Genomic DNA, 46,029 nt, shown 5'->3' with positions numbered 1-46,029 from the left:
GGTCAGCCGCGGCTACGCCTCGATGGACTATGAGTTCAAGGAATACCGGGCGTCGGACGTGGTGAAGGTCGACATCCTGCTCAACGGCGAGAAGGTCGATGCGCTCTCCATCATCGTGCACCGCACGCAGGCGCAGTTCCGCGGCCGCGCGGTGGTGGCCAAGATGCGCGAGATCATCAGCCGCCAGCAGTTCGATGTGGCGATCCAGGCCGCGATCGGCTCGAACATCATCGCGCGCGAAACCATCAAGGCGCTGCGCAAGAACGTGCTGGCAAAATGCTACGGCGGTGACATCACCCGCAAACGCAAGCTCCTCGAAAAACAAAAAGCAGGCAAGAAACGCATGAAACAGATCGGCTCGGTCGAAGTCCCGCAGGAAGCCTTCCTCGCGATCTTGCAGGTGGAAGATTAAATGCCTGTCCTCACTGGCGCGATTCTGGCTGCCTTTGCCGCTTACGCAGGGGCTTGGTACTTGGGTTGGATCGAAGGGAACTTCGAACTGCTGCTCTTTGCTGCCTCACTCGTGACGGGGCTCTACTGGGTGGCCGAGCGGTGGCATTTCCTGCCCGCGCGGCGCGCGGCGGCCGCAAGGCTCGAGCAAGAGGCCGAGGCACGGCGGGCCGAACACGAGCGCCTGGGGCTGGTGAGCGACGCCTCCGCACCCGTCGAAGCGGCGCGCGAGCGGCTCTTGATGCAGCCCTGGTGGCTCGATTGGACCGCCGGGCTGTTCCCCGTGATCGTCTCGGTGTTTCTGCTGCGCTCCTTCGTGGTCGAGCCGTTCAAGATTCCTTCGGGCTCGATGATCCCGACGCTGCTCGTCGGCGACTTGATTCTCGTGAACAAATACACCTATGGCCTGCGGCTGCCGGTGCTGCGCACGAAGATCACCGAAGGCACGCCACCGCGGCGCGGCGACGTGGTGGTGTTTCGCTACCCGCCCAAACCCAGCGTGGACTACATCAAGCGGGTCGTGGGCGTGCCGGGCGATGAGGTGGCTTACCTCAACAAGCGGCTGACCATCAACGGTCAGCCTGTGCCCACCCGCGCCTTGCCCGACTTCTTCGACGAGGACGCGATGCGCTACTTCCCCCAGTTCGAGGAGACGCTCGACGGCCGCGCGCACCGCTTGCTCAACGACCCGGATCGCCCAGCCATGGTGCTCGGGGCCAGCGACTTCCGGTTCCGCGACCATTGCCGCTACAGCGTCGAAGGCGTGGTTTGCCGCGTGCCCGAGGGCCACTACTTCATGATGGGCGACAATCGCGACAATTCGCTCGACTCCCGCTATTGGGGCTTTGTCCCGGACGCCAACATCGTCGGGCGGGCGTTTTTCATCTGGATGAGCTTCAGCAAGCTCAACCGGATCGGATCGTTTCAGTGAGGCAAGGGCGGATTGAGGCAAGCGCCCATCGAGCATCGGAGGAGCAGACCATGAGGATCACCCGGAGCGGTTTGGGCCGACACCAGCGCGGCATCACGTTCATCGGCATGTTGTTCGTCGCCGCCGTGGTGGGCAGTGTGATGGTCGTCGGGGCGCAGGTATTCCCGACGGTCGTCGAATATCTGGCGGTGAAGAAAGCCGTGAAAAAGGCCAGCGAAGGCACGACGGTGGCCGAGGTGCGCAACATCTTCCAACGCGCCACCGAAGTCGATGACATCACCTCGGTCACGCCCAACGACCTCGACATCACGAAAGAGGGCGACCGGGTCGTGGTGCGCTTTGCCTACAACAAGGAAATCCACCTCGTCGGCCCGGCGTACTTGCTGCTCAAGTACCGCGGCAGCAGCGCGCCGTGAGTGCCCCGGGACACGCGGCGGCGCGCATGGAGGCGGCGCCCTTGGAACTGCTGCAGCAGCGTCTGGCTTATCGGTTCAAAGATGAGGCCTTGCTGCAGCGCGCGCTGACCCACCGCAGCTTCAGTGCCGACCACAACGAGCGGCTCGAGTTTCTCGGCGACTCCGTGCTGAACCTGGCGGTTGCCCATCTGGTGTATGAGCGCCTGAGCGGTTTGCCCGAGGGCGATCTCTCGCGCGTGCGGGCGAACCTGGTGCGGCAGGAAACGCTCGCCGAATTGGCGCGCGGCCTCGATCTGTCGTCGATGTTGCGCTTGGGCGAGGGGGAGCAGCGCTCGGGCGGCAAGCAGCGACCGTCGATCCTGGCCGACGCGCTCGAAGCCGTGCTCGGCGCGGTTTACCTGGACGCGGGGTTCGATGCGGCCAACGCCTTGGTGCGTCGGCTGTTTCGGCACGTGGACATTCGCCCTGAAATGAAAGCGGCGGCGCGAGACCCCAAGACCGGTTTGCAGGAGTGGCTGCAGGCGCGTCGCATGGCTTTGCCGCTGTACCGCGTGCTGGCGACGTATGGCGCCGCACACCAACAAACCTTCGAAGTCGAGTGTCAGGTCGCGGCGCTCAAGCGCAGCGCCACCGGCACCGGCCCCTCGCGTCGGGCGGCCGAACAAGCGGCCGCGGCAGCGATGCTGGTCCAACTCGAGAACCACCCCCCGCGATGAACACCGAGTCCTTGATTCCCGATGCCGACCCGGCGTCCACCAAGGCGGCCGCGGCCAGCGTGACCCCGGGCGGCGGTTCCGTGTCACCGGTCGAGGCGTCGGCCTCCGAGGCGATCGCTGCCACGCCGCAGCAGCCGGAGGCGGGTGGGCAGCGCTGTGGGCTGATTGCGATCGTGGGCAAGCCCAACGTCGGTAAATCCACGCTGCTCAATGCGCTGGTGGGGCAAAAAATCAGCATCACCTCGCGCAAGGCGCAGACCACGCGCCATCGCATCACCGGTATCCGCACCCGGGACGCGACGCAGTTCGTCTTCGTCGACACGCCGGGCTTTCAGACGCGGCATCACACGGCGCTCAACAAGTCGCTCAACAAGACGGTTTTGGGTGCGGTCGACGACGTGGACCTCGTGCTCTTCGTCGTCGAGGCCGGCAGCTTCACCCTGGCCGACGCGCAGGTGCTTGCCTTGCTCAAACCCGGCATTCCGGTCGTTCTGGTGGCGAATAAGCTCGACTCCGTGCACCGGCGCGCCACGCTCGCGCCTTGGCTCAAGTCGATGCAGGAGCGGCATCCGTTTGCGGAATTCATGCCGATGTCGGCAAAAAACCCCAAGGATGTCGAGCGGCTGCTGCAGGTCTGTGAGCGCTATCTGCCCGAGCAGCCCTGGTGGTACGGCGAGGACGAACTGACCGACCGCAGCGAGCGTTTTCTGGCCGGCGAGATCGTGCGCGAGAAGCTCTTTCGCCTGACCGGCGACGAACTGCCCTACACCTCGGCGGTGCTCGTCGAGCGCTTCGAAGAGGAGCCCGGGCGCACCCATCAGCGATTGGTGCGCATCGCTGCGACGATCGTGGTCGAGCGCGAGGGGCACAAGGCGATGGTCATCGGCGAAAAAGGCGAGCGCTTGAAGCGCATCGGCACCGAGGCGCGGCAGGAGCTCGAGCGGCTGTTCGACGCCAAGGTGTTCCTCGAGTTGTGGGTCAAGGTGCGTTCCGGCTGGGCCGACGACGAGGCGCGGGTGCGGTCCTTTGGCTACGAGTGAGGTTCGCCTCGGGGGTCGCTGCCGCCGATGAAACGCATCGCCGACGAGCCCGGCTACGTGCTGCACCGCTATGACTGGAGCGAGGCGAGCCTGATTCTCGAGGTCTTTACCCGCCATCAGGGGCGGGTGGCGCTGGTGGCCAAGGGGGCCAAGCGCCCCAGTTCCAATTTCCGCCCGGTGTTGCTGCCGCTGCAACCCCTGCGGCTGAGCTTTGGGGGTGACGCCGAGATTCGCACCCTGAAGGCGGCCGAATGGGTGGGCGGCCATGTCATGCCCACGGGGGACGCGCTGCTCGCGGGCTACTACCTCAATGAGCTGCTGCTGCGTCTGCTCGCCCGCGATGATCCCCATCCGGGCCTGTTCGACGCCTACGCGGCCACGGTGCGCGCGCTGGCCGAGCCGCGGGTCGACAGCGACCCCGCAGCCTTGCGGGCCTTCGAGCTTTTGCTGCTGCGTGAGATCGGGCTGTTGCCGCAGCTCGACCTGCAGACGCTCACGCTCGAGCCGCTGCACGAGGGAAGCCTGTATTGCCTCGTGCCGGAGGGCGGCATCCGGGTCGCGCACGACGACGACACGGCCGCGCTCGAGGCACGGCACTGGCGGGCGCTGCAGGCCGCGCTGGACACCGATCCGCCCTATCCGGCGCTGCTGCAGGTCTGTGCTTCGATGCCTGCGGCGCTGCGCGCGCAGTTGCGGCGGCTGCTGACCTACCATTGCGGGGTGGGCACGCTGCGCACGCGGCAGATGCTCATCGACCTCCAAGCCCTCTGACCCTTTCCGCTGCGCTCCCTCGAGTCCCACATGAAACACACGGCCCTTTCCGTCAACCTCAACAAGGTCGCCTTGGTGCGCAACACGCGTCATCTGGGCATTCCGAGCGTCACGCGCGCGGCCACGCTGTGTCTGACGGCGGGCGCGCACGGCATCACGGTTCACCCGCGGCCCGACGAGCGGCACATCCGTGCCCACGATGTGTACGAACTCGCCGAGCTGCTGCAGGACTGGCCGGGCCGCGAATACAACATCGAGGGCAATCCGTTTCACAACCTCATGGACTTCATCCGCGCGGTGCGGCCACACCAAGCGACCTTCGTTCCCGACGCGCAGGGCCAGTTCACGAGCGACCACGGCTGGACTTTCCCCGACGACGCCGAGCGCCTGCGGCCGCTGATCCATGAGTGCCAGACGCTGGGCGTGCGGGTGAGCCTGTTCATGGACCCCGTGCCCGAGCAGATGGCGGCTGCCCGTGCGGTGGGCGCCGATCGCATCGAGCTCTATACCGAGCCCTACGCCGCCGCCTATGGTCACGCGAGTGAAACCGAGCAGCTCGAGCGCTACCGGGCCGCGGCGCTGGCGGCGCTGGACGCGGGACTCGAGGTCAACGCGGGCCACGACCTCAATCGCGACAACCTCACCGACTTCCTGCGCCAGGTGCCTGGCGTGCGCGAGGTCTCGATCGGCCACGCGCTCATCAGCGATGCGCTCGAGCTCGGTTATGACGCCACGGTGCGCGCCTATCTCGATTGCATCGCGCGCGCCGAAGCTTGAAATGATCTACGGCATCGGAACCGATTTGTGCGATGTGCGGCGCATCGCTGCGGCGCTGTCCCGGCACGGGGAGCGTTTTGCCGAGCGCATCCTCGCCGAAGGCGAATTGGCGACCTGGCGCCAGCGCAGCGCGCGTTGGCCGGAACGCGGCACGCGTTTTCTCGCCACGCGCTTTGCCGCCAAGGAGGCTTTCAGCAAAGCCATCGGGCTCGGGCTGCGCGCCCCGATGCGCTGGCGCGACTGCGAAGTGGGCCGCCTGCCCAGCGGTCAGCCCACGGTGGTGCTGCACGGCGCCTTGGCGCAGTGGTGCGCCGCGCGCGGCCTGGTGGCGCACCTGAGCGTGAGCGACGAAGGGGACATGGCCTGTGCTTATTGCATTGTCGAGCAGCGCCGTGCCAGCCTCTGAGGCCAGGCACTTTGGCCCCGCGCATGCACTCGGCCGAGCCGTCGCCGGATTTTTAGCCATTTCTGCTGCATTGCCGGCGTGAAATGGACGTTCATTGCTATCAAAAAGAAAGTATACAGCTCATGGATTTTGGCGCACCCATCATCATCGACATCGCCGGGACGGCTCTGACCGAGGACGACCGGCGGCGGCTGGCGCATCCGCTCACGGGCGGCCTGATTTTGTTCGCGCGCAACTGGCAAAGCCGCGACCAGCTGACCGAACTGTGCGCTTCGATCAAGGACGTGCGCGAGGATTTGTTGATCTGCGTGGACCATGAAGGCGGCCGTGTGCAGCGTTTTCGCGAGGACGGCTTCACGCATCTGCCGCCGATGCGCGCCTTCGGCGAGATGTGGATGGATGACGGCAAGGGGCCGGTCGGGGCGGGTGCTTTGCGCGCGCAAGACGCGGCCAGCGCGGCGGGCTATGTGCTCGGCGCCGAGCTGCGCGCCTGTGGGGTCGACCTGAGCTTTACGCCCGTGCTCGACCTCGATTGGCCGGACGGGCGCACCGGCGCCTCGCGCAGCAGCGTCATTGGCGACCGCGCCTTTCACAGCGACGCGCGCGTCGTGACGCTGCTGGCCAAGAGCCTCATGCATGGCCTGCTGCGCGCAGGCATGCAGCACTGCGGCAAGCACTTTCCGGGGCATGGTTATGTGCGCGCGGATTCGCATGTGGACATTCCGGTCGATCCGCGCGGGCTGCGCACCCTGCTGGCTGCCGACGCGGCGCCCTACGGTTGGCTGTCGAGCACGCTGGCGGCGATGATGCCCGCGCATGTGATTTATCCGAAGGTCGATGCGCGGCCCGCGGGCTTTTCGCGGGTGTGGCTCGAGGACATCTTGCGCGCGCGCCTCGGCTTCACCGGCGCGGTATTCAGCGACGACCTGTCGATGGCGGGCGCGCGCATGCTCGATGGCCGAGCGGTGAGCCACACCGAGGCGGCGCTGGCGGCACTCGAGGCGGGCTGCGACCTGGTGCTGCTGTGCAACCAGTCGCTCGAGGGCGGTGCGCCGATCGACGCCTTGCTCGATGGCCTCTCGGAAGCGGTGGTGCGCGGCCGTTGGTCGCCGCGCGGCGCGAGTGAAGCGCGCCGCCGCTCGCTGCTGCCCGCTGCGCCGGCTCTGGAGTGGGATGAACTGATGCGCAGCGAGCCCTACCAGCACGCGCTCGAGCGGTTGCCGTAGATCTTCGGCAACCCGGAATAGGCCCTTTGCGAGGCCGATTCGCCGTTGTCTCAGCCTCTCAGCCTCTTGGGTGCGGCGCTGCCTCGTGCTCGCGGCGCAGCGCGGGGAAGAGGATGACGTCGCGGATGCTGGGCGAATCGGTCAGCAGCATCATGAGGCGGTCGATGCCGATGCCGCAGCCGCCGGCCGGGGGCATGCCGTATTCGAGCGCGCGCACGAAGTCGTGGTCGAAATACATGGCCTCGTCGTCGCCGCTGTCCTTGGCGGCGACCTGCGCGGCAAAGCGCGCGGCTTGGTCTTCGGCGTCGTTGAGTTCGGAAAATCCGTTGCCGAACTCGCGCCCGGTGATGTAGAGCTCGAAGCGCTCGGTGACTTCCGGGTGATTGTCGTTGGCGCGCGCCAGCGGCGAGATTTCCGTCGGGTGCTCCATGATGAAGGTGGGCTGCCAGAGCTTTTCTTCGACCGTTTCCTCGAAATAGAGCACCTGCAACGCGGCGAGCGACCGGCTCGAGAGGCGGTCTTTCTCTTCGGAGAGGCCGAGCTTTTTCAGGCTGGCGATGAGCCACTCCCGATCAGCGACGCGCTCGCCGGCGTCGGTGTGGCGCTCGATGGCTTCCGGGATGGTCAGGCGCTCGAACGGCTGGGACAGGTCGACCGTCTTGCCACCATAGGTCAGTTGCAGCGTGCCCACGGCTTTCTGGGCGGCGTCGCGGATCAGCGCTTCGGTGAAGTCCATGAGGTCGCGGTAATTCCAGTAGGCCGCGTAGAACTCCATCATGGTGAACTCGGGGTTGTGCCGCACCGAGATGCCCTCGTTGCGGAAGTTGCGGTTGATCTCGAACACCCGCTCGAAACCGCCGACCAGCAGGCGCTTGAGGTAGAGCTCTGGCGCGATGCGCAGATACATCTCCTGGTCGAGCGCGTTGTGGTGCGTGACGAAGGGCCGCGCGTTGGCACCGCCGGGAATCGGGTGCAGCATGGGCGTTTCGACCTCGAGAAAGCCGTGCTCGACCATGAACTGGCGGATCGACGCAATGGCCTTGCTGCGCGCGACGAAGCGGTCGCGCGCGGCGGGATCGGTCATCAAGTCCACGTAGCGCTGGCGGTATTTCATCTCCTGGTCCTGCATGCCGTGGAACTTGTCGGGCATGGGGCGCAGGCTCTTGGTCAGCAGCCGGATGCGCGTGGCCTGCACCGAGAGCTCACCGGTGCGCGTCTTGAACAGCGTTCCTTCGACGCCGAGGATGTCGCCCAGGTCCCAGTGCTTGAACGCGGCGTAGACGTCTTCGCCCACGCCGTCGCGGGTGATGTAGATCTGAATGCGGCCGCTGGCGTCCTGCAGCGTCGCAAAGCTGGCCTTGCCCATGACGCGCTTGAGCATCATGCGGCCGGCCACGCGCACGTGCAGGTTTTGCTCCTGCAGCAGTTCGGCGCTTTTTCCCCCATGGTGCGCGAGCAGGTCCGCGGCATGGTGGGCCGGCTTGAAATCATTCGGGAATGCGACGGGCCCGCCCGCCTTCTGCGCCTCGCGCAGGGCCTTGAGCTTCTCGCGGCGCTCGGCGATGAGCTGGTTTTCGTCCTGGGGCGCAGTGACTGGGGTGTCAGACATGGTGGAGGGTCTCGAGGCGGCAAAACGCTTGATTTTAGGGCGCGGCGCTGGCGCTCAGGGGGCGTTGTCATAATCCGCGCCACCATGTTGCTCAAGGCCGGAGTCGTCTCACTGGTTCTCTTGCTTGCCAGTCGCGTGCTCGGGCTCTTGCGCGAGTCGGCGCAGGCGGCGGCTTTCGGGGCCTCGGGGCTGGCCGACGGGGTGGTGCTGATGCTCGCGCTGCCCGACTGGATCACCGGCCTCGTGGCTGCCGGCGCCTTGTCCTATGTGTTGCTGCCGCTGTGGGCGCAGCAGAGCGCGGCGGCGCAGGCCGAGAGCGAGCGGCGCGTAGCGCGCGCCCTGTTGGCGATCGGTGCGGTGCTGGCGCTGCTGCTGGCCGGCGGTCGCCTCGGTGTGCTGGCGGCGTTGGCGCCGGGCCTGAGCGGGCCGGCACGGGACGCGGCCGCACGGGGCCTGATCTACGCAGCGATGGCGCTGCCGCTGGCCTTGCTCGCGGCGCTGTGGAGCACGCGCGCGCAGCACCGGCGTGACTTCGTGGGCTTGTACGCGGCCAATCTGGTGGTCAATGGCGTGCTCGTGACCGCTTTGTTTTTCATAGCAATGAAGCCCGAGTCTGCGCCGGCAATAGACCGATTGGGCCTGGTTTTGCTGCTGGCGATGGCGGCGAGGCTGTGGTGGTTGGCGGCGCGGCGCCGGGGATGGGTGGACGGGGCGGCGGCCCCGGAGGCAGCGGGGGCGCCGGCGCCTGCAGGCGCGCGCCCGCGCTCGACGCCGCTGCCGGGCACGGCGGTTTGGCTCTGGGCGGCGCTGGCCGCCGGCTTGCCGCTGGCTTTGCCATTCGCCGCGCGCTCCATGGCGTCGGCGGCGGGCGAGGGCGCGCTGACCACCTTCAACTACGCCTGGAAGCTCGTCGAGTTGCCGCTGGTGCTGGCGGTGCAACTGGCGGCGTCGCTGAGCTTTCCCGGCATCGCGGCCGCCTACGCCGCTGCCTTGAGCAGCTCTGCTGAGCGCGCGGCGGCCGAGTCGCGGGTGCGCGCGGCCATGGCGCTGGCTTGGACGCTGGCCTGCATGGCCGCAGCCGGGCTCATCGTCGGCGCCGATGCTCTGGCGATGCTGCTCTTTGGCTGGGGGCGCATGCCGGCGGAGGCGCTTGTGCCGCTCGCGCAGTGGGCGCGGGTCGGCGCGTGGAGCTTGCTGCCGCAGGCGCTGATCGCGGTGGCGCTCACCGCGCTGGCTTCGCAGGCGCGGCTGCGCGTGGCGGCGCTGGTTTGGGCCTTGGGGCTTGCGACCTTGCTGGCCTCGAATCTGGCTTTGCCCGCATCGGGACGGGCGCAGATGGCGGCGCTGGACGCGGTGCTCGCGCTCGTGGCCGTCGGCCTGCTGGCTCTGCTGGGGCCGGGCCTGGGTGCGCTGCGGCGGCTCTTGCCGCTGCGCCTCATGCTGGCGACGGGGGCGGTGCTGCTGGCTTGTTCGGTAGGGGTGGCGCCTTGGGGCTTGGACGGTGCCGCTGCGGCCGGCGCGGGCTGGGCCGCCCGTCTGTGGGCGCTGCGGGGGCCGCTCGGCGGCGCGGTGGGCGCGGCCGCCCTCGTGGGCGCGGTGGCGGCACTGAGCGGCCTGCCTGGGCGCCGCTGGCTGCGCCGACAATAGGGGACGTCCTCTCGCTTGCTGTTTCATGCTCGAACTGATCCAGATCACCGCTGACCCTGCGCTGGCGCGCCGCTGTGCGGCCCTGCCGGAGATGCGGCTCTTCGTCGACCTGGAGCGCCACGGCAAGGCCGAGCGACAGGCCGGGCGCAACAGCTTCATCAGCACCCACACGCTCGACGATGTGGCGGCCGTGCGTGCGGCGGCACCCGAGGCGCCCCTGATGGTGCGGCTCAACCCTTGGCACGCGGGCACGCCCGGCGAGGTGGAGGCGGCTCTGGCGCGCGGCGCCGACCGGCTGATGCTGCCGATGTTTCGCGAGCCACGTGAATTGAGCGCGTTTTGCGCCTGCGTGGCGGGCCGCGTGCCGGTCACGGCGCTGCTCGAAACCGCAGAGGCGCTGGCTTCGATCGAGGACTGGGTGGCGACGCCCGGGCTCGATGAGGTGTTCGTCGGCCTCAACGACTTGCATCTGGCGCTCGGCCTGCGCTTCATGTTCGAGCCGCTGGCGCTGGGCTGGGTGGACCGCGTGGCCGCGCAGGCGCGCAGCCACGGGCGGCGTTTTGGCTTTGGGGGCATCGCGCGGCTCGACGAGGGCTTGCTTTCGGGGCGCGATGTGCTGGCCGAGCATTTGCGGCTGGGGTCGCAGGCGGTGATCCTCTCGCGCACCTTCCAGCGCAGCGACGCGCCCGAGCCGTTCGAGGCGGCGGTGGCCGCCTTGCGCGCGGCCGAATCGGCGCTGGCGCGGCGTCGTCCCGAGGAGGTGGAGGCCGACCGCGTGCGCATTGCCGAGCAAATCCGTGCGATTGCCGCGCAGATGCCGCGCACCGATGCCGGGGTGGCGGGGGCCTCGGCATGATCAAGCGCGCGTTCGACTTCGCAGCCAGCGCGCTCGCCCTGCTGCTGCTCAGCCCCGTGCTCGCCACGGTGGCGCTGGCAGTGTGGCTCGAGGATGGGCCGCCGGTGCTGTTCCGGCAGGCGCGCATCGGCCTCGGTGGGCGGCCGTTTCAGATGCTCAAATTCCGCAGCATGGTGAAGGACGCCGCCGCCCGCGGACCCTACTACACGCAAGGGGCAGACCCGCGCATCACGCGCGTGGGCCGCTTCATCCGCCGCACGAGTCTGGACGAGCTGCCGCAGCTCATCAACGTGCTCAAGGGCGAGATGAGCCTCGTCGGACCGCGCCCCGACCTGCCGGCGCAGCAAAGCCTGTACGCGCCCGAAGACTGGGCGCTGCGCTGCAGCGTGCGGCCCGGCCTCACGGGACTGGCGCAGGCCTTGTACCGTTCCGACTGCACCGAGCGCGAGCGGCTCGAAGCCGATCTGCGCTACGTGCGCGAGGCCTCGTTCGGGTTGGACCTGAAGATCCTCTGGTGGACGCTGGGCCGGCTCAGCGGTCGGGGAGCGAACTGAGCATGTGCGGCATTTTTGGTTACTGGAGCCCACGGCGCGACGCGCTCGACGCCGCGGTGCTGCGCGCGATGGGGCAGGCCCTGCGGCACCGCGGCCCCGACGACGAAGGCATCCACCACGACCCGGCGCGCGGCGTCGCGGTCGGCAACCGGCGGCTGTCCATCATCGACCCCGCGGGCGGGCACCAACCTTTCGTCAGTGACGACGGGCGCATCGCCGTCGTGCAAAACGGCGAAATCTTCAACCACGTCGAACTCGCGGCCGAACTGCGCGCGCAAGGCGTGGTGCTGCGCACGCATTCGGACACCGAGGTCATTCTGCGCCTCTACGAACGCGAGGGCATGGCCTGCTTGAAGCGGCTCAACGGCATGTTCGCGATCGCGATCGACGATGCGCGCGAGGATGCGCTCTATCTGGCGCGCGACCGCATCGGCGTCAAACCGCTGTACGTGATGCGGCGCGGCGAAACCACGTTGTTTGCCTCTGAAATCAAGGCTTTCTGGCCGGTTCCCGGCGTCGAACGGTGTTCGGATGCTATCGATCTTGAAGCGATCCATCACTATCTCAGCTTCAATTACATCCCAGCCCCCTGGACCGTCTGGCGCGACGTGCGCCATCTGATGCCCGGCACCTGGCAGCGCTACGGCCGCGACGGCCGCGTGCACACCGAACGCTGGTGGCGCCTGGCCGACCAGCACGAGCAAGCGCAGTCCTTCGAGCCCTGGGCCGAGGAATTCATGGCCTTGCTCGACGACGCGACCCGGCTGCGGCTGCGCGCCGACGTGCCCTTTGGTGCCTTTCTCTCGGGGGGCGTGGATTCGAGCACCATCGTCGGCCTCATGGCGCGGCATGTGCGCGAGCCCGTGCGCACCTTCTGCATCGGCTTTGCGGATCCGCGCTACGACGAATCGAGCTTCGCGGCCGAGGCGGCGCGGCGCTTCGGTTGCGCGCACACGATGGAAGTGGCCGAGCTCAACATGCTCGAGCGCTGGCCGCGGGTGCTGTGGCATCTCGACCAGCCGCATGGCGATGCGTCCTTTCTGCCCACGCTGCGCGTGAGCGAACTCGCCGCGCGGCAGGTCAAGGTCGTTCTCACGGGCGACGGGGGCGATGAGTTGTTTGCCGGCTACGACAAATACGCGCAGTTCTTTGCACGGCCCGAGGCCGAGGCCCTGAGCCAGCCCGCATTCGAGCGCCAGTACTTCGACAGCATCTCGCTCCTGACACCGGCGGCGAAGGCGGCGCTCTACCGACCGGCGCTGCGCGCGCAGCTCGAGGGCCTCGACAGCTTCGAGGTCGCCGCGCGGCCCTGGTTCGAGGAGGCGGCGCACTTCGACCGCATCAACCAGGCCTTGTACCTCGACATGCAGTTGCTGCTGTCGGGCAACAACCTCGTCAAGCCAGACCGCATGGGCATGGCCGTGAGCATCGAGGCGCGCACGCCGTTTTTGGACTGGCGGATGATGGAATTCGCCTTCCGCGCGCCCGGCCGCACGAAACTGTCCCCCGCCGGCGACAAGAAGCATTGGTTCAAGCGCGCCGTCGCCCCGCTCATCGGCGAGGACCTGGCCTACCGAAACAAACAGATGTTCACCGTGCCGATCGGCGACTGGTTCCGGGGCGAACTGCACGGCTGGCTGCGGCAGACGCTGCGGGGCAGTGCTTGGCTCGCAGAGGCGTTCGAGTGGGCTTCGATCGAGGCCATGCTCGACGCCCACCGCAGCGGCGCGGCCAACCACACTCGAGAGCTGCGCGCGCTCGCGGCGCTCGCCTTGTGGGCGCGCGGCCAGGGGATCGATTCCGACGGTTCGCCGATCACGGAGGCCGACGTATGAAGCGGCGGCCCCTTTGGCTCTTTGTTTGCTACGGCGGCGGCCACGTCCAAGCCTTGTTGCCCGTCGCCGAGCGGGTGCGTTCTTTGGGCTTGGCAGAGCCTCACTTCCTCGCGCTCACCACGGCTGCGCCGCTGGCCCGTGCGCGCGGCTTTCCCACGCTGGGCTTTCGTGACCTGGTGGAGCCGGGCGACCGGCACGCCCTTCAGATCGGCGAGCGACTGGCGGCGCAACTCTCCGTGCAAGCCACCGACCGTGACGAATCGGTGGCTTACCTCGGTCTGTCCTACGCCGACCTCGAGCAGCGGCTGGGTGCCGCGGAGGCGGCCGAGCGTTATGCGCGTTACGGCCGTCAGGCTTTCCTGCCGCTCGGCATACTCGAGCGGGCTTTGCGGCGCTTGCAACCCGCGCTGGTGCTCGCGACCAACTCCCCTCGGGCCGAGCAGGCGGCCATCGAGTCGGCGCGCGCGCTGGGCATCCCGAGTGTGTGCTTGCTCGACCTGTTTGGTATCTGGGAACGCGAGCGGCTGGCACGCGCCGACTATGCCGACGCGCTGTGTGTCCTCAACGACGCCGTGCGCGAGCGTTTCATCGCAGCGGGGCGACCAGCCGAGCACATCTTTGTCACGGGCAATCCGGCGTTTGATGGGCTGCGCAACCCGATGCTGCCGGCGCAGGGCGCCGCGCTGCGCCGCGCGGCGGGCTGGGAGGACTTGCATGTGCTGCTGCTCGCAACCTCGCCCGAGCCCGAACGCATCCCCGGCATCGCGGCCGTGGGCGACCCGCAATGGCCTCGGCGCATCGAGCAACGCTTGATCGAGATCGTGCAGGCCAACCCGCGGCTCGCGCTCTGGCTGCGGCGTCATCCCAGCGAGCCGCCGGCAGACGCCGTGGCCGCGCTCGGATACCCCCGCATCCGGGTTGCTGGACCGGAGGTGCTCCTGCACGCGTGGCTGCACGCGGGCGACGAGGTGCTGGTGACCGTGTCCACCGTCGGCGTCGAAGCGGCGCTCTGCGGACGGCCGGTAACGCAGATCCACGGCTCGATCCTCGACGAGCTCAGCCCCTATGTCGAGATGGGCCTGGCCCAGCGCGCACTCGGGCTCGAAGCGCTCGCGGGCGCTTGGAGCGGCGCTTGGGCACCGAGGGCATTCAGCGCGCGTACCGGCGTCCCTCTGGCCAGCCCACCGGCGGCGGAGGCCGTGGTCGCGGTGGCGCAGCGTCTGGTCGATCCCGTGGCGGGGGCTGCATGACAGCGCCCCGGGTCGAACGCATCGACGGAGCCGAGGCCGATGCGCGCGCGGCGCAGATGGGCCCGCCGCTGTGGCCCGGCACCTTGCACCGGGACTATCTGGAGGCCGACGCGCTGCGCGACCCCGCGCTCGAGCCGATCTGGGTCGCCGTGCATGACGGCCCTTCGCTCTGGATCCACGGCTTGCACCGGCGCTGCATCGAAGGCTGCGCCGGGCTCTTCGACGCGAGCGCTCCCTACGGCTATGGCGGCCCGCTGTGTCGCGCCGCCGATGCCGACTTCCTGCCGCGCGCCTGGCGTGCCTATGCCGAGTGGATGTCTGAGCAGGGCGTGGTCGTCGAGTACGTGCGCTTCCATCCCCTGTTGAGCAATGAGCGCTGGTATGGCGGACGGGTCAATGCCAACCGGCCGGTGGTCTGGGTCGACCTGGGAGACGCGGACTTTGCTCGCTACTACGCGCCGCGTCTGCGCAGTACCTTGAACAAAGCCGCGCGGCTCGGCCTGCGCTATGAAGAGCAAGCGCTCGCCACCGCCGTTCCCGCGTTCGGCGCGTATTACCGACGCGCCATGCGCGAGATGGGCGCCGACCCGTTTTTCGATTTTTCGGATGACTACTTTGCTCGGCTCGCACAGCACCCGGGCGCGCGTCTCGGCGTCTGCCGAGGCTCGGGCGGGGATGCGTGGCTCGCCGCTTGCCTGATGCTCGACGGCGCAGGCATGACGGAATATCACCTGGCGGCCACCTGCGCCGAAGGGCGTCGCGCCGGGGCGTCGAGTCATGCCTTGCACCAGGCGGCGCTCGCGGCTCGCGGGCGCGGCCAACGCGTGCTCTACCTCGGGGGCGGCAGTGATACGCGCCCCGACAACCCCTTGCTTTTTTTCAAGGCATCGTTCTCGCCGCTACGGGCGACCTACCATACCGGCTTTCAGGTGTTCGACCCCGAGCGCTACGACGCGCTCAAACGGCACTTCGCGCCGGCATGGGCGGCGCATCCCGAACGGCCGATCTTTTATCGCAAGGTCTGATCCATGTCCTGGAACCCTTTGTGGGAGTCGATTCACCGCGACCGTCCCTGGGGCCTTTACCCAGGTGAAGACGTGATCCGCTTCGTGGCCGGCCATTACGGCCGCGGGCCCGACCGTGCGCAGTTGCGTATTCTGGACGCTGGCTGCGGTGCCGGCGCGCATCTTTGGTACCTCGCGCGTGAAGGCTTTTGCGCGCATGGCTTCGACGGCTCGCTGACGGCGGTGCAGCGGGCCGTGGCACGGCTCGATCGGGAATGCCCCGGCTGGCGTGAGGCCGGAGGCAGCGTGCAGGTGGCGGATTTTGCCGCGCTGCCCTATGGCGACGGGGTGTTCGACGGCGTGCTCGATGTCGCTTCGGGTTGCTACAGCCCTTTGGAGCAGGCTCGCCAGAACTATGCCGAACTGGCCCGCGTGGCTCGGCCGGGCGCGCGCTTGTTCGTGCGCACCTTCGCGCGGGGCTGTTGGGGCGACGGGACGGGGCGCGCCGTCGATGCGGATTTTTGGGACTGCGCCGAAGGGCCGCTCGCGGGGCATGGGCCGACGCGCTTCACGGCCTACGAAGACCTGCCCCGCTTGCTGGCGGGCTGGCGCATCGAGCGCATCCAACGCCACAGCATGGGCGAGCCCGATGGATCGAAGACGCTGGTTCACTGGGTGGTTCACGCCCAGCGCGCGGCATGAGCCTTCGGGCGCTGCATCGGGAGGAATCAGGTTCATGAGCACCGATTCGGGTTTGACCATCGCCACCATCTGCGCGCGCGGCGGCAGCAAAGGGCTGCCGCGCAAGAACGTGCGGCCGCTGGCGGGCAAGCCGCTCATCGTGCACAGCATCGAACAGGCGCGGGCCTGCGCCGCGGTCGACGGCGTCTATGTCTCGACGGACGACGCCGAAATCGCCGCGATCGCCGAGGCCGCAGGGGCCATCGTGCCGTATCGGCGACCCGCCGAGCTGGCTTCCGACGCCGCGGGAAAACTGCCGGTCATCGAGCATTTGGTGCAGTACCTCGAGGCCTCGGGCCTCGTGATAGCGACCATCATCGACCTGCAGCCAACCTCGCCGCTGCGGACCGCAGACGACATCGCCGGGGCTTGGGCGCTGTCTGGTCAGACCGGCGCGGAACTGGTGGTGAGCGTGACCGAGCCTTCGCACAATCCCTACTACACCCTGGTCGAGGCCCAGAGCGACGGTACGCTGGCGCTGTGCAAGCCAGCGGCGTTTGCGCGCCGGCAGGATGCCCCCGCCGTTTGGGGGCTCAACGGTGCGATTTATGTCTGGCGCCGCGCCGCTCTTGCGCGCGCGGCGCGCGACGGTTTTTGGAGCGTTCCCGCCCGCGCGTATCCGATGCCGAGGGAGCGCTCGGTCGACATCGACGACCGCTTCGACTTTGAACTCGCCGAGTGGCTCTACCGCCGCGCCCTTCGACCCGAATCCGAGGACTCCACGCATGTCTGATGTGTTCATCATTGCCGAGGCCGGCGTCAACCACAACGGGCGCCTCGACCTCGCACTGGCGCTGTGTGACGCCGCCCGTGCCGCCGGCGCGGACGCGGTGAAGTTCCAAACCTTCCGGGCCGAGGATGTGGTGACGCCCGATGCCGCCACGGCCGATTACCAGCGCACCAACACCGGCGCCACCAGCCAATTCGAGATGATCCGCGCGCTCGAGCTCGACTTCGACGCCCACCAGCGCATCGCCGAGCACTGCGCGCACATCGGCATCGAGTTTTTCTCCACGCCTTTTTCAGAGGCTGCGGTCGATGAACTGGTTCGGCTCGGCGTGCGCCGGCTCAAGCTGCCTTCGGGCGAGCTGACCAACCGACCGCTGCTCGAATGCACCGCCGACACCGGCCTGCCTTTGCTCGTCTCCACCGGCATGGCCACACTCGACGAAGTGCATGAGGCGCTGGGCTGGATCCAAAGCCGCTGGGCCGCCGCCGGCCGAGTCGGGGCCCATAGGCCCGCACTCACGGTGTTGCATTGCACCTCGGCCTATCCGGCGCCTGCCGATGCGCTCAATTTGCGGGCCATCCCCACGCTCGCGCAGGCGACCAGGCTTCCGGTCGGCTATTCGGACCACAGCGAGGGCGTGGAGGCGGCGCTCGCGGCGGTGGCGCTCGGTGCCCAGGTGGTCGAGAAGCACCTCACGCTCGACCGTGCCTTGCCCGGCCCCGATCACCGCGCTTCGGCCGACCCCGAGAGCTTCGCGCGGCTGGTCGCGGGTATACGGGCGGTCAGCCGCATGTTGGGCGACGGGGTCAAGCGGCCCCAGCCCATCGAGGCGAACACCCGCGACGTCGCGCGGCGCAGCGTCGTCGTCGTGCGTGACTTACCCCAGGGGCATGTGCTGGCAGCGTCCGACCTCGGTTTGCGCCGGCCCGGAACGGGACTGCCGCCGTCGGCGCTCGCGACACTGCCCGGCCAGCGCCTGAGCCGCGCTGCGAAGGCCTGGACGACGCTGACCACGGAGCATCTCGCGCCATGAACGCCGATCCAGTCGTCGGCGCAAGCCGGGAAATCTTCGGGACCCAGCCTGAGCAGCCCGTGACCGCCGTGCGCCGGGTGCTCTACGTGACGGGCACCCGGGCCGACTTTGGTTTGATGCAGCATGTGCTCGCGCGCATCGACGCGCATCCGCGCTTGCAGCTCCAATTGGCCGTGACCGGCATGCACCTGAGCCCGGCCTTTGGCGAGACGGTGCGCGAGATCGAAGCGAGCGGCCTGCCGATCGTGGCGCGCATTCCCACCGAGGTCGAGTCGCGCAGTCCGGCGGCGATGGCGCGTGGCATCGGGCAGATGGTGGTGGCGCTGACCGAAGTGCTCGAGCGCGAGCGGCCGGACCTGATGCTGCTGGTCGGCGACCGCGGGGAAATGCTCGCGGGTGCGATTGCGGCGTTGCATGTGGGCGTTCCCAACGTACATCTGCACGGTGGAGAGCGCTCGGGCACGGTCGATGAGCCGGTGCGCCACGCCATCACCAAACTCAGTCACTGGCATTTCGTCGCCACCGAGGCGTCGCGGGCGCGGGTCATCGCCCTTGGCGAGCGGCCCGAACATGTGTGGGTCACCGGCGCGCCGAGTCTCGATGGACTGGCCGCGGTGCTCGATGCGCCTCGCGCGTCCGCGCTCAGCCGCCTCGGGCTCGAGGCGGACGCGACGTACGCGCTGGTGCTGTTCCATCCGGTGGTGCAGCAGCGGGAGGATGCCTTCTGTCAGACCGCTGCCCTTGCCGAGGCGCTCGAGCGCGTCGCGGTGGCACAAGGTTTGCGGCTCGTCTGGCTTGAGCCCAATGCAGACGCCGGTTCGGGCGGCATCTTGCAGGCGCTCGATGCCGCCGCGCAGCGGCTGGGGCAGCGCCTGGTGCGCATCACGCACCTGACGCGCGCGCACTACCTCGAAGCGCTGCGCCATGCGCAGGTGCTGGTCGGCAATTCCTCCTCGGGCATCATCGAGGCGGCATCGCTGGGCACGCCGGTGGTCAACATCGGTGACCGGCAGCGCGGCCGGGAGCGCAATGCCAACACCTTGGACTGTGGCGTGGAGGCCGCAGCGATCGAGGCGGCGGTGCGGCAAGCCCTGGCGCACGGACGTTTTGCCCCGACCAATGTCTACGGCGACGGCCACGCGGCCGAGCGCATCGTGCGCCTGCTGGCCGAGACGCCGTTTGCGCCTGATTTGCTCGACAAAATCAACACCTACTGAGCGCCTTCCTTGTTCTCGGTTTTTGTCATGAACGATCGCCTCACGCCCCTGTGTTTGCCGCCCGAAACCCCTTGGGGTGAGGCCCTCGCGCGGCTCAATCAAACCGGGCGGGGCATTTTGCTCGTCGTCGATGGCTCGGGCCGCCTGCTGCGCACACTTACCGACGGGGATTTGCGCCGTGCGGTGTTGGCGGCGGTGCCGACCGATGCGCCGGTGTCCGCCTTGCCATCGAAGCCGCCGGTGGTTGCCGACGAGGCGGCGACGGCCGAGGCTTTGCTGCGGCTCATGGACGCGCACGCCATCGACCATGTGCCGGTCTGTGACGCTGCGGGCCGGGTGCGCGACCTCGTGACGCGGCGTGAGCTCTCGCAGCGCATTTGGTTGTCCTCGCCGCATCTGGGTGAGGAGGAAACCGCCTTCGTCGAGGAGGCGTTTCGCAGCAACTGGATCGCGCCGCTCGGCCCGCATGTGGACGCGTTCGAGCGGGAGGTGGCCGCGCAGGTGGGTGTGGGCCATGCCGCCGCCCTGAGTTCGGGCACGGCGGCGATCCACCTGGGCTTGTTGCTGCTTGGCGTGCGGCCGGGCGACACGGTGTTTTGCGCGTCGCTGACGTTCGTGGGCAGCGCCAACCCCATTCTTTATTGCGGCGCGCGGCCGGTGTTCATCGACTCCGAGCCGCAGACCTGGAATCTTTCGCCCGCAGCGCTCGAGCGTGCGCTGGAATGGGCGCGCCGCGAAGGGCGGCTGCCGCGTTGCGTGATCGTGGTGAATCTTTATGGGCAGAGCGCGGATATGGATGCGATCGTGCCGCTGTGCGCCCACTACGGCGTGCCCGTGCTCGAGGACGCGGCCGAGTCGCTCGGAGCGCGCTACAAGGGCCGTGCCAGCGGCAGCTTTGGCCGCGTCGGCATTTTTTCGTTCAACGGCAACAAGATCATCACCACCTCGGGCGGCGGGATGCTGGTGGCCGACGATGCCGATCTGGTCGCGCGTGCGCGCAAGCTCTCGACGCAGGCGCGCGAGAACGCGCCGCACTATGAGCATGTCGAGGTTGGCTTCAACTACCGCATGAGCAATGTGCTGGCCGGCATCGGCCGCGGACAGTTGCGTGTGCTCGAGCAGCGCGTGGCGCAGCGCCGACGGGTCTTCGAGCGCTATCGGGAGGCGCTCGCGGCTTACGAGGACATCCAATGGATGCCCGAGCCCGAGGGCTATGCGAGCACGCGCTGGCTCAGTTGCTTCACCCTGGCCGGCCCGGATGCGGCGGCACGCCGCAGCGCGATCGCGCAATGGCTCGCGCGGCATGCGGTCGAGGCGCGGCCGGTGTGGAAGCCCATGCACCTACAGCCCTTGTTCACCGGCGCGCCGTATTTCCCGCATGCGCCGCAGCAGGACGTATCGGCGGCCTTGTTCGAGTCGGGACTGTGCCTGCCCTCGGGCTCGAACCTCAGCGTTGCGCAGCAAGACCGTGTGATCGACTTGCTGCATCGTGCCTTCGAGGCGACCGCGGAGGGGCAGGGTGTCTGAGCGATTCCGGGCCTGGCCTTGGGGCCGCATCACCCTCGACCTCGCCCTGGTCGCGCTCGCCTGGTGGCTGGCGTTTTGGCTGCGCTTCAATTTCGATGTGCCCGAGGAGCACGCGGCGCTGATGCTGCAGACCGCGTTCGTGCCGGTGCTGGCCTATGGCCTCGCGCTGCTCGGGGCGCGGGTGTACCGGCATATCTGGCGCTACACCAGTCTGCCCGAACTCTCGCGGCTGGTCGCGGGCGTGGCGGGCGGCGGCTTGTTGACGGCGGTGGCGGTTTTGATGGCGCGACTGCCGAATTCGCCACGCTCGGTGTTGCTGCTGCATCCTTTGTTGGTGCTGCTGTTGCTGGGCGGTGTGCGCGTGCTGTGGCGGCTGGCTTCGGAGCGCCGCGGCGCACCCACAGCCTTGGCGGGCGCGCCGACCTTGCTGCTCGGCAGCCTCGCCGAGGCGGCCGAGGCGCTGCGCGCGCTCAAGCATTCGACGCGGCTTGCGCCGGTGGGGATCGTCACGCCGCGTCGGGAGGAGGTCGGGCGGGTGCTGCAAGGCGTGCCGGTGCTCGGTGGAATTGACGCGCTGGCCGATGCGGCGCGCGAGAGCGGCGCACGGGTGGCTTTGGTGCTGGCCGCGCCGGGCCAGCCTGAGCGGCGCGAGGCGATGTTGGCGGCGGCGGAACTGGGCCTGTCTTTGTTGACCTTACCTCGGCCCGACGACTGGTTGCAGGGCGAGGGCGCCGGTCCCCGCGCGGTGGCGCTCGAAGACCTGCTGGGGCGCGCGCCGGTGCAGCTCGACGTCGCGGGCTTGTCGGACATGCTCGCCGGGCGCACCGTGCTCGTGACCGGCGCGGGCGGCTCGATCGGCTCGGAGCTGTGCCGGCAGATCGCGCGCTTCGGCGTCGCGCGGCTGGTGTGCGTGGACGTGTCCGAATACGCCATCTACCGGCTCGAGCAGGAGCTGCGCGCCGCACACCCGCAGCTCGAGGGCCATTACTACACCGCCAACGTGCGCGAGGCCGATCGGCTGCGCTCGATTGCGGCTGCACATCCGCCCGCGGTGGTGTTTCATGCTGCGGCCTACAAGCATGTGCCCTTGATGGAGACGCACAACGAGATCGAGGCGCTGCGCACGAATGTGCTCGGCACGCTCAACGCCGCACGCGTGGCGGGCGAGGTGGGGGCCGCGCGTTTCGTGCTGATTTCGACGGACAAGGCGGTGAACCCGACCAATGTGATGGGCGCGAGCAAGCGCCTCGCGGAGTTGGCCGTGCAGGCGGTGGCCGCGCAGCACCCGGCGACCCGCTTCGTCGCGGTGCGCTTTGGCAATGTGCTGGGCTCGAGCGGCTCGGTGGTGCCGCTTTTTACCGAGCAGATTGCACGCGGCGGCCCGGTGACGGTGACGCATCCGGAAATCGTGCGCTATTTCATGACCATCCCTGAGGCGGCGCAGCTCGTGCTGCAGGCCGCGCTGATGGGTCAGTCGGGGCAGATTTTCGTGCTCGACATGGGCGAGCCGGTGAAGATCGTCGAACTCGCGCGCATGCTCATTCGGCTCTCGGGCAAGACCGAGCAGGATGTTCCCATCGTCTACACCGGCCTGCGCCCGGGCGAGAAGCTCTATGAAGAATTGCTGGCCGATTGTGAGACCACCGCCCCGACGCCGCACCCCAAGCTGCGCGTGGCGCGCGCCGTCCCGCCCGCAGCCGCGCTGTTGGCTGCCTTGGCGTGGATCGACGAAGCCGGCCCCGCGCCCGATGCGCTCGCGCTGCGGTGCTGGCTGCAGGCTCAGGTGCCCGAATACCAGCCGCGCCGGGGCTGAATGCCCGAGTTTGTTCCGACGCCGGCGGCGCGATGCTTGCAGCCAGTTGGGATGCTTTTTCGCCCTTCCCCAGCGTAAAACGGGTGGTTTCTGCTATCAAAAAGAAAGTTTACGAGCCTCGGACGATGCCGGTCTTCTCGAGCAGATCGGCCACCCATTGGAGCCGCAGCGCCGGATCTTCGATGGCCATGAGCTGCAGCTTGATCGATGGGGGTGCCGGCAGCATCTCGGCCCAGCGGTTGGCGACCCAACCTGCGTCCTCGTAGCGGCGCGGCGCATCGGGCGGCCAGGGCGACTCGCCGCGCAACCGCAGGTTCGCGTGCAGTTGGCGCAGGGCCTGCGCACTCGCGGCGAGGTCTGCCGGAATCGCCGTGGGCCGGTCCGGGTTCAGCAGTTCGACATCGGCGACCCAAAGCCCGGAGCGCAGCATGCGGCAGTCGCGCAGGCGAAAAACCTGGCGCCCGAGGATCTGCAGCGCAGACGCGGCCGCTTCGCCCACTCCGGCGTCGGTGAGCGCGGCGAGCGTGCCAAAGTCATGAAAGCGCGCAGCGGGTGGCGTCACCGTGGGCAGGGGCTCGGTTTCATCGGAGCCACGGCGGGGTGTCACCACGCCAAACGGGGCACCTGCGGCGGCACAGCGTTCGAGCCAATGGCGCGTGGGCGCGGCGACGGCGCGCAGCGTCAGCCGGCCTCCGGGAAAGACGACACTGGCGAGTGGCAGCAGCGGGACGTTGGTGAGCGTGAGCGGAGCGTGCAAGGAAGGTTCGGGCCAGCACGGGGGTGGGGATGGGGTCGCGGGCGTCATGGCGGGCGCGCTCTCGATATGATCGGATTGCGCGTGCAGGCGGGAGCGCCTGGGGCGTCATCCCTTTGCACAACGCTCGGTCGTTCGAATTCTCAACCATCCATCCGGGACCTCGCGGCATGTTGAATGAAATTTTGGTGCTGTTGCTCGAGTTTGGCACCGGCCTGCTTGGCGGGGCTTGCTTGCTGCGTGCGTACATGCGCGGCGTGGGCGTTTCCATGGACCATCCGCCGGGGCGTTTCATTTTGGCGGTGACCGACTGGCTGGTGCTGCCGCTGCGCCGCGGTTTGCGGCCGAGCGGGCGGTGGGATCTGGCCAGTCTGTTGGCCGCGTGGCTGGTGAAGTTTGCTCAGTTTGCGCTGCTGTGGGCCCTGCACGGCGGCGGCGCTTCGTGGGCGGCGGTCGTGGTGCTGGCCTTTTTTGGTCTCGCGCAGATGGCGATTTCGATCGCCAGCGCCGTGGTGCTGGTGGCGGCGATTCTGTCGTGGGTGCAGCCCGGCGGGCCGATGGCGTGGTTGCTGGAACGTTTGACCTCACCCCTGCTGGCGCCGCTGCGTCGGGTGATTCCGCTTGTGGGCGGGGTGGATCTGTCGCCGCTGGCCCTCTTGGTGCTGCTGCAGATCGCAGCGATCGTGCTGGCGAACCTGCAGCACCTGGTGTTGGGTTTCGGCGCTTGGCTGCGCTGAGGCACGGCCGAATGGGCGCCCGTGACGGCGCGCGCCGAAAGAATCAGGCGACGATCGCGTCGGCGCTGAGGCGCTGCAGCATCGCGAGCGTGCGGGCGACTGTGTCGCGCAACTCGCGGCGGTCGCAAATCAGGTCGACGGCGCCTTTTTGCAGCAGGAATTCCGCGCGCTGAAAGCCCTCGGGCAGCGTCACGCGCACGGTGGATTCGATCACGCGCGGGCCGGCAAAGCCAATCAGCGCCTTGGGCTCGGCAATGACCACGTCGCCGAGGAAGGCAAAGCCCGCGCTCACGCCGCCCATGGTCGGGTCGGTCAGCACACTGATGTAGGGCAGCTTCTTCTTGGCCAGGCGCGTGAGCGCCGCGTTCGTCTTGGCCATCTGCATCAGCGAAAGCAGCCCTTCTTGCATGCGCGCGCCGCCGGTGGCGGTGAAGCACACGAACGGCACTTTCTGCTCGATGGCCGTCTCGACCCCGCGCACGAAACGCTCGCCCACGACCGAACCCATGCTGCCGCCCATGAAGTCGAATTCGAAGGCCGCCGCAACCAGGCTGATGCCCTTGACCGAGCCGCCCATGACTACCAGCGCATCGGTCTCGCCCGTGGCTTCGAGCGCCTCTTTGAGCCGCTCGGGGTATTTGCGACTGTCTTTGAATTTCAGCGCATCGACCGGCAGCACTTCCTGGCCGATCTCATAGCGCCCCTCGTTGTCGAGGAACTGGTTGAGCCGCGCGCGCGCGCCGATGCGGTGGTGGTGGCCGCAGCTCGGGCAGACGTTCTGGTTCTGTTCGAGGTCGGTGCGGTAGAGCACGGTGTCACAGCTCGGGCACTTGGTCCACAGGCCCTCGGGGATGCCGCGGCGTTCGGTCTTTTCGGACTTCTGAATCTTCGGGGGCAGCAGTTTTTCGAGCCAGCTCATGGGTCCTCCAATGGCGGTGGCGCGCGATGCCTACTCAAGCCGCGCGTGCCGCCGATGATACGTCGTCGAGTGCCGCGCGGATGTCGCGCAGGAAGGCCGCGGCGGCAGGCACCACGGCCTCGCGGGGTAAGGGGTCGATGAGGCTGATCAGCCGGCTGCCGATCACCACCGCGTCGGCCACGCGCGCGATCTCGCGCGCGGTCGCTGCGTCGCGGATGCCAAAGCCGACGCCCACGGGGATCGTGACCTGGGCGCGGATGCGCGGCAGCATGGCTTCGACCGCGCTCGTGTCGAGCGAGCCCGCGCCGGTCACGCCCTTGAGCGAGACGTAATAGACATAGCCGCTGGCGACTCGGGCCACCTGGGCGATGCGCTCGTCGGTGCTGGTCGGGGCGAGCAAGAAGATCAGGTCCATGCCGTGCGCGCGCAGCTTGGCCGCGAAGTCGGCGCATTCCTCGGGCGGGTAATCGACGATCAGCACCCCGTCCACGCCGGCCGCTGCCGCGTCGCGGATGAAGGCGTCGGCACCGTGCCGCTGGTCGTAGCGCTCGACCGGGTTCGCATAGCCCATGAGCACGATGGGCGTTTGCGTGTCGCTCTGGCGAAAACGGCGCACCATCTGCAACACGTCTGCGAGCCCGATGCCGAGCGCCAGCGCGCGCTCACCGGCCTTTTGAATGACGGCGCCGTCGGCGCTCGGGTCTGAGAATGGCACACCGAGCTCGATCACGTCGGCCCCGGCGGCAACCATGCCGTGCAGCAGTTCGGGCGTGAGGTCGGCATACGGGAAGCCGGCCGTGACAAAGGGGATGAGTGCCTTGCGGCCAGCGGCTTGCAGGCGGGCGAAGGTTTCCTGGATGCGGCTCATGCGGGCAACTCCCCGAGGCGGATGATGGACTCGCCGCCCTTGACGCTTTGGCCTTCGCAGCTCGGGCGGCAGAAGAAGCCGGCGCCGGAGAGGTCGGCCACGGTGCCGATGTCTTTGTCCCCGCGGCCCGAGAGGTTCACCAGGATGGACTGGTCCGGGCGCATGGTGCGTGCGAGCTTCAAGGCGTAGGCCACGGCGTGGCTCGATTCGAGCGCGGGGATGATGCCCTCGGTGCGGCACAGATGGTGGAAGGCGTCGAGCGCTTCCTGATCGGTGATGCCGACGTACTCGGCGCGGCCGATGTCCTTGAGGTAGGCGTGTTCGGGGCCGACGCCGGGGTAGTCGAGCCCGGCGCTGATGCTGTGCGTCTCGGTGATCTGGCCGTTGTCGTCTTGCAGGATGTAGGTCCGGTTGCCGTGCAGCACGCCAGGGCTGCCTTTTTGCAGCGAGGCCGAATGCTTGCCCGATTCGAGCCCGAGCCCAGCCGCCTCGACACCGATGAGCCGCGTCGATTCGAACGGGATGTACGGATAGAAGATGCCCATCGCATTGCTGCCGCCGCCCACGCAGGCCACCACCACGTCGGGCTGTTCGCCGGTGCAGCCCGCCTCGCGCAGCATCTCCGGCATCTGCTTGACGCATTCGTTGCCGATGACGCTCTGGAAGTCCCGCACCATCATCGGGTAGGGGTGCGGTCCGGCTACGGTGCCGATGATGTAGAAGGTGTTGTCGACGTTGGCAACCCAGTCGCGCAAGGCTTCGTTGAGGGCGTCCTTGAGGGTCTTGCTGCCCGAATCGACGGGCACGACGGTGGCGCCAAGCAGCTTCATGCGGTAGACGTTGGGGCTTTGGCGCTTGACGTCTTCGCTGCCCATGTAGACCACGCATTCAAGCCCGTAGCGCGCGCAAATCGTTGCAGTCGCCACCCCGTGCTGGCCCGCGCCCGTCTCGGCGATGATGCGCGGCTTGCCCATGCGGCGCGCGAGCATGGCCTGACCGATCGTGTTGTTGATTTTGTGTGCGCCGGTGTGGTTGAGGTCTTCGCGCTTGAGGAAGATTTGCGCGCCGCCCAGTTCGCGGCTGGTGCGCGCGGCGTGGTAGACGGGCGAGGGGCGTCCCACGAAGTGCGCGAGCTCGTGGTGGAACTCGGCCACGAAGTCGGGGTCGTCCCGGTAGCGCGCGTAGGCGTCGCGCAGCTCGTTGATGGCATGGGTGAGCGTTTCGCTCACGAAGCTGCCGCCATAGCGGCCGAAATGCCCGCTCGGATCGGGCTGGTGGTAGTCGAACATGGTCGTTGGCGTTCCTATCGGGTCAGGAGGCGTCGGCCGCACGCACGGCGGCGACGAACTGGTGTATCCGCAGAGCGTCCTTGACGCCCTTGAGCGGGCGGCCGTCAGGCCCGAGGGCTTCGACGCCGGAGCTGACGTCCACCGCGAGCGAGCGGCCGCGCGAGCGCAGCGCGCGGATGCCATCGCCCACGTTTGCAGGTGTGAGCCCACCACTCAAGACGAGGTGAGCGTCGACGTTTGGTGGAAGAAGTGACCAATCGAATGGGGTGCCGCCGCCACCGTAACCCTCGACATGCGCGTCGAGGAGGATGGCCTGGGCGTGATGCCAAGTGTGGACAAATTCTAGCAAGTCGAAAGCCGACCCCGCGGGGATACGGGCCGCACGCATCCAGGCCCAGCCGCAGGTGGCCGCGGCTTCCAGGCATGCCTCGGGCGTCTCATCCCCATGAAATTGCAGCAAACCCGGCGTGAATTGGTCGGTGATTGCTCTGATTTTGGAAGCGTCTTCGTTCACGAACAGCAGCACCGGCGTGACGAAGGGCGGCAGACGACGGGCGAGCGCCGCTGCGCGTTCGGGCAACACGTAGCGCGGGCTCTTCGCATAGAGCACGAAACCGACCGCATCGGCGCCGGCCGCGACCGCCGCATCGACATCGGCTTCGCGCGTGAGGCCGCAGATCTTGATGCGGGTGCGGGGGCGGGGCTCGGTGGGGGCGAGGGCAGGGGGCGGGGACTGCGTGGCGGTTGGGCGGCTCATGCCCAATCATACGCAGCCACCCGCTCCGGCAAGCCCCAGTGGGGCGCGTAGACGGGTCCGACGAAATACAGGCCATCGGGCGCAAAGGTCGGCGCGGCGGCGTCCCGGCTGCGGGCGGCGAGCACCTCGCGCATCCAGTCCGGGTGCGCGAGCCCCTGTCCCACGCGGACCAGACAGCCCATGAGGTTGCGGATCATGTGGTGAAGAAAAGCGTTCGCCTCGAATTCGAAGCGCCAGTAGGCCCCCCGGCGCTCGATGTCGATGCGCGTGAGGTTCTTCACCGGGCTTGCGGCCTGACATTCGGCGGCGCGGAAGGAGCTGAAGTCATGCTCGCCGATGAGGTGCGCCGCCGCAGCACGCATGGCCACGCCGTCGAGCGGACGAAACACCCAGCCCACGCGTCCGGCTTCGAGGCTCGGGCGCACGGGCGACTCCAGCAGCACATAGCGGTAGCGCCGCGCGATGGCGCTGGCGCGGGCATGAAAGCCGGCCGGCACGGGCTGCGCCCACTGCACCGCGATGTCCGGGGGCAGGAAACGGTTGGTGCCCCGCACCCAGGATGCGGGGGCGCGCTCGATGTCGGTGTCGAAATGCACCACCTGCATCAGACCGTGCACACCGGCATCGGTGCGACCGGCGCAGAGCGTCGAGATGGGTTTGCAAGCAAAGTCGGCCAGCGCGCGCTCCAGCCGGTCTTGCACCGTCTGGCCCGAGGGCTGGCTTTGCCAACCTTGGTACCCGCGGCCGTCATAGCTGACGCCCAGCGCGATCCGGCTACCGGTCCTGGCGACCGGAGCCGGGTCTCTGGCAGTCTCGCTCAACCCAAATCGTCCCGGAATTGCTGCGCCTTGAGCTTCAGGGGCCCCGACGCGGCGGCGAGCACCTCTTCGGCGAGGGCCCGCGCGCCTTCGGTGTCGCCGATGCCGCGCAGTTCGTGTGCCAGCGCCAGTTTGGTTTCGAGTTCATCGGCGTCGCCACCCAGCGAGGCGGGCTCGGTGGGGGCTGGCGCGGCGGGGGTCGGGGCCGCAGACGGCTCGAAATCGAAGCTCAGCGGCGGCATCGAAGATGCCGCAGCCGCAGGGGTGGGTGCCTTGGCATCGGTGGCGGCGGCCACGGCATTCGGCTCGAGGTCCAAGGACAAAGTGCCCAAATCGAATTCGAGCAAGGCTTCATCGCCGCCCTTGGGCGCGTTGGCGAGGGGCTCGGCGGCAGCTTGGGTTTCCGCGGCAGCGGCGAACGCCGGTTCAGCGGCAGGCGCCGGGTCTGCTTGCGCCGGTGTGGCGGCCGAGTCGCTGGCTGCGGGTTCGCCTCGTGCACCGCTCGGCTCTTCCGGCAAGGGACTGTCGAACTGGCTCAAATCGAAGTCCACGCCCGACTGCGAGGGCGAAAACTCCGGCTTCGGATTCACTGGAATCGTGCTGGGCGCGAACAGCGGCGAGGGCGCGGATTCGGGTGTCGGCGGAGCCGATTCCGGGGCCTGTCCCGAATAGACCGGGTTGTTGGGGTCGATCGAACGCCCGATCTCGCACAAGCGCTGCCACTCGGGGCCCATTCCTTCGGTGATGCGGAGCACCTGTTTGGCCAGAGCCTCGACCGCGCGGGCATCCCGCCGCTTGGCATAAATCTCGGCGAGCTTGACGTGGATGGCGACCCGGTTGGGGTGCAGCTTGAGCGCTTCCTTGAGGATTTCCTCGGCCTGCAGATCGCGTCCGTATGCCAGATAGACATCGGCCTCGGCGACGGGGTCCACATCGCCGCCCGCTTCGAGTTGGCTCGGCGAGTAGGCGAGCGACGAGTTGCCGCTGGGTTTTTCGTCGCTCGTGTCGACATGCTGGCCGCCACTCGAACCAAAGAACGAGTCGGGCTGTACACGGCTCTCGAGGAAACTGCTCTCTTCGTGCGCCTTGCTTGCCTTGTTGGCACGCATCCGGTAGATACCAAAGCCCGCCAGCAGGGCGATCAAGGCCGCACCGGCACCGGGAATCAAGGGGTTCTCGAGCAAGCTGTCGAGTAAAGAGGGCTCGGGTGCCGGGGCCGCGGGCGCCGCTTTCGCCACGGCCGGCCGGGAAGCGGGCGCCTGGGCTTTGGACGCCGGGGCGCTCGCAACGGCGCTGGCCGGTGCGGCGGCAGCCGATGCAGCGATCGAAGCGGCAGCGGCCGGTGCCGAAGCCGCAGCCGGGGCGGGCTGGGCCGTGGCGGACACGGCCGCCGAGGCCGCGGGCGCAGTCGCTGGCACGGCCAGGCCGGGCTTCGAGGCCGCTGCACTGGCTGCACCGAGCGCCGCGCTGCTGGCTTGGAGCTTGGCCAACTCGTTGGCGTTTCGGGTCAGCTCGGCCAGGCGCTGCTCGGCCTCTTTCTTGCGCAACTCGGCGGCGATTTGCGCTTCACGGTCGCTGGCACTGGCCACTTTGCCTTTGGACAGCGTGAGCTTGTCCGGAGCCACCGCGGCCGGGCGCTTTTCCGTCACTTGAGTTTCGACCTTGCCACTTGCGGCGCGGCTCGAGGCCTCGGTCTGAACCGCTGGAACCGACTGGGCCAGACGGCCACGGAACGCATTGAAGTCCGCACTCTGAAGGGCGAGCACCTGCCGCGCTTCTCCCGGCTCGATGCCGCGCGCGCTCGTCTCGTCGGGCAGGCGCACGACGGCACCGGCGCGTAGGCGGTTGACATTCCCGCCCACGAAGGCGTCGGGGTTGGCACGCAGCAAGGCAACCAACATCTGTTCGAGCGAGACGCCCGCTGGCTTGTGGCGTGCCACGATACCCAAAGCCGTATCGCCGCGGCGGACGGTCACGGTCCCGCCCGTACCTGGCGCTGCGCTCTCCTCCGTGCGTCGCGGTGTGGCCGTTGCGGGCGCCACCGCGACCGGGGCGGCGGGGCGAGGCGCGCTGACGACAGCCGGCAGCGTCGTGCCGCGATCGGCCGGCTTGGCGGCCGGGTTTTTCGGCGGGTCGAGCAGCAGGGTGTATTCGCGGGTCAAGCGCCCGCTGGCCCAGTTGGCCTCGAGGATCAGGTCGAGAAAGGGTTCGTTGACGGCCCGCTCCCCTTGGATGCGGAGGACGCGGGTTCCGTCGGGCCGTTGTTGGAGCGTGACTTTGGCACCGGCGAGTGCGGCGTTGTAGTCGACACCGGCAGCACGAAAGGCCGACGCTGGCGCGAGGCTGACCCGCAGGCTCGCCGCTTCGTCGGCGTCGATCTGCAGCACCTCGACCGCTGCATCCAGTGGCTCACCGAGGGCCGATTGAACCCGAATGGGCCCAAGCCCCAGCGCCTGCGCCGCCCCAGGTGCCAAGCCTGCCGCGATCCAAGCCGCCAGCGCAGCTGCGCGCAAAGCGGTCATCCGGTAGGGTTTGTCGAGCACCGCGCGGCGCGGCCCATGCTGCGATCCGGTGCCTGCAGACGCACCGGATTTTGTGTTGTTCATCATGCGTGACCATCCAGACACGAAACCGTGGTCGTTTGAAGGTAACAGCATTGCTGGGGAGAAACAAGGCGAAGCGCCCTTGGGGGCGCTGCATTGGAGCATCCGGCCGAGGAACGACGCCTGGGTGTTGCCTGTCGACAACGCAGGAGTGGGCGCCGGACACGGTCAACGGCACCGCGCGCCCAGACCAAGCGCCGCACCGGCTGCCCCGGCTCAGGCTTGCAGCAGGATGCGCAGCATGCGGCGCAGCGGTTCGGCCGCGCCCCAAAGCAGTTGGTCGCCCACGGTGAAGGCGCCGAGGTACTCCGGCCCCATGGCGAGCTTGTGCAGGCGGCCCACCGGCACGGTGAGGGTGCCGGTGACGGCGGCGGGGGTGAGTTCTCGCTCGGTCGCCTCGCGTTCGTTGGGCACCACCTTGACCCAATCGTTGGCGCCCGCGAGCAGGGCTTCGATCTCGGCCAGCGGCACGTCCTTCTTCAGCTTGACCGTGAGCCCTTGCGAGTGGCAGCGCATCGCGCCGATGCGCACGCACAGGCCGTCGATGGGAATGCTGCCCGGGCTGCGGAACGCGGGCTTGCCGAGGATCTTGTTGCATTCGGCGCCGCCTTTCCACTCTTCTTTGCTCTGGCCGTGCTCGACGGGTACGTCGATCCACGGAATCAGGCTGCCCGCCAGGGGAACGTTGCGGAAGTGTTGGGTCGGGAAGTCGGGCGAGCGCAGGGTCGCAGCGACCTTGCGGTCAATCTCCAGGATGGCCGAGGCCGGATCGGCGAGTTCGTTCTTGACGGCGTCATGCAAGGCGCCCATTTGCTGCAACAGTTCGCGCATGTTTTGCGCACCGGCGCCCGAGGCCGCCTGGTAGGTCATGGCGCTGACCCACTCGACGAGGTCTGCCTTGAACAGGCCGCCCATGGCCATCAGCATCAGGCTGACGGTGCAGTTGCCGCCGATCCAGTTGCGACCGCCGGCCGCGAGCGCGCGGTCGATGACGTCGCGGTTGACCGGGTCGAGGATGATGACCGCGTCCTCGGCCATGCGCAGCGTGCTCGCCGCATCGATCCAGTGACCTTGCCAGCCCGCCGCGCGCAGTTTGGGGAAGATTTCTTTGGTGTAGTCGCCGCCTTGCGCGGTGATGATGATGTCGCAGCGCCGCAGGGCTTCGAGGTCGAACGCATCCTGCAGTCGGGTTTCGTTCTTCGCCATCGCCGGGGCGGCACCGCCGGCGTTGGAGGTGGAGAAGAACAGCGGCTCGATCAGGTCGAAGTCCTTCTCTTCAACCATGCGATCCATCAACACCGAGCCGACCATGCCTCGCCAGCCGACCAGACCAACCAACTTGCTCATTTGAAACGCCCTTTCAAGTTAAACCCAGATTGTCCATAAGGCGGCCCTGCGGGCCTACGCGCGCCCTGGCGGTCGCTTTGCGGCGTCTTCGCGCCCGTGCTCGTCGCCAATAGGCTTGGCTATTGGCTCTTCCCCCGTGCGCGAATCCACTCGCAAACCGCCGCGCTAGCTTCGCTCGTCCTCATGAACAATCTGGGTTGAAAAACAGTTCCAGACCCGGCTGTTTTTGCCCGGCTCGTCTGGCCGGGAAGGGCGCACGACGAACCCGGCTGGATCAGCCCTGAATGGTCGTGGTTTTGATGGTGTATGCGCGCGCAGCCCCATCGGCCATGGCGGCGGATGCGATGTTCGGGTCGAACGGGCTGGTGGCAAACATAAGGCAAGATTGTAGCGAGGCGCGGCTTGACGCCAGCTGACAAAGCCGCCGGCAGACCTCAGCCGAGTGCTCGGACCACCGCATCGCCCATTTGCGCCGTGCCGACCTGGGTCGTGCCTGCGCTCCAGATGTCGGGGGTGCGCAAGCCCTGCGCCAGGACCTTTTGCACGGCCGTCTCGATGCGCTCGGCGGCTTCGGGCTGGTTGAGCGAGAAGCGCAGCATCATGGCCGCGCTCAGGATGGTCGCCAGCGGGTTCGCGATGCCTTGCCCTGCGATGTCCGGGGCGCTGCCGTGGCTGGGCTCGTACAGGCCCTGGCTCTTCGCGTTCAGGCTGGCCGAGGGCAGCATGCCGATCGAGCCAGTGAGCATCGAGGCTTCGTCGGAGAGGATGTCGCCAAACATATTGCCGGTGACGATGACATCGAATTTCTTCGGCGCTTTGACGAGCTGCATCGCGGCGTTGTCGACATACATGTGCTCGAGCGTCACATCCGGGTATTGCTGGCCGACTTCCGTGACCACGTCCTTCCAGAGCTGGAAGGTCTCGAGCACGTTGGCCTTGTCGACGCTGGTGACTTTTTTGTTGCGCTTGCGCGCGGCCTGGAACGCCACATGGGCGATGCGCTCGATCTCCGGGCGGCTGTAGCGCATGGTGTCGAAAGCTTCCTCGGCGCCGGGGAAGTGCCCGTCGGTCGCGACGCGGCGGCCGCGCGGCTGGCCGAAGTAAATGTCGCCGGTGAGCTCGCGGATGATGAGGATGTCCAGCCCCGCGACCAGTTCGGGCTTGAGGCTGGAGGCGCCGACCAGTTGTTCGTAGCAGATGGCCGGGCGGAAGTTGGCGAACAGGCCGAGGTGCTTGCGCAGGCCGAGAATGGCTTGCTCGGGGCGCAGCGCGCGCTCGAGCGTGTCGTACTTCCAGTCGCCCACGGCACCGAAGAGCACGGCGTCGGCTTCGCGCGCGAGTTTCAGCGTGGCTTCGGGCAGCGGATGGCCGCTGGTCTCGAAGGCGGCTCCGCCCACAGGAGCGTACTCCAGCTCGAGGGGCAGCGCGAGCGCTTGGAGGACCTTCACCGCTTCGGCGACGATTTCGGTGCCGATGCCGTCACCGGGAAGAACTGCGATTTTCATTTTGCTATCAGAAAAGGAGCTAGAAACGCTTGTTTTTCGCCGGCAATCGGCCAAAAAATCTCAAAAAGGGCCGAACCGAGTCCTGCCGAACCCATCAGAGCGGCAAGCTGCGGGCGAGCCAGGGCATGCGGGCCAGGCGTTCGGCCTCGAAGGCGGCGATCTTGTCCTTGTGACGCAGGGTCAGGCCGATATCATCGAGGCCGTTGAGCAGGCAGTACTTGCGGAAGGCGTTGACTTCGAACGGGACTTCTTCGCCCTGCGGCTTGACGATCACCTGCCGCTCGAGGTCGATGGTGAGCGCATAGCCCGGAAACGCCGCGACCTCGTCAAACAGCTGGTCGACCGTGGCCTCACTCAGCGTGATGGGCAGCAGGCCGTTCTTGAAGCAGTTGTTGAAGAAGATATCGGCGAAGCTGGGTGCGATCAGCGCCCGAAAGCCGTATTGCTCGAGTGCCCAGGGCGCGTGCTCGCGGCTCGATCCGCAGCCGAAGTTCTTGCGTGCGAGCAGGATCGAGGCCCCCGCGTAACGCGGCTGGTTCAGCACGAAATCCGGGTTGGGCCGGCGCGTGGCAGGGTCCTTGCCGGGGTAGCCGGGGTCGAGATAGCGCCATTCGTCGAACAGGTGCGGCCCAAATCCGGTTTTATGGATGGACTTGAGGAACTGTTTGGGAATGATGGCGTCGGTGTCGACGTTCTCGCGGTCCATCGGGGCCACGATCCCTTGGTGCACGGTGAATTTCTGCATGTTGTTCGTTCGGTTTAGGCGCCATGAAGGCGCTTACTTCACGGCCTTCTCGATGGCCGCGCCCGCTTTTTGAACGTCTTGGCCGACGCCTTTGATGGTGTTGCAACCGGCAAGAGCCAGAGCCAGCATCAGGACCACGCCAGTGAGCAGCGAAGATTTCATGGACGGCCTCCGAAATTCATCCGGCGTAGGGCCGGACATCGACGAAATGCCCGTGGACGGCTGCGGCTGCGGCCATCGCGGGTGAGACGAGATGGGTGCGGCCACCCGCGCCCTGACGTCCTTCGAAGTTGCGGTTGCTGGTGCTGGCGCAGCGCTCGCCGGGCTCGAGTCGGTCGGCGTTCATGGCCAGACACATCGAGCAGCCCGGCTCGCGCCAGTCGAAGCCCGCGGCCCGGAAGATTTCATGCAGGCCCTCGCGCTCAGCCTGTTCTTTCACCAGGCCCGAACCCGGAACGACCATGGCGAGCTTCACATGGCGTGCCACCTTCTGTCCCAGCCGCTTCACGACCGCGGCGGCCTCGCGCAAGTCCTCGATGCGGCTGTTGGTGCAGGAACCGATGAACACCTTGTCGACGGCGATGTCGGTCATCGGCTTACCCGGCTCGAGACCCATGTAGGTCAAGGCGCGCTCGATGGCCGCGCGCTTGGTCGGGTCGCGCTCGCGGTCGGGGTCGGGAACGCGGCCGTCGATGCCGGTGACCATCTCGGGCGAGGTGCCCCAGGTCACTTGAGGAACGATTTGAGCGGCGTCGATTTCGACGACCGCATCGAAATGGGCGCCGGGGTCGCTGTGCAGGGTGCGCCAGTAGCGCACCGCCTGGTCCCATTCGGGGCCACCGACGAAGCGGCCGCTGGCGGTGTCGGTGCCCGGCGCGAGCAGCCGGCCGCGCACGTATTCGATGGTCTTGTCGTCGACCGCCACGAGTCCCGCGCGTGCGCCCGCTTCGATCGCCATGTTGCACACCGTCATGCGGCCTTCCATGGAGAGCGCGCGGATGGCGCTGCCGGCGAACTCGATGGTGTAGCCGGTCCCGCCGGCCGTACCGATGCGCCCGATGATGGCGAGCACGATATCCTTGGCCGTGACGCCCGGTTGCAAGGCGCCCTCGACCCGAATCAGCATGTTTTTGGCCTTCTTGGCGAGCAAGGTCTGCGTGGCCAGTACATGCTCGACCTCGCTCGTGCCGATCCCGTGGGCCAGCGCACCGAAGGCGCCATGAGTCGAGGTGTGCGAATCGCCGCACACCACCGTCATGCCGGGCAGCGTGGCACCGTTCTCCGGGCCGATGACGTGGACGATGCCTTGGCGTTTGCTGAGGAAGGGGAAATAAGCCGCGGCGCCAACCGCGCGGATGTTGGCGTCGAGCGTGAGGATCTGTTCTTTGCTGATCGGGTCGGTGATGCCGTCGTAACCGAGTTCCCACCCCGTCGTGGGCGTGTTGTGGTCGGCCGTGGCGACGACGGAACTCACGCGCCAGACCTTGCGGCCCGCCTCGCGCAGGCCCTCGAAGGCCTGCGGGCTGGTCACTTCATGGACGAGGTGACGGTCGATGTAGAGGATGGCGGTGCCGTCTTCCTCGGTGTGGACGACATGCTCGTCCCAGAGCTTGTCGTAAAGCGTGCGTGCGGCCTGGGTCATGGAAGGATGTGCTGCGCTGCGGTGGCGGGATGAACGACGGATTTTAATCGGGCAGGGCTGTCGGTACCGCTGTTGGTGCCGCTGTCAATGCCGCCGGCGTCTCTCGACCGGCGTCCGGACGGCCCGAGGCGCGAAATTTTTGGTAATTTCCCTGAAATCCCGGCGTCAAACCACAAGGTAACGCTATCAAAAAGTGACTTCTCAAAACGGCACCGCCCGCCCGCGGTGAGCGGGTGGGCGGTGACCGGCGCGGCTGCCGCGGCCCGCCCGCAGGGACGAGCGGCACGCGGCGGCGGTGCTCAGCGCTGATCGAGCGGCTTGACGTCGCGGCGCGCCGCACCCGTGTAGAGCTGGCGCGGACGGCCAATCTTGTACTCTGGGTCGGCGAGCATCTCGTTGAGCTGGGCGATCCAGCCCACGGTCCGCGCGAGCGCGAAGATGCCGGTGAAGAGGCTCACCGGAATGCCGATCGCGCGCTGCACGATGCCCGAATAGAAGTCGACGTTCGGGTAGAGCTTGCGCTGCACGAAATAGTCGTCCTCGAGGGCGATCTTTTCGAGTTCCTTGGCGAGCTTGAACAGCGGATCGTTCTCGAGACCCAGCTCGGACAGAACCTCGTTGCAGGTTTCTTGCATCAGCTTGGCGCGCGGGTCGTAGTTCTTGTAGACGCGGTGGCCAAAGCCCATGAGCTTGACGCCCGAGCTCTTGTCCTTGACCTTCTCCATGAATTCGCCCACTTTGGCGACGCCGCCCATGGCCTGGATTTCTTCGAGCATGTTCAGGCAGGCCTCGTTGGCGCCGCCGTGCGCCGGGCCCCAGAGGCAGGCCACACCGGCTGCAATCGCGGCGTAGGGGTTGGTGCCCGAGCTGCCGCACAACCGCACGGTCGAGGTCGAAGCGTTTTGCTCGTGGTCGGCATGCAGGATGAAGATGCGGTCGAGCGCGCGCTCGAGCACCGGGTTGACTTTGTATTCCTCGCAGGGCGTGCCAAACATCATGCGCAGGAAGTTGCCCGCGTAGGACAGGTCGTTGCGCGGATACATGTAGGGCTGGCCGATGCCGTACTTGTAGGCCATGGCGACCAAAGTGGGCATCTTTGCGATCAGGCGAATCGCCGCGATCTTGCGGTGTTCCGCGTTGTGGATGTCGGTGCTGTCGTGATAGAAGGCCGAAAGCGCACCCACCAAGCCCGTGAGCACCGCCATCGGGTGCGCGTCCCGACGGAAGCCGCGCAGGAAGAACTGCATCTGCTCATGCACCATCGTGTGGTTGATGATGAGCTTGTGGAATTCATCGCGTTCGTTGGCGTTGGGCAATTCCCCGTTGAGCAGCAGATAGCAGGTATCGAGATAGTCACACTGCGTGGCCAGTTGCTCGATCGGGTAGCCGCGATACAGCAGTTCACCCTTGTCGCCGTCGATGTAGGTGATGGCCGACTGGCACGATGCGGTTGAGAGAAAACCCGGGTCGTAGGTGAACATGCCCGTTTGCGCGTAGAGCTTGCGGATGTCGATCACATCCGGGCCCAGCGTACCCTGGTAGACCGGCAGGTCGACGCTCGGGCTGCCGTTGGAGAACGAGAGCGTGGCTTTGGTGTCGGAGAGTTTCATCATGGTCTCGAGGAGAGTGGTTTGGGAAATCGGTCAGGCCAGGGTGGGTGATGGGGGCTCACGAAGCTGGGCCAGGACGAGCCGCACCGCTTCGGCATCCCGCCCGACCCACTCGGACCCGGGTTCGCGCCGGGCCAGCAGCAGATCGAGCAGATCGTTGTCTGCCAAAGCCATCAAGGCGTAGAGGCCGCGGGCTTGCGCGTAGGTCAGGTGCCGTTCGTAACGCTGGAAAAACCGCTCGATGAAGAGGTCGTTTTCGAGCAGGCCGCGACGGCATCGCCACCGCAGCCGGCTCAAGTCCCGTTCGCTGACGACTTCGTCGTCGGCTCCGGCTTCGAGGAAGCGATCGGTTTCCAAGCGGTGTCGCCCTGCGTCGTCAGACGGTGCGCTGGACCATCATTTCCTTGATCTTGCCGATCGCCAGCGTGGGGTTCAAACCCTTGGGGCAGACGTCGACGCAGTTCATGATGGTGTGGCAGCGGAACAGACGGTACGGATCCTCGAGGTTGTCGAGGCGCTCGGCCGTGGCCTCGTCGCGGCTGTCGGCCAGGAAGCGATAGGCCTGCAGCAGACCCGCGGGCCCGACGAACTTGTCGGGGTTCCACCAGAAGCTCGGGCAGCTCGTCGAGCAGCTGGCGCAGAGGATGCACTCGTAGAGGCCGTTGAGCTCCTCGCGCTCCTCGGGGCTTTGCAGCCGCTCTTTTTCGGGCGGAATCGAGTCGTTGATCAGATACGGCTTGATCGAGTGGTACTGTTTGAAGAACAGCGTCATGTCCACGATCAGGTCGCGAACCACCGGCAGGCCGGGCAGCGGCTTCAACACGATGGTCTGCGGCAGCGTGCGCATGTTGGTCAGGCAGGCCAAGCCGTTCTTCCCGTTGATGTTCATCGCGTCCGAGCCGCAGACACCTTCACGGCAGGAGCGGCGGAACGAAAGCGTCGGGTCGATGGCCTTGAGTTTCATGAGGACGTCGAGCAGCATGCGCTCGTGTCCGTCGAGTTCGACCTCGAGCGTCTGCATGTAGGGCTTGGCGTCCTTGTCCGGGTCGTAGCGATAGATCTTGAACGTGCGTTTTTCCATGATGGGGCTCCGGTTCGGACGGCTCAGAACGTGCGGACTTTCGGTGGAATCGATTCCACCGTCAGCGGTTTGAGGTTGACGGGCTTGTAGCTCAGGCTGTTGGTGGCGCGGTGCCACAGCGTGTGCTTGAGCCAGTTCGCGTCGTCGCGGCCCAACGGCGCGACCGGGTCGTCGGCGGGGCGCTCGTAGTCTTTGACGGTGTGCGCACCCCGGCATTCGTGGCGGGCCGCGGCCGATACCATCGTGGCTTGTGCGGCTTCGATGAGGTTCTCGACCTCGAGCGCCTCGATGCGCGCGGTGTTGAAGACGCGCGATTTGTCCTTGAGCCCGATGGCCGCCACGCGCTTGCGCAACTCGGCGACCTTGACCACGCCCTCGTCCATGCTCTTTTGGGTGCGGAACACGCCGGCATGCTGTTGCATCGTGGCGCGCAGTTCATTGGCCACATCTTGCGCATACTCGCCCGAAGTGGCGTCTTCGAGGCGGTTGACGCGCTCGAGCGTGGCGTCTGCAGCATCCGCCGGCAGCGGCTTGTGTTCACCGAAGCTGCGAACGAACTCGACGATGTGGTTGCCCGCGGAGCGGCCGAACACCAGCAGGTCGAGCAGCGAGTTGGTGCCCAGGCGGTTGGCGCCGTGCACGCTCACGCACGAGCACTCGCCGACCGCGTAAAGGCCCCGGACCGGCACATTGTGGCCCTGCGCGTCGGGGACCACGACCTGGCCGTGGATGTTGGTCGGAATGCCGCCCATCTGGTAGTGGATGGTCGGCACGACGGGAATCGGCTCGCGCGTGATGTCGACGTTGGCGAAATTGACGCCAATCTCATAGACCGAGGGCAGCCGCTTGTGAATCGTCTCGGCGCCCAGGTGGTCGAGCTTGAGCAGGATGTAGTCCTTGTTCGGACCGCAGCCCCGGCCTTCCTTGATTTCCTGGTCCATGCAGCGCGAGACGAAGTCACGCGGCGCGAGGTCCTTGAGCGTGGGCGCGTAGCGCTCCATGAAGCGCTCGCCGTTGCTGTTGAGCAAAATCGCGCCCTCGCCGCGGCAGCCTTCGGTCAGCAGCACACCGGCGCCGGCGACGCCGGTCGGGTGGAACTGCCAGAACTCCATGTCTTGCAGCGGAATGTCGGCCCGTGCGGCCAGGCCCAGGCCGTCGCCCGTGTTGATGAAAGCGTTGGTGCTGGCCGCGAAGATGCGGCCCGCGCCGCCGGTGGCCAGCAAGACCGTCTTGGCTTCGAGGATGTAGAGGTCGCCGGTTTCCATCTCCAGCGCGGTCACGCCGACCACATCGCCCTCGGCGTCGCGGATCAGGTCCAGCGCCATCCATTCGACGAAGAACTGGGTTCGGGCGCGGACGTTTTGCTGGTAGAGCGTATGCAACATCGCATGGCCCGTGCGGTCCGCCGCCGCGCAGGCGCGCTGCACCGGCTTTTCACCGTAATTCGCGGTGTGTCCGCCAAACGGCCGCTGATAGATGGTGCCGTCCGGGTTGCGGTCGAACGGCATACCCATGTGCTCGAGCTCGTACACCACTTTGGGTGCTTCGCGGCACATGAATTCGATCGCGTCCTGGTCACCGAGCCAGTCCGAGCCCTTGATCGTGTCGTAGAAGTGGTAGTGCCAGTTGTCTTCGGACATGTTGCCAAGGCTCGCCCCAATGCCGCCTTGCGCCGCCACCGTGTGCGAGCGGGTCGGGAAAACCTTGGACAGAACAGCGACGTTCAGGCCCGCTTGCGCCAGTTGCAGCGACGCACGCATGCCGGAGCCACCGGCGCCCACGATGACGACGTCGAAGCGACGACGGGCGATGTCTTTTTTCGTGTAACTCATGGTCTCTCGTCTTTCAGAATCGATGGCTTACAGGCGCCAGAGCACTTCGATCGCCCAACCCGCGCAGCCCAACAGCCACACGAGCGTGAAGACCTGCAGCACCAGCCGCACCGAGGTGGGCTTGGCATAGTCCATCCAGATGTTGCGCACACCGATCCAGGCGTGCCAGATCAGCGCGACGATCACCGAGAAGGTCAGCACCTTCATCCAGCGCGCCGCAAAAATACCCGCCCAGGTGTCGTAGCCGATCGGGCCGGCGGAGAACAACAGTTGCACGAGCACCACCAAGGTAAAGGCGGCGAGCACGGCGGCCGTGGCTCCTTGGGCGAGCCAGTCGCCTACACCATAGTGCGCGCCGACGACGCGTCGTTTCGGGCCGTAGTTCACAGTAGCCATGGATTCACTCCTCGCGGATCAATACAAGCCAAACAACTTTGCGCCGAGAACCGCCGTCAGGCCAAGGCTCAGCACGAGCACCGTGACCGCCGATTGGCGGCCGAATTCCTTCGAGAGCTTGTGCGTCACCTCCATGTAGAGATGGCGCAAACCGGCGAACAGGTGGTGGATGAACGCCCACATCAGCGCCAGCGCCACGAGTTTCATGAACCAGCCCGGGACGAAACCGAGCCCCACGTTGAACGCGGCTTTGAAACGCGCAAAGGAAATTTCCGACGAGACGGACGTATCGAACAGCCAGATGATGAGGGGCAACAGCAGGAACATCAGCGCGCCGCTGACTCGGTGCAGGATGGAAACCCAGCCGGCTGGCGGCAGCCGATAGGTGGTGAGGTCCTTGAAGGCATTGATGTTCCGGAACTCGGGTCGTTGCGGTCGGGTTTCAGTCATGCTCATGGTCGACGTCCTCGGTTTGTTATGGGAATCGGTGCGGGAGTTGGGGAAGCGAACGGGAATTCTATTGCGCTGCACCATTGCGAGCGCCGGCCGCAGAGCGACCCTGGGGCGCGCGCCGGTATTCTGCGCTTCTTTGGCCTGCGACGGCGGGCGGTTCCGACTTCATTGGAGTTCGTTGAAGTAGTGATGCGTGTCGGTGCGGTAGAGTCCGCGGCGCAGCTCCATGGGCCGGTCGCCATAGGTGTAGGCGGTGCGCTCGACGCTCAGGAGCGGTGAGCCGGGCGCGATGCCGAGCAGTTCGGCCTGACTCGGGTCGGCTGCGACCGCGCGAATGCGTTCTTCGGCGCGAACCATGCGCACCCCAAATTCTTCCTCGAACAGGGCATAGGTCGGACCCGGGTAGCTGGCCAGGGCGTCCGCCGTGAGCCCTTTGAAGGCGACCCCCGGCAACCAGAGGTCTTCGAGGATGGTCGGGACACCTTTGAACGACAGCACGCGGCGAACCTGGATGACCGGGTCACCCGGGCGCAGACCCAGCCCACGGGCGACATCGCCCGTCGCGCGGGTGCGGCGACAGTCGAGGATGGATCGCTGCGCGGGGCCTTCGCTGTCGAGGTCGCCCTCATCGGGCTTGAGCCGCAGGAAGCGGTATTCGACCTGGCGCTCGGAATGGGTGGCGACGAAGGTGCCCTTGCCCTGGCGGCGCACCAGCAGGTTTTCGGCGGCAAGCTCGTCGATGGCTTTGCGCACCGTTCCCTGGCTGACGCGGAAACGCCCGGCGAGTTCGGTCTCGCTCGGAATCGCTTCGCCCGGCTTCCATTCACCGGCTTGCAAGCTGCGCAGAATCAGTGCCTTGATCTGTTGGTAGAGCGGGCTGAAGGCCGGCGTGTCCACGCCGGCTGCGGAGGCAGGCTCTTCCGGGGTGACGGGTAGATGTTGCATGGTGCCGGCAGCACACGGACGAAGGGTAGACGAAGGAACGGAGGACCGAAAACGGCCATTATCATATCTTATATAAGACATAAGATAAATTGACGTTCAACCCTATCGGCGGTACACTGCCGCCCCTGTGGGCGCGCTCGGGCAACGCTGAATCCGTTCCTGCGATGGCCCGCGCCTGGCCGCTCGCCAGTACAGCACCTGCGCGGGGCGTCGGGCGGCAGAACCCGTGCAATGTTTCATCTTCCTGATTGACCTGGAGTCTTCGCCATGAGCAAAAAACCCGTTCGAGTGGCCGTTACCGGCGCCGCTGGCCAGATTGGCTACGCTTTGTTGTTCCGTATCGCATCGGGTGAGATGCTCGGTAAGGATCAGCCCGTCATCCTGCAACTGCTCGAAATCCCCGACGAGAAAGCGCAGAAGGCGCTCAAAGGCGTGATGATGGAGCTCGAAGACTGCGCCTTCCCGCTGCTCGCCGGAATGGAAGCGCACAGCGACCCGATGACCGCGTTCAAGGACACGGACTACGCGCTGCTCGTCGGTTCGCGTCCGCGCGGGCCGGGCATGGAGCGTGCCGAATTGCTCGCCGTCAACGGCGCCATCTTCATTGCGCAGGGCAAGGCGCTCAACGCCGTGGCGAGCCGCAACGTGAAAGTGCTGGTGGTGGGCAACCCCGCCAATACCAATGCTTGGATCGCGATGAAGAGCGCGCCGGATCTGCCGCGCAAGAACTTCACCGCCATGCTGCGTCTGGACCACAACCGTGCGCTGTCGCAAATTGCGGCCAAGACCGGCAAGCCCGTCTCCAGCATCGAAAAGCTCTGCGTCTGGGGCAACCACTCGCCGACCATGTACGCCGACTACCGGTTCGCGACCATCGAGGGTCAGTCCGTCAAGGAGATGATCAACGACGAAACCTGGAACCGCGAGGTGTTCCTGCCGACCGTGGGCAAGCGCGGTGCTGCGATCATCGAAGCCCGTGGCCTGTCGTCGGCGGCCTCGGCGGCGAATGCCGCCATCGACCACATGCGCGATTGGGCGCTCGGCAGCAATGGGCGTTGGGTCACGATGGGCATCCCGTCCGACGGCTGGTACGACATTCCGAAAGACACCATGTTCGGCTTGCCCGTCGTTTGCGAAGGCGGCGAATACAAAGTCGTCGAAGGCTTGCCGATGGATGACTTCAGCCGCGAGCGCATCGCCATCACGCTCAAGGAACTGCTGGACGAGCAGGCGGCAGTCAAGCACCTCGTCTGAAACACGCCCTTCTTCGCTCGAGCGTGAAAGCCCATCCTCGCGAGGTGCTGCTGGGCGCGCGGTCGGCGCCGCTGTTGCCGGTGTGCGATCACTACAGCGGCGTCGAGGCCCGCATGCGCAAGAGCCTGCAGCTGCAGGCCGAATTGCAGCAGGCGTTTGGCACCTGCGTGATGGACGTCACGCTCGACTGCGAAGACGGTGCGCCCGTGGGTGGCGAGGCCGAACATGCGGCGCTCGTGGCCGAGCTCGCGCGGACGGCGCCGCCCGGGGCGCGCGTTGCCGTTCGCGTCCACGCGGTCGACCATCCTGCCTTCGCGTCGGACGTGGCGCAGATCGTCGCTCAAGCCGGCCAGCGGCTCTGCCATGTGATGGTGCCGAAGGTCGAAAGCGTCGACGACGTCGCGCAGGCGGTGGCCGCCATCGACGCAGCGGGTGGGGCCGATTTACCGCTGCATGTCTTGATCGAGTCCCCGAGGGCCGTGCACCATGCGTTCGAGATCGCCGCGCATCCCCGGGTGCAGTCGCTGAGCTTCGGACTGATGGACTTTGTTTCGGCGCACGGGGGAGCCGTTCCGGCGCAGGCCATGACTTCCACGGGGCAGTTTACGCATCCGCTGGTGGTGCGCGCCAAGCTCGAGGTGGCTTCGGCCGCGCACGCCTGGGGTAAGGTTCCCTCGCACGGTGTCGTGACCGAGATTGCCGACCGCGCCGCTTTGCGCGAGGCAGCGCGTCGCGCCGCCCGAGAGTTCGGCTACACCCGCATGTGGAGCATCCACCCCGATCAGGTGTTGCCGATCGTCGAGGCCTTTGCGCCCGATGCGGCCGAGGTCGAGCAGGCGCAGTCGGTTCTCGAGGCGGCCCTGCGCGCGGACTGGGGGCCCGTGAACGTGGGCGGCGTGCTGCATGACCGGGCGAGTTACCGCTACTGGTGGCAGGTGATCGAGCGCGCCCATCGCACGGGCCGCCCGCTTGGGTCTACCATGAAGGCTTTGCTCGACGCCTGAGCGTCGGAGATCGAAGCCACACGAGAGAAGGAGCTGGTGATGAACATCTGCAACAAGCGGGTACGCGGCCTGATGGGCGGTGCGGTTTTGCTGGGTCTGGCTGTGGCGCCATCGGTTTGGGCCGCGCCGCAAGAGGCGAAGAGCGCGCCTGCCGTGAAAAGACACGCCCCCGCCCCGAAGCAGCCAGCCGCCACCGCGAAGACCCCCGCGGTCGCTGCACCGGCAGCGGAGGAGCCGCTGCAGGCCGAGCAGCTTGCGGTGGCCGAGCAGGTTCAGACCGGCAACATCCCGTGTGAGTTGGGTGCGCGCATCAAGCTCGTCGCCGATGCCGCCAAGCCCGGTTACTTCGACCTCGAGGGGCAGGGCTACCGTTACCGGCTGCACCCGGTGGTGAGCCGCACGGGCGCGATTCGCCTCGAGGATGTGCAGCGCGGCGCCGTCTGGATCCAGTTGGCGAACAAGTCGATGCTGATGGATCAAAAGAACGGCCGCCGTCTGGCCGATGAATGCATGAGCGAGCGTCAGATGGCGGTTGCCGAGGCCTACAAAAAGAACCCGCCGCAGCACTTGCTCGAAGCCGCCGCGCCGAATTGAGATGCAGGCCTTGATTCGCCTGGAGCGCCGCCCGACCCCTCATTTTTGATTCGATCGCCTGAGAAACCCTGGAGTAAGACCATGTTGAAAGCCTACCGTGAACACGTCGCCGAGCGCGCAGCGCTCGGCATCCCGCCCCTGCCGCTGTCGGCCCAGCAGACGGCCGAGCTCATCGAGCTGATCAAGAACCCGCCCGCCGGGGCGAACCCGCAGGAACTGCTCGACCTGCTGGTGCATCGCGTGCCGCCGGGGGTCGATGATGCGGCCAAGGTGAAGGCCTCGTTCCTTGCCGCCGTGGCGCACGGCTCGATCCAGGTTGGCCTGATT

General features: G+C 67.2%; 45 protein-coding genes and 1 pseudogene. 26 read left to right on the top strand and 20 right to left on the bottom strand.

Going from position 1 to position 46,029, the window contains the following annotated elements:
• The 9 genes and pseudogenes from JHC36_RS06235 to nagZ form a co-directional block, all read left to right on the top strand.
• Positions 1-412, top strand: a pseudogene (locus JHC36_RS06235) (elongation factor 4); the annotation flags it as partial.
• Positions 413-1,381 (top strand): signal peptidase I, encoded by a 969-nt coding sequence (gene lepB, locus JHC36_RS06230; protein WP_287917169.1) that lies wholly within the window; start codon positions 413-415, stop codon positions 1,379-1,381.
• 50 nt (positions 1,382-1,431) lie between these two features.
• Positions 1,432-1,797 (top strand): DUF4845 domain-containing protein, encoded by a 366-nt coding sequence (locus JHC36_RS06225; protein ID WP_124224003.1) that lies wholly within the window; start codon positions 1,432-1,434, stop codon positions 1,795-1,797.
• Between the two features lie 26 nt (positions 1,798-1,823).
• The gene (gene rnc / locus JHC36_RS06220; RefSeq protein ID WP_124224070.1) at positions 1,824-2,513 is read left to right on the top strand and encodes a ribonuclease III; all 690 of its coding nucleotides are present in this window, start codon (positions 1,824-1,826) and stop codon (positions 2,511-2,513) included.
• The gene (gene era, locus JHC36_RS06215) at positions 2,510-3,553 is read left to right on the top strand and encodes a GTPase Era (protein WP_287917165.1); all 1,044 of its coding nucleotides are present in this window, start codon (positions 2,510-2,512) and stop codon (positions 3,551-3,553) included. The genes rnc and era overlap by 4 nt, the downstream gene beginning before the upstream one ends.
• 18 nt (positions 3,554-3,571) lie before the next feature.
• A complete protein-coding gene (gene recO, locus JHC36_RS06210; protein ID WP_503006926.1) occupies positions 3,572-4,324 on the top strand; it encodes a DNA repair protein RecO in 753 nt (250 codons plus the stop codon).
• 30 nt (positions 4,325-4,354) lie between these two features.
• Positions 4,355-5,101, top strand: a complete 747-nt coding sequence (locus JHC36_RS06205; protein WP_287917159.1) for a pyridoxine 5'-phosphate synthase — start codon at positions 4,355-4,357, stop codon at positions 5,099-5,101.
• A gap of 1 nt (position 5,102) precedes the next feature.
• Positions 5,103-5,507, top strand: coding sequence for a holo-ACP synthase (gene acpS / locus JHC36_RS06200; RefSeq protein ID WP_287917156.1), 405 nt, complete (start codon positions 5,103-5,105; stop codon positions 5,505-5,507).
• A gap of 122 nt (positions 5,508-5,629) precedes the next feature.
• Positions 5,630-6,733 (top strand): beta-N-acetylhexosaminidase, encoded by a 1,104-nt coding sequence (gene nagZ, locus JHC36_RS06195; protein WP_287917153.1) that lies wholly within the window; start codon positions 5,630-5,632, stop codon positions 6,731-6,733.
• A 58-nt stretch (positions 6,734-6,791) separates the two neighbouring features.
• Here the strand turns inward: nagZ and lysS are convergent, their stop codons facing one another.
• Positions 6,792-8,342 (bottom strand): lysine--tRNA ligase, encoded by a 1,551-nt coding sequence (gene lysS, locus JHC36_RS06190; RefSeq protein ID WP_287917150.1) that lies wholly within the window; start codon positions 8,340-8,342, stop codon positions 6,792-6,794.
• 84 nt (positions 8,343-8,426) lie between these two features.
• On the opposite strand from lysS, the gene JHC36_RS06185 reads away from it, so the two are divergent.
• Genes JHC36_RS06185 through JHC36_RS06130 form a run of 12 tightly spaced genes read left to right on the top strand, consistent with a single transcriptional unit; the run spans position 8,427 to position 22,549 of the window.
• On the top strand, positions 8,427-9,989 hold the full coding sequence (locus tag JHC36_RS06185) for a lipid II flippase MurJ (protein ID WP_287917147.1): 1,563 nt from the start codon (positions 8,427-8,429) through the stop codon (positions 9,987-9,989).
• Positions 9,990-10,014: 25 nt separating this feature from the next.
• A complete protein-coding gene (locus JHC36_RS06180) occupies positions 10,015-10,845 on the top strand; it encodes an aldolase/citrate lyase family protein (RefSeq protein ID WP_287917144.1) in 831 nt (276 codons plus the stop codon).
• Positions 10,842-11,399: a sugar transferase gene (locus JHC36_RS06175; RefSeq protein ID WP_287917141.1), complete on the top strand. Its 558-nt coding sequence runs from the start codon at positions 10,842-10,844 to the stop codon at positions 11,397-11,399. The genes JHC36_RS06180 and JHC36_RS06175 overlap by 4 nt, the downstream gene beginning before the upstream one ends.
• A gap of 2 nt (positions 11,400-11,401) precedes the next feature.
• The gene (gene asnB, locus JHC36_RS06170; RefSeq protein ID WP_287917138.1) at positions 11,402-13,234 is read left to right on the top strand and encodes an asparagine synthase (glutamine-hydrolyzing); all 1,833 of its coding nucleotides are present in this window, start codon (positions 11,402-11,404) and stop codon (positions 13,232-13,234) included.
• On the top strand, positions 13,231-14,484 hold the full coding sequence (locus tag JHC36_RS06165; RefSeq protein WP_287917135.1) for a UDP-glycosyltransferase: 1,254 nt from the start codon (positions 13,231-13,233) through the stop codon (positions 14,482-14,484). The genes asnB and JHC36_RS06165 overlap by 4 nt, the downstream gene beginning before the upstream one ends.
• Positions 14,481-15,509: a GNAT family N-acetyltransferase gene (locus tag JHC36_RS06160; protein WP_287917132.1), complete on the top strand. Its 1,029-nt coding sequence runs from the start codon at positions 14,481-14,483 to the stop codon at positions 15,507-15,509. Before JHC36_RS06165 ends, JHC36_RS06160 begins: the two co-directional genes overlap by 4 nt.
• 3 nt (positions 15,510-15,512) lie before the next feature.
• A complete protein-coding gene (locus JHC36_RS06155; RefSeq protein WP_287917129.1) occupies positions 15,513-16,190 on the top strand; it encodes a class I SAM-dependent methyltransferase in 678 nt (225 codons plus the stop codon).
• Positions 16,191-16,224: 34 nt separating this feature from the next.
• Complete coding sequence (locus JHC36_RS06150) at positions 16,225-16,962, top strand: acylneuraminate cytidylyltransferase family protein (RefSeq protein WP_287917126.1); 738 nt, start codon at positions 16,225-16,227, stop codon at positions 16,960-16,962.
• Positions 16,955-17,992: an N-acetylneuraminate synthase gene (gene neuB / locus JHC36_RS06145; RefSeq protein ID WP_287917124.1), complete on the top strand. Its 1,038-nt coding sequence runs from the start codon at positions 16,955-16,957 to the stop codon at positions 17,990-17,992. Before JHC36_RS06150 ends, neuB begins: the two co-directional genes overlap by 8 nt.
• Positions 17,989-19,209: a UDP-N-acetylglucosamine 2-epimerase gene (gene neuC / locus JHC36_RS06140; protein ID WP_287917122.1), complete on the top strand. Its 1,221-nt coding sequence runs from the start codon at positions 17,989-17,991 to the stop codon at positions 19,207-19,209. The genes neuB and neuC overlap by 4 nt, the downstream gene beginning before the upstream one ends.
• Positions 19,210-19,236: 27 nt before the next feature.
• The gene (locus JHC36_RS06135) at positions 19,237-20,736 is read left to right on the top strand and encodes a DegT/DnrJ/EryC1/StrS family aminotransferase (RefSeq protein ID WP_287917120.1); all 1,500 of its coding nucleotides are present in this window, start codon (positions 19,237-19,239) and stop codon (positions 20,734-20,736) included.
• Positions 20,729-22,549, top strand: coding sequence for a polysaccharide biosynthesis protein (locus JHC36_RS06130; protein WP_287917117.1), 1,821 nt, complete (start codon positions 20,729-20,731; stop codon positions 22,547-22,549). Before JHC36_RS06135 ends, JHC36_RS06130 begins: the two co-directional genes overlap by 8 nt.
• A 109-nt stretch (positions 22,550-22,658) precedes the next feature.
• Here the strand turns inward: JHC36_RS06130 and JHC36_RS06125 are convergent, their stop codons facing one another.
• Positions 22,659-23,306, bottom strand: coding sequence for an LON peptidase substrate-binding domain-containing protein (locus JHC36_RS06125; RefSeq protein ID WP_287917114.1), 648 nt, complete (start codon positions 23,304-23,306; stop codon positions 22,659-22,661).
• A 167-nt stretch (positions 23,307-23,473) separates the two neighbouring features.
• Here JHC36_RS06125 and JHC36_RS06120 point away from each other — a divergent pair, with 167 nt between their 5' ends.
• Positions 23,474-24,040, top strand: coding sequence for a YggT family protein (locus JHC36_RS06120; protein ID WP_124224034.1), 567 nt, complete (start codon positions 23,474-23,476; stop codon positions 24,038-24,040).
• Between the two features lie 43 nt (positions 24,041-24,083).
• Here the strand turns inward: JHC36_RS06120 and accD are convergent, their stop codons facing one another.
• The 18 genes from accD to JHC36_RS06030 all read right to left on the bottom strand — a co-directional run bounded on the left by accD (position 24,084) and on the right by JHC36_RS06030 (position 42,850).
• Positions 24,084-24,959, bottom strand: a complete 876-nt coding sequence (gene accD / locus JHC36_RS06115) for an acetyl-CoA carboxylase, carboxyltransferase subunit beta (protein ID WP_124224035.1) — start codon at positions 24,957-24,959, stop codon at positions 24,084-24,086.
• Positions 24,960-24,993: 34 nt separating this feature from the next.
• Positions 24,994-25,827 carry a tryptophan synthase subunit alpha gene (gene trpA, locus JHC36_RS06110; RefSeq protein WP_124224036.1) on the bottom strand — a complete coding sequence of 278 codons (834 nt, stop codon included), beginning with the start codon at positions 25,825-25,827 and terminating at the stop codon, positions 24,994-24,996.
• On the bottom strand, positions 25,824-27,116 hold the full coding sequence (gene trpB / locus JHC36_RS06105; protein ID WP_287917108.1) for a tryptophan synthase subunit beta: 1,293 nt from the start codon (positions 27,114-27,116) through the stop codon (positions 25,824-25,826). The genes trpA and trpB overlap by 4 nt, the downstream gene beginning before the upstream one ends.
• Positions 27,117-27,138: 22 nt before the next feature.
• Positions 27,139-27,873, bottom strand: a complete 735-nt coding sequence (locus JHC36_RS06100; RefSeq protein ID WP_287917105.1) for a phosphoribosylanthranilate isomerase — start codon at positions 27,871-27,873, stop codon at positions 27,139-27,141.
• Positions 27,870-28,694 carry a tRNA pseudouridine(38-40) synthase TruA gene (gene truA / locus JHC36_RS06095; RefSeq protein WP_287917103.1) on the bottom strand — a complete coding sequence of 275 codons (825 nt, stop codon included), beginning with the start codon at positions 28,692-28,694 and terminating at the stop codon, positions 27,870-27,872. Before truA ends, JHC36_RS06100 begins: the two co-directional genes overlap by 4 nt.
• Positions 28,691-31,300 (bottom strand): type IV pilus assembly protein FimV, encoded by a 2,610-nt coding sequence (locus JHC36_RS06090; RefSeq protein WP_287917102.1) that lies wholly within the window; start codon positions 31,298-31,300, stop codon positions 28,691-28,693. The genes truA and JHC36_RS06090 overlap by 4 nt, the downstream gene beginning before the upstream one ends.
• Before the next feature lie 210 nt (positions 31,301-31,510).
• Complete coding sequence (asd, locus tag JHC36_RS06085; RefSeq protein ID WP_287917100.1) at positions 31,511-32,641, bottom strand: aspartate-semialdehyde dehydrogenase; 1,131 nt, start codon at positions 32,639-32,641, stop codon at positions 31,511-31,513.
• 434 nt (positions 32,642-33,075) lie between these two features.
• Complete coding sequence (leuB, locus tag JHC36_RS06080) at positions 33,076-34,146, bottom strand: 3-isopropylmalate dehydrogenase (protein WP_287917098.1); 1,071 nt, start codon at positions 34,144-34,146, stop codon at positions 33,076-33,078.
• 94 nt (positions 34,147-34,240) lie between these two features.
• Complete coding sequence (gene leuD, locus JHC36_RS06075; RefSeq protein WP_124224042.1) at positions 34,241-34,891, bottom strand: 3-isopropylmalate dehydratase small subunit; 651 nt, start codon at positions 34,889-34,891, stop codon at positions 34,241-34,243.
• 33 nt (positions 34,892-34,924) lie between these two features.
• Positions 34,925-35,053, bottom strand: coding sequence for an entericidin A/B family lipoprotein (locus JHC36_RS06070; protein ID WP_124224043.1), 129 nt, complete (start codon positions 35,051-35,053; stop codon positions 34,925-34,927).
• Positions 35,054-35,069: 16 nt separating this feature from the next.
• Positions 35,070-36,533, bottom strand: coding sequence for a 3-isopropylmalate dehydratase large subunit (gene leuC / locus JHC36_RS06065; RefSeq protein WP_287917095.1), 1,464 nt, complete (start codon positions 36,531-36,533; stop codon positions 35,070-35,072).
• A 299-nt stretch (positions 36,534-36,832) separates the two neighbouring features.
• Positions 36,833-38,143, bottom strand: a complete 1,311-nt coding sequence (locus JHC36_RS06060) for a citrate synthase (protein ID WP_124224072.1) — start codon at positions 38,141-38,143, stop codon at positions 36,833-36,835.
• Between the two features lie 33 nt (positions 38,144-38,176).
• Positions 38,177-38,500, bottom strand: a complete 324-nt coding sequence (locus JHC36_RS06055) for an FAD assembly factor SdhE (protein WP_287917092.1) — start codon at positions 38,498-38,500, stop codon at positions 38,177-38,179.
• Positions 38,501-38,519: 19 nt separating this feature from the next.
• Entirely contained in the window at positions 38,520-39,224 is a 705-nt protein-coding gene (locus JHC36_RS06050) for a succinate dehydrogenase iron-sulfur subunit (protein ID WP_124224047.1), read from the bottom strand.
• Positions 39,225-39,247: 23 nt separating this feature from the next.
• Positions 39,248-41,056, bottom strand: coding sequence for a succinate dehydrogenase flavoprotein subunit (gene sdhA / locus JHC36_RS06045; protein ID WP_287917089.1), 1,809 nt, complete (start codon positions 41,054-41,056; stop codon positions 39,248-39,250).
• A 27-nt stretch (positions 41,057-41,083) separates the two neighbouring features.
• Positions 41,084-41,452, bottom strand: coding sequence for a succinate dehydrogenase, hydrophobic membrane anchor protein (sdhD, locus tag JHC36_RS06040; protein WP_287917086.1), 369 nt, complete (start codon positions 41,450-41,452; stop codon positions 41,084-41,086).
• An 18-nt stretch (positions 41,453-41,470) separates the two neighbouring features.
• On the bottom strand, positions 41,471-41,902 hold the full coding sequence (sdhC, locus tag JHC36_RS06035) for a succinate dehydrogenase, cytochrome b556 subunit (RefSeq protein WP_124224073.1): 432 nt from the start codon (positions 41,900-41,902) through the stop codon (positions 41,471-41,473).
• A 168-nt stretch (positions 41,903-42,070) separates the two neighbouring features.
• The gene (locus JHC36_RS06030) at positions 42,071-42,850 is read right to left on the bottom strand and encodes a GntR family transcriptional regulator (protein ID WP_287917083.1); all 780 of its coding nucleotides are present in this window, start codon (positions 42,848-42,850) and stop codon (positions 42,071-42,073) included.
• Between the two features lie 267 nt (positions 42,851-43,117).
• Here JHC36_RS06030 and JHC36_RS06025 point away from each other — a divergent pair, with 267 nt between their 5' ends.
• The 4 genes from JHC36_RS06025 to JHC36_RS06010 all read left to right on the top strand — a co-directional run.
• A complete protein-coding gene (locus tag JHC36_RS06025; protein WP_287917081.1) occupies positions 43,118-44,104 on the top strand; it encodes a malate dehydrogenase in 987 nt (328 codons plus the stop codon).
• 23 nt (positions 44,105-44,127) lie between these two features.
• The gene (locus tag JHC36_RS06020; RefSeq protein ID WP_287917079.1) at positions 44,128-45,108 is read left to right on the top strand and encodes an HpcH/HpaI aldolase/citrate lyase family protein; all 981 of its coding nucleotides are present in this window, start codon (positions 44,128-44,130) and stop codon (positions 45,106-45,108) included.
• Positions 45,109-45,147: 39 nt separating this feature from the next.
• On the top strand, positions 45,148-45,702 hold the full coding sequence (locus tag JHC36_RS06015) for a hypothetical protein (RefSeq protein WP_287917077.1): 555 nt from the start codon (positions 45,148-45,150) through the stop codon (positions 45,700-45,702).
• Positions 45,703-45,783: 81 nt separating this feature from the next.
• Positions 45,784-46,029, top strand: a 246-nt coding sequence (locus tag JHC36_RS06010) for an aconitate B (protein WP_287917075.1), incomplete at its 3' end; no start/stop codon positions are given.

Origin of the sequence: Tibeticola sp. (assembly GCF_022759015.1) — a bacterium.
Taxonomy (GTDB): Bacteria; Pseudomonadota; Gammaproteobacteria; order Burkholderiales; family Burkholderiaceae_C; genus Tibeticola; species Tibeticola sediminis.
This window is presented reverse-complemented; position numbering and strand designations above follow the sequence as displayed.

Excerpts from the sequence above, each read along its gene's own strand:
- lepB (WP_287917169.1), top strand. The coding sequence starts at position 413 with ATGCCTGTCCTCACTGGCGCGATTCTGGCTGCCTTTGCCGCTTACGCA.
- JHC36_RS06225 (WP_124224003.1), top strand. The coding sequence starts at position 1,432 with ATGAGGATCACCCGGAGCGGTTTGGGCCGACACCAGCGCGGCATCACG.
- rnc (WP_124224070.1), top strand. The coding sequence starts at position 1,824 with ATGGAGGCGGCGCCCTTGGAACTGCTGCAGCAGCGTCTGGCTTATCGG.
- era (WP_287917165.1), top strand. The coding sequence starts at position 2,510 with ATGAACACCGAGTCCTTGATTCCCGATGCCGACCCGGCGTCCACCAAG.
- JHC36_RS06205 (WP_287917159.1), top strand. The coding sequence starts at position 4,355 with ATGAAACACACGGCCCTTTCCGTCAACCTCAACAAGGTCGCCTTGGTG.
- acpS (WP_287917156.1), top strand. The coding sequence starts at position 5,103 with ATGATCTACGGCATCGGAACCGATTTGTGCGATGTGCGGCGCATCGCT.
- nagZ (WP_287917153.1), top strand. The coding sequence starts at position 5,630 with ATGGATTTTGGCGCACCCATCATCATCGACATCGCCGGGACGGCTCTG.
- lysS (WP_287917150.1), bottom strand. The coding sequence starts at position 8,342 with ATGTCTGACACCCCAGTCACTGCGCCCCAGGACGAAAACCAGCTCATC.
- JHC36_RS06185 (WP_287917147.1), top strand. The coding sequence starts at position 8,427 with ATGTTGCTCAAGGCCGGAGTCGTCTCACTGGTTCTCTTGCTTGCCAGT.
- JHC36_RS06180 (WP_287917144.1), top strand. The coding sequence starts at position 10,015 with ATGCTCGAACTGATCCAGATCACCGCTGACCCTGCGCTGGCGCGCCGC.
- JHC36_RS06175 (WP_287917141.1), top strand. The coding sequence starts at position 10,842 with ATGATCAAGCGCGCGTTCGACTTCGCAGCCAGCGCGCTCGCCCTGCTG.
- asnB (WP_287917138.1), top strand. The coding sequence starts at position 11,402 with ATGTGCGGCATTTTTGGTTACTGGAGCCCACGGCGCGACGCGCTCGAC.
- JHC36_RS06165 (WP_287917135.1), top strand. The coding sequence starts at position 13,231 with ATGAAGCGGCGGCCCCTTTGGCTCTTTGTTTGCTACGGCGGCGGCCAC.
- JHC36_RS06160 (WP_287917132.1), top strand. The coding sequence starts at position 14,481 with ATGACAGCGCCCCGGGTCGAACGCATCGACGGAGCCGAGGCCGATGCG.
- JHC36_RS06155 (WP_287917129.1), top strand. The coding sequence starts at position 15,513 with ATGTCCTGGAACCCTTTGTGGGAGTCGATTCACCGCGACCGTCCCTGG.
- JHC36_RS06150 (WP_287917126.1), top strand. The coding sequence starts at position 16,225 with ATGAGCACCGATTCGGGTTTGACCATCGCCACCATCTGCGCGCGCGGC.
- neuB (WP_287917124.1), top strand. The coding sequence starts at position 16,955 with ATGTCTGATGTGTTCATCATTGCCGAGGCCGGCGTCAACCACAACGGG.
- neuC (WP_287917122.1), top strand. The coding sequence starts at position 17,989 with ATGAACGCCGATCCAGTCGTCGGCGCAAGCCGGGAAATCTTCGGGACC.
- JHC36_RS06135 (WP_287917120.1), top strand. The coding sequence starts at position 19,237 with ATGAACGATCGCCTCACGCCCCTGTGTTTGCCGCCCGAAACCCCTTGG.
- JHC36_RS06120 (WP_124224034.1), top strand. The coding sequence starts at position 23,474 with ATGTTGAATGAAATTTTGGTGCTGTTGCTCGAGTTTGGCACCGGCCTG.
- accD (WP_124224035.1), bottom strand. The coding sequence starts at position 24,959 with ATGAGCTGGCTCGAAAAACTGCTGCCCCCGAAGATTCAGAAGTCCGAA.
- trpA (WP_124224036.1), bottom strand. The coding sequence starts at position 25,827 with ATGAGCCGCATCCAGGAAACCTTCGCCCGCCTGCAAGCCGCTGGCCGC.
- trpB (WP_287917108.1), bottom strand. The coding sequence starts at position 27,116 with ATGTTCGACTACCACCAGCCCGATCCGAGCGGGCATTTCGGCCGCTAT.
- JHC36_RS06100 (WP_287917105.1), bottom strand. The coding sequence starts at position 27,873 with ATGAGCCGCCCAACCGCCACGCAGTCCCCGCCCCCTGCCCTCGCCCCC.
- JHC36_RS06090 (WP_287917102.1), bottom strand. The coding sequence starts at position 31,300 with ATGATGAACAACACAAAATCCGGTGCGTCTGCAGGCACCGGATCGCAG.
- asd (WP_287917100.1), bottom strand. The coding sequence starts at position 32,641 with ATGAGCAAGTTGGTTGGTCTGGTCGGCTGGCGAGGCATGGTCGGCTCG.
- leuB (WP_287917098.1), bottom strand. The coding sequence starts at position 34,146 with ATGAAAATCGCAGTTCTTCCCGGTGACGGCATCGGCACCGAAATCGTC.
- leuD (WP_124224042.1), bottom strand. The coding sequence starts at position 34,891 with ATGCAGAAATTCACCGTGCACCAAGGGATCGTGGCCCCGATGGACCGC.
- JHC36_RS06070 (WP_124224043.1), bottom strand. The coding sequence starts at position 35,053 with ATGAAATCTTCGCTGCTCACTGGCGTGGTCCTGATGCTGGCTCTGGCT.
- leuC (WP_287917095.1), bottom strand. The coding sequence starts at position 36,533 with ATGACCCAGGCCGCACGCACGCTTTACGACAAGCTCTGGGACGAGCAT.
- JHC36_RS06060 (WP_124224072.1), bottom strand. The coding sequence starts at position 38,143 with ATGAAACTCTCCGACACCAAAGCCACGCTCTCGTTCTCCAACGGCAGC.
- JHC36_RS06050 (WP_124224047.1), bottom strand. The coding sequence starts at position 39,224 with ATGGAAAAACGCACGTTCAAGATCTATCGCTACGACCCGGACAAGGAC.
- sdhA (WP_287917089.1), bottom strand. The coding sequence starts at position 41,056 with ATGAGTTACACGAAAAAAGACATCGCCCGTCGTCGCTTCGACGTCGTC.
- sdhD (WP_287917086.1), bottom strand. The coding sequence starts at position 41,452 with ATGGCTACTGTGAACTACGGCCCGAAACGACGCGTCGTCGGCGCGCAC.
- sdhC (WP_124224073.1), bottom strand. The coding sequence starts at position 41,902 with ATGACTGAAACCCGACCGCAACGACCCGAGTTCCGGAACATCAATGCC.
- JHC36_RS06030 (WP_287917083.1), bottom strand. The coding sequence starts at position 42,850 with ATGCAACATCTACCCGTCACCCCGGAAGAGCCTGCCTCCGCAGCCGGC.
- JHC36_RS06025 (WP_287917081.1), top strand. The coding sequence starts at position 43,118 with ATGAGCAAAAAACCCGTTCGAGTGGCCGTTACCGGCGCCGCTGGCCAG.
- JHC36_RS06015 (WP_287917077.1), top strand. The coding sequence starts at position 45,148 with ATGAACATCTGCAACAAGCGGGTACGCGGCCTGATGGGCGGTGCGGTT.